The sequence below is a fragment of the Lentzea jiangxiensis genome (assembly GCF_900104175.1).
GTDB lineage: Bacteria > Actinomycetota > Actinomycetes > Mycobacteriales > Pseudonocardiaceae > Lentzea > Lentzea jiangxiensis.
The window spans coordinates 1-57,671 of the sequence record NZ_FNIX01000022.1; the positions used below are offsets into that span (position 1 = coordinate 1).

Genomic DNA, 57,671 nt, shown 5'->3' on the forward strand with positions numbered 1-57,671 from the left:
CACCGCCGGCGACCTGGTGAACCGCAAGTTCCACCGGCTGAAACCGAACGAACTGTGGGTCACCGACATCACTCAACACAGGACGAGAGAAGGATGGCTCTACTGCGCCGCGGTTCTGGACGCGTTTAGCCGTCGGATCGTGGGCTGGTCGATTGACTCCACACAGGACTCAACCCTGGTCGTCAACGCGCTCGATATGGCCATTCGCAACCGGCGCCCCGCGCCCGGCGGCATCGTCCACGCCGATCACGGAACCCAGTTCACCTCCTGGGTCTTCGGCGACAAGATCCGCTCAGCCGGTCTGCTGCCGTCCTTCGGAAGCGTCGGCGACGGCCTCGACAACGCGATGATGGAATCCTTCTGGTCATCGATGCAGATCGAGCTACTGAACCGCCAACGATGGAAGACCCGCGTGGAGCTGGCCAACGCGATCTTCGACTACATCGAGATCTTCCACAACCGCCGCCGACGGCACTCCGCCCTCGGCTATCTCACCCCAATCGAGTACGAACTACGCTCTGACCACGACACCATCACCGCTGCCAGTTAGCCACAACGACTGGAACCCTTCCGGTGGGGCAGGTCACCACTGTCACCCACTCGTGCAGCAGATCCGACCGACGAGCTCGCCGAGTGAGTAGCAGTTGACGATGGCGCCGGTAAACAGCGGCCTGTTCGGGGAAGTCGTAGGTGGCGTTCATCGCTTCTCCTGCCGTTGCGGGCAGGATGGTTCAGCCGGTGTGGACTTCGGCAGTCGCTGTGATGGCGCCATCCAGATCGGCGATGAGGTTGGCGGCGTCGCCGTCCAGGCGTCCGATGATCACGATGCCGGAGTAGTAGGACTGGTCGCCGTAGTAGAAGACGAGATCGTTGCCGGGTGCGTAGTACCCGACATCCCCGATGTCGGGGTCTGCGCCGTCTGGTTGGCCGTCCCGTGACAGCGGCGCGGGCAGTGGTCCGGTTTTCTCCACCGAGCCGTGATCGACCATGTCGATGGTCAAGGGTAGCTGGGTGATGAGGTCACGGCCGGCGGCGCTGTCGAAGATCGTGGCCTGGAGGCGCTGGTCGCCGATGGTGATCTGCATCTTCATCTGCTCTTCCTGGTGAGGAGAGGAGTCCGCGTCGCGGGAGGTGCCGCCTGGCTGCGACGCTGCGGCTGTCGATGAGCGGTCCGCGTCCTGAGCGCTGCCGGATGAGGTCGATGGTGTTCCACCGCAACCGGCAGCGGTCACTCCGGCGACCGTCAGCAGGACTGCGCGGGCGACCGCGCGTGAGGCCGGCATGAGCATCTCCCTATCCATGTGAGGTGAGCCCGCTCGCGGCGACGTGTCGGACGGGTTGTCATTGATGGCAACGAAGTTCCGCGCTGTCAGACGGCAGGCCCGGGGTGCTTTTCGCCATGGGCTCCCGGCAGGCCGATGCCGGTCCCGGGCTGCCGGGGGGCCACGTGCCGGTCAGGCGAGGTTCGTGGTGAAGAACTCGTCGAGCCTGTCGAAGGGGATGATGTCCTTGCGGTCGTAGAGGTCGACGTGGTTCGCGCCCGGGACGATCATGAGGTCGACGGTGCCGGGGGCCATCGCCTGGACGTCCTCGGAGTAGTAGCGGGAGTGCGCGTCGGCACCGGCCACCAGAAGGGCCTTGCGGGGCGCCAGCATGTCGAGGTCGGTCATCAGCGGGAAGGCGAAGAACGACATCGGCGTAGTGGCGGTCCAGGCGGTGGTGGAGTTGATCGAGCGCGGGTGGTAGCCGCGTTCGGTGCGGTAGTAGTCGAAGAAGATCCTCGTGATCGGGTCGGCGTCCGGTGGGAGGGTCTTGGGCAGGACGGTGCCAGAGGGGGCGACGTCGCCGTTCTGGTCGAAGGGGACCTCGTGGGAGAGCCGCGCGCAAGTGCTGTTCTCGGCGTCGATCCAGCGCTGCCGGCTGAGGTGGTCCACGACCTTCTGGCGCTGCTCACGGGTGTAGTAGTCCTGGTGTCCGCGGGACATGCTGCGCGACATGTCGTACATCGAGGTCGCGGCGACGGCCTTGATGCGGCTGTCCGCAGCCGCCGCGGTGAGTGCCATGCCGCTCAGGCCGCAGATGGCCTGCGGGCCGATCCGGTCGCGGTCGACGATCTTCTGCAGGCCGACGAAGTCGACGGCGGCGCTGTAGTCCTCGGTGTAGGTGTCGGGCGAGGCCACATCGCGCACCGCACCGCCGCTCTCGCCGGTGTAGGAGGGGTCGAAGGCGAGGGCGACGTAGCCGCGGCGGGCGAACTCGTTGGCGTAGAGGCCCGAGGACTGTTCTTTGACCGCGCCGAACGGTCCGCTGACCACCAGGGCCGGCAGCTTGCCCCTGGCGTTCTTCGGCACGTAGAGGTCTGCGGCGACCTGGATGCCGTAGCGGTTCTTGAACCGCACCGAGGTCCGCTTGACGTTCTTGTCCAGCGCGAAGGTGTAGCCGCCCATGCCCTGTCCTGTGGCGTCTTCGGCGAGGCTGGTCCCCGCGCCGAGGGAGGGCAGAACCGTGAAGGAGGCGGCGGTCGCAGCGAACAGCCCGAGCGCTTTGCGGCGTTCCATGAAAGTGGTCCTCACATTCGATTGGTGGGAAAAGGCACGACGGTCGGTGGTGTGGCAGCGGTGGCTGTTCAGCCGACGGCGCCGGTTGGTGCGGGGGACGTTTTCGCCGGACGGGCGAGGATGAGCAGGCCCACCATGGACAGCGCGACGCATGTGATCATCAGCAGGGCCATCGGCACCGCGGTGTGCTCGCCGCCGAGTCCGGCGATCGGGGCGATGACGCCGGCGGCGGTCCACTGGACGAAGCCGAGGACCGCCGAGCCGGTGCCGGGGTGCTCGGGTACCTCCGCGGAGGCGAGTGCGCCGCCGTTGGGGCCGATGAGGCCTTGCGCGGTCATGAGCACGGCGAAGCAGAGGATGGCCAGCGGCAGCGGGGTGTCCCACCACAGCGCACCGGCGAGCATCGCCACGCCGGCGAGCAGGGCGGCGACCTGTCCGGCGGCGATGACCTTGCGTGTCGCGACGCGTCCGGCGAGCCGGGCTGCGATCAGCGCGGCGATCGTCATGCCGGCGGCGTTGGCGGCGAAGTCGGCCGAGTACGCGACCGGAGACATTCCGTTCATCGATTGCAGCACGAACGCCGAGGTCGCCACGTAGGCGAACACCGCACCCATCGCTGACCCGCTGACCAGTACGTATCCGATGTAGCGGCGCTGGCGCAGCACGTGCCGTCCGTTGGTCATGAACGCTCGCAGGCCGCCGCCGTGCCGGTGTTCGACCGGCAGCGTCTCCGGTACGGCCGCCAGTACGGCGAGGGTCATCGCGACGCCCATGGCCGCGACGGCCCAGAACGACATTCGCCAGTGCGACAGCTGCAGGATGACCGCGCCGAGCAGCGGCCCGACGATCGGCGCGATGCCGCCGACGGCCGCGATGACGTTCAGGATGCGCACCAGCCGGGCGCCGCGGGCGAGGTCGACGATGACGGCCCGGCCGATGACCATGGCCCAGCCGCCGGCGAAGCCCTGCAGGAAGCGCCCCGCCATCATGACCGCGATGGAGGGGGTGAGGGCGCACACGATCGAGGCGGCCGTCATGACGACGATGGAGGCGATCAGCAGCCGCCGCCGGCCGTGCTGGTCGGACACCGGGCCGCCGATGAGCTGTCCGAGGGCCATGCCGACGAAGAAGGTGGTCAGGGTCAGCTGGACCTGCGTCGCCGTCGCGGACAGGTCCCCCGCGACGCGGGGGAACGCCGGCACGTACATGTCGGTGGCCAGCGGCGCGATCGCGGTCAGGAAGATCACGGTGGCGACCAGGCCGGCGGTGAGCCGCGCCTGGCGACGCACCGGGCCGGACACGCCCCTGTCGACCGGCGACGCCGGCGCGGAGATCAGTGAGGGCATGTGTCTGAGCAAACCCGCTGCGGGCGGCACCAAGAAGACACCAGCCATAGGTGTACCGGCAGTACATCCCAGTTCGGCGGGATGCGTCGTACGGTCGAGACCGTGAACAACCGAGCCGAAGTGCACGACTTCCTCACGTCGCGGCGTGCCAAGGTCACGCCCGAGCAGGCCGGCCTTCCGACCGCGGGGCAGCGCCGCGTCCCTGGGCTGCGCCGCACCGAGGTGGCCTCGCTGGCCGGGATGAGCGTGGAGTACTACGCCAAACTCGAGCGCGGTCAGCTCGCGGGGGTCTCCCCCGGTGTGCTGGAGGCCGTGGCTCGCGCCTTGCAATTGGACGACGCCGAGCGCGCCCACCTGCTGCGCCTGGCACAGCAGGCCAACGGCAGCGGCGCGCTGTTGCGCCCGACCCGCAAGCCGAAACAACGCACGATCCGGCCCAGCCTGCAATGGTCGCTCGACAGCGTCACCGCCCCGGCGATCGTGGTGAACCTGCGCCAGGACCTGCTCGCCGCGAACCTGCTCGGCCGCGCGATGTACAGCGACGTCTACACCGACTCAGCCGGTGTACCGAACTTCGGCCGGTTCACTTTCCTCGAGCCCCTCGCGCGCCGGTTCTACCCGAACTGGAACCTCGCCGCCGACATGCTCGTGGCGAATCTGCGCACCGCCGCCGGCGTCGATCCGCACGACAAAGGCCTGCACGACCTCGTGGGCGAGCTGTCCACCCGCAGCGACGAGTTCCGCCGCCGCTGGGGCGCTCACAACGTCCGCATCCACGGCACCGGCATGAAAACCTTTCACCACCACGTCGTCGGGGACCTCGAACTGGCGTACGAGAGCATGGAACTGCGGGCCGAGCCGGACCTCGTCATGACGATCTACACCGCCGAACCCGATTCGCCGACCGCCCAGGCGCTGTCGCTGCTCGCTTCCTGGGCAGCCACCGAGACCAGCACCTTGTCATCGCCCGAACGTTGAGTACCGCGCACGACCGCGCCGATGGCGGATGCCCACAGGATCCGGATGCAAGCACGGCGCGATGCTGCTGCCTGACAACGACGTGGGGACGGACGCCGAGGTGACGGAGGCCGAGGGAACCGGAAGGCTTCCCTGCCTGCTCGGGGGGTGATCTTCGCCCGCCGCGAGGTGAGTAGCTCGCGGACCTCTCGACTGTTGTCCGCGGCACCGACGGTACGTACCGAGGACAAGCCCCAGGGGGTACTGCGGGTACACGTCTTGATGGTGACCCGGTTGGCGGGTGGCGAGCGGGTTATCCGAATGCAGTGGTGCTTTCGGTCTGCCGTGGACACGGCAGGCAGTGAGCCCGCGTCCGAGCTGGACAGTCGCTGAAGTGGATCTCCCGCCGATGCGTGTGGTTCCAGGAGTTCGACGGAGCCGAGGACGCGATCTACGACGAAGATGAGCCGATTTCGCCGGTGTAGGCCCGCGGACATCGCGGCGGAATCTTCACGACGTCGATGGCGGCGTCACCGAGAACAGAATCAAACGACGCCGCGAACTGGCCCGCCCCATCACGAACCAGGAATCGAAAGTCGTTCGCACGATCGTCAAGCGTCATAAGAAGCCGCACGCCAGCATGCTCGCCGCGTCTCATCGACCCGCGGTCGCCCAGTCCGGTTCGGGCAGGGTCCACTTCTTGGCGACCAGGCGCCGACGCCACGCAGCACGGTGTCCGGGCACCAACCGGTGCTCTCGCAGCCACACCGGTAACCGCTGCACCAACGCGGCCGACACCGCACGATCAGCCCAATCCAACCGCGGACGACGCCGACCTCGACGCAACACCGCGACTTCGTGCCGCAACACCAGCGACTCGACGTCCTTGGCCGCCGAAGACCGACCGAGCAGAAACAGCCAACCACGCAGCTGGACAAAGACGAAGCACAACAGTCGCAGCGCCACGCCCGCGATCATGTCCGCAGGACCACAGAACCTGATCACCGCAGCTCAGCGTACGAGTGCGGAGTTCCGGCACCCCACACCCGCCATGTCCCACGTGGCATGACCAGTCACGCACCACGGAGACAACTGCCTGAAATCCAGCAAGCGGATCCACAGCGAAGCCAATATCAAGAACGCACATCCGGAGATCTTCCTCGGCTATTCACAAAAATTATGAGACGACATAAATTCCAAGAGAAGTGGAAATATGCGGTTCACATGGACTTGAACAGCCGTCACGCGGCGGTGTCGATGTTAAAAATCATTACGATATGACAATTTGGAAGACTGCGGGTATCGCCACCACAGGTGAAGTGGTAGATTGTGTGTTGTTACCCCGGACCTCGGTGACGTGACTTGCTCCGCGACCTCGCGGACACAGTACACGAGCCGAGGTTTTTTGGTGACCGATTCGCCGCACGGCACCCTTTGGCGAGGTTTCCCGTGTGCGGCTCTTGTATCTCCCGCTGGCGCGTCCGCGCCGTGCGACTATGAACAATTCTGTTCGGGAATGATGACATGAAGATTCAACAGAGTCAGATCCGCCGGGTGATCGTCGCCGCGGTGGCCGGAGTACTCGCGGTCCCGGCCTTGTGGTCGGTAGCCCCATCGACCGCCCATGCCGCCGTCAACTGCGTCGTGAGCGCCGGCGTGACCCAAACCGACACGGTCGTGACCGGAAGTCCCGGCAACGACACGATCGACTGCGGCGGCACGAACCCCGCCAAGACGATCAACGGCAACGGCGGCAACGACACCATCACCGGCTCAGACTTCAACGACACGATCAACGGTGGCGACGGGAACGACACCCTCACCGGCGGCACGGGCGACGACACCCTCACCGGCGGTCTGGGCATCGACACCATCTCGGGAAGCGCCGGGAACGACACGCTCATCGGCGCCTCCAACGACGGCAGCCAGGACAGCCTTGACGGCGGCCTCGGCACCGACAACTGCCAGGGACCCGCACCGGACCCCGACATCCACGCGAGCTGCGAGAACACGAGCACCCCGCCGGGATCGGGACCGGGCTCGGGCACGGGCAACGCGACCGAGCTGTGCATCGCGACCGGCGGCGTGCTCACCCTCACCGTGAACCCGGTGGGCTACGTCTGCCTGTTCAACCCCCTCAACCCCGCCAACCGCCGCGCCCAGGAAGCCCGCAGCATCTGCACCGGAGCCGGAGGAACGTTCGTCAGCCTGCTCCCCCTGAGCTACACCTGCCTCCTGCCGAGCACGCCACAAGCCACCCGCCTGACGAGTTGATTCTGTGCTCGTCGCGCAGCTTCGGCTGAGTGATGCGTGCACGATCGTACGAGCAGAATCAGGTAGCAATCCGCTTTTCGATGAGCCACGTGCGCTACCCGAGCGGATGCAGCTCTCGATCGCCGTGCTCCGTTGACCGTGACAGCAGAAAGCCGATGATCGCATCGACCCGATGACGGCGAACCCGACAAAGGCGTCGATGGTCTCGCGGAGTGCGGCGGCGAGCAGAACGGTTGCGAAGGACCAGGACCAGCGGGTTGTGCGGCTGCCCCAGCAGCCGCACAACCCGGTCCGGGCCCGGGCTGGGCGGCATTCGTTCCGGTCCGAGCTCCGCGAGTCTGCTCTGCCGGTCTCAGGAGGACAGCCCGTTCGAATGCCGGCTTGCCCCAGCGGGCCGGTTCTCCTTCCCCGTCCCCCCACAACCCACAGCACCAGCAGGTCCAGGTCGTCGAACGCCGCACCGCGGGCGTGCACCAGGACGTAGCCGAGCTCGCCACCCCATGGATGAGACCGGGTGTCTCGGGCGCGACGTGGGTGGGAATACCGCCGGGGAACGAAAACTGCCGGAACTACGCCCGCAGTCCGTCCGCGTCCTGGCCGGTCGAAGAGCAGACCTCGTTGTAGGTGCCTTCCAGGTGGGCGTCGTGCCGGGTGAAGGTCGGTGCGCTTCGCGAGTGTGACTCCTCAACCGAGTTCGGTCGCCGGAAATGACGCGACGAGCACGGTCAACGGTTGGGCATGCCGCCGAGCGCCAGCACGACCACAAGACTGGCTCGGCATCGTGTCCATTCACTCCCGTCCGGCCATACGGCGACCGTTTCCGGGGAACACCGAGGACAGCGCCTCCGGCTTCCGGCGCGCGAAGTGCTTTCGGCTACGTCGCACTTACGCCGGTGGACTGTGCGCCCGCTTTCACGGGCGTCGGGTCCTGCGGTCCCTGATCAGCTCGGTGATCTCCGGTGATCGCGACACGACCTGCTGCGCAACCTCCGACAGGAGCTGGTTGCTGTTGCGGGCGTGGGTGCGCATCAGGGAGAACGCGTCCGCGACATCGACCCGCAGGCGCTCGGTCAGGATGCCTTTCGCCTGCTCGATGACGATGCGGCTGTTGAGTGCGTTCTGCAGTTGCTCGGTGACCATCTCGCTGTGCCGCAGCGCCCGCACCTGGAGGATGCTGATCGTCGCGACGTTGGCGAAGGACTGGGCCAGCTCCACCGCGTCCTGCGGGATGGCGCAGGGCGAGATCCGGAACAGGTTCAGCGCGCCGACGATCTGCTCGCGCAGCCGCATAGGCAGCGCGTGGACGGCCGAGAACCCCAGTTCGCGCGCCGCGACCGTGAACCGGGGCCAGCGCTGCGGCTCCTGCTCCAGGTCGGCGCACGCCACGGGCTGTCCGGTGTGGAAGCAGTCCAGGCAGGGGCCTTCCTCGTCCTGCAGCTGGAACAGTTCCAGCATGCGGGCCTGTTCGGTGGACGCGGCCACCAGGTTCAGCGCACCGCGCTGGTCGGCCAGCAGGATGCCGACCGCGTCCACCTCGAGCAGCTCGACGCAGCGTCCGGTTAGGGTGTGCAGGAAGTCGATGGCGTCGAACCGCAGCACGAGCGTGTCCGCCAGCTCGACGAAGGTCTCAGTGATCCGCCGGTCCAACACGTGACTCACCTCTGTTCCTCAGGGTCGGGGTCCGGGGTGAATCTCAGTCTGCGCGCGACCACGTCGGCCGCCACCTCCGACAGAATCAGGCCGGTGACAGACGCGGGCGCTCGCGATCTCAGGAATGCCGCACCGAGATCGATGTCGAGCTGCACCGACACCATTCCGGTGGCCCGGTGCACCACGCCCCAGCGACGTTCCGGCTCGGTGGCCCACAGGTCGCCGCCGACCCGCGCCGCCGGCACCGCGGACCGGCCGAGCAACAGTGCCGTCGCCGTGTCCGCGAGCGCATCCGCCGGCAGCGGGCCGTCGACATCCCGGCAGATCTCCAAGGCGTCCAGTGCGATCGCGCCCGGTGTCAGGGGGAACACGAAGATCGCCGCACTCCTGCGGTGGCCGCGGCCGAGGCGAACACGGGCCAGCGCTGCGCGCTCCACCCGTCCGTCAGATCGGGTGCGAACACCGGTCGGTTCTGCCTCAGAGCCTCCGACACAGGCCCCTCACCCACCGCCGCCTGGAGCTCGGCGATGTCGTCACCGACAGCTCCGACGACTTCGAGCGGTTGCGCGGTACCGAGCAGGTAGACAGCGACACCGGCCGCGTCGAGACCGGTCCGGCAGGCAAGGCGCACATGGCGAACGTCGACGGGCTCGTGGTCGGGCATGGCGATCTCGTTGATCACCGCGAGTGTGTCGAGATGCCGATTCGTGCCATTCCGGTCACTCCTCGCCGTAGTGATCCAGGACGAACCCAGCCTTCACACCCACCGCCCACCGCCTCGGCCGTCGAGCCACGGGAATGGCCACCAGGCCGTTGTGCCGGCTCCACCCGGTGAGCACGAGCGCCTGGGCGAAGTGCACGCGGGTGCTATCGGCCAGACCGGTGTCGAAGCACGCCCAGCCGGCGAGGTTGTGCAGTTCACCCAGCGCCACGCAACAGCCTGCGCCGCACGTGCTCAGCGGCTGACACGTCGAGCATCAACCGCCCCTCCCCCACCCGTCTGCGGATCGCGTCGAGACGCGCATCGCCGCCTTGGTTGCCGCTGGGGTCCGGGACGGTCACACCCCCGAGGCTCGGCGGCTGGCAGGCCGCCGACTCCGCGAGGGGCTGCATTCGTCGGTGAGAACCGACTACTGCCGAACATAGCCGAGCTCCTCACCGCATGAAGCCACCGAACGAGGCGAGGGTCGGGTGTTCCCGTCCTGGGCCGCTCCGAGAACGCCGTGAAACGCATCGGCAGAGGGGTGGCCGGTCACGTCGAGAAGACAAGGCGCCCAAGACGTGGACGTGAGCGGTGTCAGCCACGATGACGGGTTGTGGACGGAGTCGCTGGCAGCTTCGGCTTCTCCGGATCGCCGACGGCAGCGGCAACACCGTTGCAGCCGGTGTTGCCGCTGCCCGCCCACACCGCCGGTCAGCAGGTGCAGATGCCGCCGTTGTCGATCCCGGCGACGCCGTTGCCGCCCGCGAGGCCGCTGGCGCCCGACGGGGTGGTGATGGTGTCGAGTCCGTCGTTGATGGTTCCGGAGTTCCCGGGACCGCCGGCACCCGCGGCACCGCCGAGGCCCCCGGGACCGCCGGGGCCGCTGCAGCCGGTGCCACCGTTGCCGCCGCCGGCACCGTTGCCGCCCTTGCCGCCAGTGCCGGTGATGGTGTCGACACCGGTTCCGCCGGTGAGGGTGCCGGAGTTCCCGATCCCGCCTGCGCCACCGGCACCGCCCACACCCCCGGCGCCACCGGGCTGAACGGCCGCCAGGCCGTTGCCGCCCTTGCCGCCGACGCCACCGTTGCCACCGAGTCCGCCGTTGGCCTTGAGCGTGTCGGCACCGGCACCGCCGCTGATGGTCCCGGAGTTCCCGATCCCACCTGCGCCACCGGCACCGCCCACACCCCCGGCGCCACCGCCGTGACCGCAGCCACCCACACCACCGGCCGCACCGGTACCACCGGCACCGCCGTTGGCGGTCACGCTGTCCAGACCGGCGTCGACGAGGTCGGCGGAGAAGGTTCCGGAGTTCCCGACGCCACCGGCCGCGCCCGCGCCACCGATGCCCCCTGCGCCCGCGCCACCGGCGACGAGGCCGCTGTTACCGCCGAGGCCGCCGAGGCCGCCGTTGCCGCCCCTGCCCGCGGTGAGGGTGACGGTGTCGCTGCCGGCGCCACCGGTGACGTTCCCGGCGTTACCGGCACCACCGATCCCGCCGACACCGCCATTGCCTCCAGCCCCACCGGCACCGGAGGCGAAGCCGGCCCCGCCCTGGCCGCCGTTGCCCCCGTTGCCCCCGGCACCGCCGATGACGACGATTCTGTCGGTGCCCGCGCCGGCGTCGATGACACCGGTGGCCCCCACACCGTTGCCGCCGGCATTGCCGGCTCCGCCGTTGCCGCCGGCATTTCCCGCAGGAGTGCCGGCATTGCCGTTGGCGCCTGCCGGGCCGTTGGTGCCCGTCGTACCGGCGACGCCGGTGACCCTGATGGTGTCGTCACCGGCAAGGCTGTTCACCGTGCCGTTCACGGCACCGCCGGTGATGGTGATGATGTTGTTGCCCGTGGTCCCGGTCAGCACTTGACCGGCGGGGATCCCGGCGGTGCAGGTGAAGTTCGCGCCGCTCTGGGTGCATCCCGGCGGGAGCGCCAACGCCTGCGCGGGAACCAGGAGGGAGAAACCCGCCGCGGTGCCCAAGGCGATGAGGGCCCGGCCGGCCCGGCCTGCCGTGCTGATGCGTGCTGTCGATCTCATGATCAACCTTCCACCCTTGAAGAGGAATCCGCAGCTGACGCCACGGACCTGCGAGGTGGTGTGATGACCGGGGTCTGGAGCCATTGTCCGATGCCGGAAGATGAGGGCACCGGTACCAACCAACCCCTCGATACGACCAAGCTTGCGCGCATTCGACACCGCTGGCAACAAAAAGAGCGGCCGATCACCCATATGCGGTCAAGCCTCACCGACGCCGCCACCGGCGAGGGCTTCGCACATGGACGGCAAAATGCATTCCGCAAATTGAGCAACACCCGTTCGCAGAGGTTTTCACACTGCTTTAATCACCTGCAAACGGCATGACCCCCACCAGCCAGCAAAGGCCTGGTGGGGGTCGTTCAGGTCGGGCTCCGATATCAGATGATGGGAGGAGCGCGCCAGCGGCACCGAGGATGCCGGCCACGGCGCCGTTGACGATGCCGACGACGGAGTCGATCAGGCCGCCGATGATGATGATTCCCATGACGAGATCTCCTTGGGGGTGAGTGGAGCATTTACTGGGTCGTGTGCGGTTCGCCCGCGCGGTGGTCAGCCGGTGCAGCCGGGCACTGCCGGAACGCTGCCGACGCAGTTGTTGGGGGTGTTGGCGGTGATGGGTGAGTTGGTCGTGGTCATGGTGCCGCCGAGGCGGTGGACACCACCGGCCGTCCGCACCGCGGCGTTGGCCGTGACAGCGGTTTGGGTCATGGTGGTCGCGGTGGAGTTGACGGCGGCGACACCACCGCCTTCGGAGCCGGTGTTGTCGAGGATGAACAGCGGGCTACCGGACACACCTGTGGTGCTCAACGTGCCGCGCAGGCCGTTGTAAATGCCGCCACCGCGCAGCAGCGCGGTGTTGCCGGTGACGTTGCTCCTGGTCAAGGTCGCGGCGGGCGCGGCACCCGAGGCGGTGTCGGCGTTGGCCAGGCCACCACCGTTGAGCGTGGCCACGTTCCCGACGAGGCTGCTGCCGGTGAGGGTGACCGCGCCCCGGTTGAGTATGCCGCCGCCGTCACCGATGGCACTGCCGTTGGTGAACACGACCGAGGTGGTCAGGGTCAGACTGCCGGTCGAGCTGACTTCGGCGATCCGGAACGGCAGTGCGGAGGAGCGGGTGATGACTGCCGGGCCGATCAACTGGATCGGGGTCGTGATCACCGGCAGTCCGGTGGTCGGGCCACCGTGAGCGGAGGTCAACTGATAGGTGCAGCCGCCCGCCAGCACGAGCGTGTCCGAGGCGGCGGTGCCGTTGGCCTGGTTCACCGCCGCGACCAAAGCGCTCTCGCTGCACGCCACCGGAATGGTGACGGCATGTGCCACGGGGGAAAGGGCGACCAGACCGGCAGCCACGACGGTGGCCCCGATCATGGCATGAAGGGTGGTGCGGATGCGTTGCATGACGAGTTCGTTTCTTGAAGCAAATCGGCGATGACCGCGCGGCACGGAGGCACCAGCGGTAAACCGAGGCGTACTGCGGACAGGACACCTGGCCAGAAAGGTCTGCGCATCGGGCCGTTCATGCGAAAACCTCGGCCCGTGGTCTGCGTCCACTATTGTCGTGGAACAGGTCACGTCACCGAGGTCCGGGGTAACGACGTTCAACCTACCCCCTCACTGAGGGTGTTCGATACCGCAATCCCCCAAATGGCTACTCCGTCGTACCTCTGATCGTCCGTTCACGCAGTCTCGGTTTCACGAGTAGCGCAGGATTTCAGCTGCCTGTCGCGTGATCCGTGACGCGGAAGAACCTCGGCTCAGCGTGGATGTGAACTGGTGCGTTCAGGACGCCCGCCGACGGGTCCGACGCAGGAATGTTCGAGCGGCGTACTGCCGAAAATCACGTGACTTCGCGATCTTCAGCCACCTCTCCTGCGACGTGGGCGGCGGCACTGGAAGATCACCGAATCTGCGCCGTTCCGAGGTCAGCCGGTCTGCGACTGGGCCGGTAGCGGTTCGCACCGAGAAAGCCGAGCGGAGACGGCACCCGTACCGCGTGCGCGTACAGCAGGTACGCGCTGTTGGCATCCGGGAATCGCTGGAAGAGCTCCGTGTCAGCGGCTCGTGCGAAGGACTCTCCATCGCCGCGTGCTGCGAGCGCCGCCAGGATGTGTGTGGCGTCCCGTCCGTCACGTTGCGCGACGAGGACTGGTCGGGCCGGCCCGGCGACGAGATCTGCCCGGCCTGCTCGCCGACGTCCTGCGCCGCAATGAAATCGAACGCCGAGTCGTGGACACCGCCTCGGAACGCTCCACCCAGCTCGCGTTGGTAGCGGCAACGCTCCGCACCGTCAGCATCCTGCAGCCCGCGGCCCGGCGAGGCCGTGTTGATCCGAGCGGTGCACCAGATCGGCCTGGTGGTGCCGAATCAGCGGACGAGAGGCGGTGTGGCGGTCAGCGTCTGGGGTACTCGACCCGCACGACCCGACGGGAGCGAGCCCATGCGTGGTGACATCGAGACGTACTTCGAAGACGGCCGGTGGAAGAACAAGGTGGACGGGAACGACCTCGCCTCCAGTACGCACCGGACCAAGGAGGACGCGCGCACGAACGGCCGCGAGATGGCCATCGTGCACGCAGTGGACCACATCGTCCGCGACCGCGACGGCACGATCAGCGAGCACGACGTCTACCCTCGCGGCCGCGACCCGCACACCCTCTCCCGCTGACCTCTTGGCAGCGCGGTGGGCGCAGCCAGAACCGCAGCCCACCCACCGCGTGGGACTGTTCCTCGGCGGTAACCCCGAACACACCTGTTCATCGACACACGGGTGGCCGCGCTCAATGAGGCACTTCACTGCTCTCGCGAACCATGTGCGGGCGGGCGACACCACGACGCGCGCGTTTCCAGAAACATGGGGTGGCGAACTCTCGTGGAGGCCGCGTTGACGTTCCGACCGTGCGGTCGTCCTCGAAGCTGCCGGCCGTTGAGTCCGCGCGGGCGTCGCAGTCGGATGACTGCCAGGCGGAGAAGCATTTCGACTGATTTTGTCCAATGTGGACTGGTGAGGTGGGCTGGGTCCCGAAGAGGAAGTCGTTTGCTGTGGAGTCCGACGACTGTTGCGGTTGCCGGAATCCGTTGGCGAAGCCCGAACGGCGCTCGGCGGGCGCACACCCTAAGCTGGTCGTATTGATCCTGACGCGGTCACGCAAGACGTGGGCCTAGACCTCGCTACGTCCAGCAGCGGCTGGAGCTGTCGACGTGGTGGAGGAATCCGGTGCCAGATGTCAATGAACCCGCCGTTGTCCGGCGGTGTGACCACAGGTGTACGAACCTGATCGACCTGACGTGTCGCTGAGTGACGCCCGAGCGACGGTCTTGGCCGCGCTTCGCGACAACGAGAGCAAACTCGACGCGCTGGCGCGGGTGATTCGCGCGTGCGTGGACGTGCTGCCGGTGGACGGCGCCTCGGTCTCGGCGATGAGCGGTCCACGGGAGCGGGAGACGTTGTACGCCAGCGACGAGGTCGCAGCGCAGATCGAGGGTGTCCAGTTCAGCCTGGGTGAGGGTCCGTGCTTCGAGGCGTTCGCGACTCGCAGGCCCGTGCTGGTCCCCGACATGGCTCAGGCATCGGCCCAGCAGTGGCCGATCTTCGCGGCGACCATCAAACAACTGCCCATCGGCGCGATCTTCGCGTTTCCCCTGCAGGCGGGCGCGATCAGCATCGGCGCGATCGACCTCTACCGGCGGCGACCCGGGTGGTTGTCGGCAGATGAGCTCGCCGTGGCGCTGGAGGTGGTCGACGTCGTGGCCGTGGTGATGCTCGGGGTGCTTCTGGGGGAGACGGACGGCACCGACGGATTGCAGGGCGTTCTGTCGCCAGGGCGGGAGCAGGTGCACCAGGCGACCGGCATGGTCCTCGCCGCCTTGGACATCTCCGCGGAGGAAGCGCTGTCCAGACTGCGTGGATATGCCTTCGTCGTGGACCAGTCACTGGACGAAGTGGCCAAGGACATCATCAGCCACCGGCTGTCTCCCCTGGAACTGGGCAAGTGAACGTGTACGAGACGTGGATGGCGATCGGGTCCTGGCAGCACTACCGTCGGACGAAGAAGAACAGGAGCTGGTGATGAGCGGTGCCGCACTGACCAGAACAGAGCGGGAATCTCGGTTGCTCCACGCGTTCGTCGAATTGGCGGACACGCTTGTGGACGACTACGACGTGGTGGACGTGCTGCACGGGCTGGTCGAGCACTGCGTCCACCTGCTGAACGCGACGGCGGGCGGCTTGATGTTGTCAGACCAGCGCGGTGGCTTGCGGGTGATGGCCTACTCGTCAGCCAAGGCCCAGATGCTCGAACTGTTCCAGCTCCAAGCGAGTGAAGGCCCGTGCCTGGACTGCGTGCGCAGTGGTGAGGCGGTGCTGGTCGCAGACCTGTCGACGAAGATCCAGCGCTGGCCGCGGTTTGCGCCGCTCGCCATCTCGGAGGGATTCGCCTCTGTGCACGCGGTACCGATGAGGCTGCGGCGCGAGACCATCGGCACGTTGAACCTGTTCCGCTGCGAAACCGGTCTGCTCAACGAAGAAGACCTGCTGCTCGTGCGGGCCTTGGCGGACACGGCGACGATCGGAATCCTGCAGGAACGTGCCATCCGGCGCAGCGAGGTCGTCACAGAGCAGCTGCAGACCGCGCTGAACAGCCGGGTCGTCATTGAACAGGCCAAGGGCGTGCTGGCGTTCGCCGGCAATCTCGAGATGGAGCAGGCATTCCACGCGCTACGGAGCTATGCGCGCAACAACGGTCGTCGTCTGGCTGAAGTAGCCCGTGAACTCGTCGTCGGAGAGCTGCGCCCTCAGGACCTGCTCGTGCCGCGGCTTGGTCCTGCTGACGTGTGACCCGACCACTGGACGTGCACAGCTCCGCGCCTGTGCCCCGCTTCCTGACGCGGACGATCGCACGGCGTTGTCGTGGGTAGAACGAGCCCTGCGCGGGTGGTCAGAACTCGCACCTGACGGGACTCGCATCCGCGTTGGCCGCGCTCGGCCACCAGGTGGACGTCTACACGCGGCGACGCCCTGGCGGTGCGCAGATCGCCGGGCTGAGAAACGCGTTCGAACTCGTGCGGGGCCGGTGACGCAGTCGTGAGTCCTTCACCCCGATGCGATCGGCGCACACCGGTCGTGGGCGTAGAGTGAGCGTTCCGAGGGGACCTCGTGCATCGCCGACCGAGCCAGGTGCCCCTGCGGAGTGGTGAGCAACCCCGCCCGGCTGGCCCGGACGGAGGCGGGAGCACCGAGATGATCTCGGGCCCGATCAGCACCAGTGTCGAATTGACCACACCACGCGGCCTGCGGGTGACGAGGACGCCGGACGCCTGTCCGACGGCCAGTTCCCCGGCGGCTGGCGACCACTGGCGACCGACCCCGCCACCACCCTTCCCGCGCTGAACCCAGTGCTTCCTTTCAGGACAGACGGTGCGTTGTCCCGATCTGCGTGCGCTGCCACAACGCTGCCACGTTTCACCGCCGCGGCGGTCGAGCTCGGGTTCACCGCCGTCGACGCGGTGCCGATGCGCCTGCGAGACGAGGTGATCGGTTCGCTCAACCTGTTCCGGACCTCGCCCGGTGCACTGCCCGCCGAGGCCGCGGCACTGGCGCGGTCTTTCGCGAACGTCGCCACGATCGGCCTTTTCCAGGCGCGCGCGACCGCGCGGAACCAGTCGGTCGTCGAGCAGCTCCAGACCGCCCTGTCGAACCGTGTCGCGGATGCCTTGTCGCTGATGCGGAACTACGCCCGCAACACCGGCAAGCTGCTGTCCGACGTCGCCCGGCTGGTCAACGAGCGGTCACCCGAGGTCACCGGGCTGGCCAGGGTCAGCAAGCCGCGGCCACGCTGGTGACGCCTGCCGACCGGCGGACCGGCACTCCAGCGCCTCGCCGACGTCGAGGTGGAGGTCCAGAACACCTGACAACCCGGTGATCATCAGGGGTAGCCGCACCTGGCGCGTACGCGCCACCACGCACAGGTCGGCACCCGTCAGCTGCGCCGCCTTCCCCACGACGACCAGAACAGTGATACCGGCCGCGCAGAAGAAGGCCACCTCGGAGAGGTCGAGGACCAGGTGGTCGGTGAACCGCAGTTGCTCGGTGATCTGATCGCGCACCACCATGCAGGTCGCCATGTCCACCTCGCCGCGCACGGCGACCACGACCGCTCCGGATGGTGCGGTCCGCGTGGTGACGACGAAGACTTCGGCAGGGCACCGGCTCACCTGAGCGTGCCGCGGGTCGAAGGTCGTGGTGATATCGATTCGCTCCATGGAACCTTCCCTCGTCGGCTGACGCCACGCCAGGGTCCAGGGCACGTGCTCGCAACGCTACACCCATGAGCGGCTGACGCGAAGGCTCTGCGAACACTGCGTCATCCGTTCACATGGGAAGATCCTTTGCAATCCATTGTGGACAGTCGGCGGCATACGCGGCTCAGGAGTGGCGTTGAGGAATCAAAGAACCGGCGAACGACCGGCAAGAGGCCGGCTCGGATCGAAAGACGGTCCAAGGCGGGCGCCGCCGCCGTGGCGGACACAGTCGTACTGCTCGCGGCGACGCTCTCGGTGCTGCTCGGCGTCGCCAGGCAGGTGCGGCACTGCTGGGTGTCCTCGGTTGAACGTGGCCTTGGCGGCGCGTCTGCCGGTCCTCGACTCGACGGAGAGGCTGCCCGATCGGGCGGAAGTCGTCGTTGGAGACGTGCTTCGGGGTTCTCCTCGTGCTGCTCACACCATGCGTCGACTACGTGATCGAGTTCAGCGGCCTCACGGTGGCAGCAGCGAACGACTCCTCGCCGCCCCGTCTCACCGCGCCATTCAGGCTGCTCGGCATCAGCGCCCGCCAACTTCGCGTAGACCGGATCCTGGACGAGGCGGCACACGCAGCCAATCCAGTTCAGCCGATGCGCGTGTTCGGACTCGGCGTCGACGCCTCCGCGCGGTACGTCCACACCGCACACCCGGAGAAGTTCATCCGTGATCCCAGCTCATCCACCGCGGCGCCACCGACCAGACCGCTACGGTGTGCGCGTCAAAAACTACGTCGATGCAGGTCAAGGAGCATGGCGATACTTGTGGTGCCACGCCAGCAAGTGATCGGCAGGTTCCGTGCTCGTTGTAGTGCCGTTCGTACTCACGCAGCGCTTGCCGCAGATGGTCCTGACTCCAGATCGGCGTGTGCCCAACAGGTCGCCGCGAAATTTCTTGGGCCCAGTCAGCAGGACCTAGTGACGAAGATTAGATCGTGTCAACTGGCCCTCTACACCATGTTCGAGCTATTCAACAGCGCATGAATCGTCGGGGCGTGGCCTCTCAGCGCCGCACTGACATCTCCGATGGAGTCGATCGCCGCATAGATCTCGGCGATGTCCCCCGCTCGACCGGTGCCTGAACGTTGTCCAAGACAGCCCGTGCCGCGAGCCTCTCGGCCTGCGCGTCGTTGATCACCTAGACCAACACTGCCGGATCGACGCCGGCCATGACGGCGTTCTGGAACCTCGTCGACTTGGCTTCCGCGTCAGTGAGCCTCTTCTTCGCGGAAGCACGACTGGCCTCGATCACCGGTTCTTGTGGATCCATCAGCGCCGCGACGGTACGGTCCCGGTTCTTCCGGTCGAACAGGTGCCCGAGCCAGCCGTTGATGGCGTCCTGAAGAAGGCCCTCCCTCAAATAAACCGCTCCGGGATTCGACGCGAGCACCGGAGATCCCGGAGCCAGGGTGTATGCAGTTGTGCTCTGCACACGGTGGGAATACCACCGGTATCAAGTTTCAGTCAACACTGAAGCTACTGATACCTTCGGCTCGAAGTAGCGATCCGCGGCAGAAGAAAGGAACGAAAGCCGCGATTGCCATCACTGCGGATAGACGGCCCAGCAGATGCAGATACGGGTTCCCGTCCACATACCCAAAGTATCGACAGGGGCGCAAATGGCATTTCCACAGCGAGCCGAGAGCGCCGAGCGGTTCCACCGCTTCGACAACAGCCGGACCTCGAACGCCACGATGCCGCACCGTCCGGGGAGCCGGGCAGAGCACAGCAACCCATAGGTTCAGACCATCGATCCCACCATCGCCCTCACAGTCACAGATTCCACAGGATCGGGAATATGGAAGTTTCGAAACTTCTCCGAAGACGACCGAGGACCATCCAAACAGGAATTACCACGCTTCTGACCGCCGCAAACAGCAATTGAGACAGAGGGCGATAGACATTCTTCGGGGAACGTTGCCATGATGAAGTGACCAAAGGGAAGCTCCGATACCAGTCGGCGCAATACACCATCAGCACGTGCCGCCATTCGGCCCCCATTTCCGCAGGGAGGGTGTCCCGGTGTCGATGAGCACAACCGCTTCGCTGGTGGTCAGGCTGCTCGGCCCGGTGCGCGCGTGGCGCAACGGCGCTGAGGTCGACCTGGGCACCGCGCGCAGGCGCGCTGTGTTCACCCTGCTCGCGATGCGGGCGAACGAGGCGGTCTCCAAGGACGAGCTGGTCGACGGGGTGTGGGGCGACGCGCCGCCCGCGACCGCTGAGGCGAGCCTCTACACCTACGTCTCCGCGCTGCGCGGGGCGCTGGAGCCGGAACGGTCCAAGCGATCCGCCGGGGTGGTGCTCACCTCGTCGGGAGCCGGGTACGCGCTCCGCCTGGATCCCGAGGCGGTGGACGTCCACCGCTTCGACCGGCACCGCGAGCGGGCGGAGAGCCTGGCGCGGCACGACCCTGAGCGGGCGGTGGCGGAGCTGGACGCCGCGCTGGCGCTGTGGGAGGGCGAGGCGCTGTTCTCCGTGCCGGGCCGGTTCGCCGAGTCCCAGCGGTCGCGGTTGCACGAGCTGCGGCTGGCGGCCGTGGAGCGGCGCGCCGAACTGGCGCTGCTGCTGGGCAGGCACGCCGACGTGGTGGCCGAGCTGTCCGGGCTGGTGGTCGAGCACCCGCTGCGGGAGGGGCTGCGGGCGCTGCTGATGTCCGCGCTGCACCGAGGTGGCAGGCAGGCCGAAGCGCTGGAGGTGTTCCGCGACGCCCGGCAGGCGCTGGCGACCAAGCTCGGCATCGAGCCAGGCGACGCTTTGCGCGAGGCCCACCGCCGGGTGCTGGAGGGCGAGGCGGCCCACCGCTCACCTGCAGCCGGACCGGCCGGGGCTCCCCTGACAGCCCCAGCCTCGTCTTCCGCCGATCCCTCCGCGGCGGAGAGCGGGGCGACGAGCGGGCCGCGACAGGCGTTGGCTCCCCTCGTCGGCCGGCGAAGGGAGCTCGGCCTGCTGCGGCGTGCGGTGACCGGTGTGGCCGCCGGCCGGGGCGGAGTCCTGTGGCTCGAGGGTGAGCCGGGTATCGGCAAGTCGTCCCTGCTGGCCGCCTGCCTGGCCGGCACGGAGGTCCGCGTCGCCTGGGCCGCGGCCGACGAACTGGGCGGACGCTTCCCCCTCCGCGTGGTGCTCGACGCCCTCAACGTGTCGGTCGCGTCCCCCGACGCGCGCCGTGGCGAGCTGGCCCGCGACCTGCTGGCCCGGGCCGGTGACCGCCAGGCCGTGGGCGACCCGGTGCTCACCGCCGTCGAACGCCTGGTGGAACTGGTGCGCGAGCTGAGCGCGGAAGCCCCGCTGGTGCTGGCACTCGACGACTTCCAGTGGGCCGACGAGGCCAGCGTGCTGCTGTGGCACCGGCTGCTCCGCCTGTCGCACCGGCTCCCCCTGCTCCTGATCGCGGTGACGCGGCCGGTGCCGCACCGCGAGGACATGGCGCGGGTGCGGCGCGCGGTCGTGGACACCGGTGACCTGATCATCCTCGAACCGCTGACGGACGAAGAGGTCACCGAACTGGTGACCAGGCTGGTGGACGCCCCACCCGGCCGGGACCTGGACCGGCTCGCCGGATGCGCGGGGGGAAACCCGCTCTACGTCAAGGACGTGGTCTCCGCGCTGGTGCGCGAGAACGCCGTCGAGTTTCGCGCCGGACTCGCCGAGGCGCGGGTGACGGGCCAGGACATGCCGGCATCGCTGGTGACGGCGCTGGCCAGGCGGCTGGCGTTCTTCTCGGCGGAAGCACTGGGCCTGCTGCGCTGGGCCGCGCTGCTGGGCACCGCGTTCGCGCCCGGTGACGCGGCGGTCGTGGCGGGACGGCCGGTCAGCGAGCTGGTCGCCGCTGTGGAGGAGGCGATGGCGGCCGGCATCCTGGTCGAGGAGGGCGCCGAGTTCGCCTTCCGGCACCACCTGGTTCACCACGCCCTCTACCTGGGCATCCCGGCCGCCGTGCGGGCCGCGCTGCACCGGCAGGCCGCCCAGGCCCTCGCCGCGGCCGGGTCGCCGGTCGAGCTGGTCGCGCGGCAGCTGGCCACCGCGTCGACCGCGGTCGACCCCTGGGTGGTGAACTGGCTGCTCGCCAACGCCGAGCTGGTCGCGGCGCAGGACCCGGACCTGGCGGTCGCGGTGCTGCGGTCGGCCGTCACGCAGTCGGACGTGCCCGTGGGAGATCGCGAACTGCTCGCTGCCCGGCTGGCCCGCCTGCTGTTCGGGCTCGGCCGCCGCGCCGATGCCGAAGCCTGCTACGCGCTGGCCCGCGCCAGGGACCACGTCGTGATCGCCGAGATGCGCTGGGTCCTGGCCGCCTCGTACCACCGCGACGGCCGCACCGCGGACGCCGCCGAAGTGCTGCGGTCGGCGGCCGCCGACCACGCCACACCCCCCGTCTGGCGGGCCCGCCTGCAGGCGCTGACCGCGGACGTGCTGACCGAGGACGAGGGCGAGACCGCCGCACACCAGGCGCTGGAGCTGGCGCGGGAGGTGCGCGACAACTTCACCGTGGCGCAGGCCAGGCGCGGGCTGTGGCGGGCCGCGACAGCCCGCGGCGACCACGCCGAGGCGTTGCGGCAGGTCGACCAAGCCCTCGCGGTCTCCGTCACCCCGGAGGCCCACGCGGACCTGGTGGGTGACAAGGTGCTCACCCTCCAGCACCTCGACCGCCTCGACGAGGCCGACGACCTGCTCCGCGCCACGCGACCGCACCCCGCCGCAGTGGCGCAGTGCTACTGGCGGGGTCGCTGGGCGGAGGCGCTCGACCTGGTCGACGGCCACCGTGAGCCGCCGCCGAGCCCGTGGCCCCGGGACCGTGGTCCGACACCTCCCGCCCACGGCGTCGCCGCGCTCGTCGCGGTCCGCCAGGACCGGGTGGACGTGGCGCTGCGGCACCTGCGCGCTCTGGCAGGCCGCCGGGACGACTTCCTGGACGACTTCCGCGCCGCCGCCGAAGCCACCATCGCCGAACGCGCCGGACGGGTGGACGACGCGCTCGCCGCGCTGACAGGGGTGCTCGCACCCGGCCGTGCGGCGCCCAACCTGCGGTGGCTGCCACCGCTGACGCGGTTGGCGCTGCTGGCGGATGACCGCGACCTGGCGGCACACGCGGCCGGGCTCGCCCAGGCGAGCGAGGCCATCGCGGTGGCGCTGCGCTGCCGCGGGCTGGTGAACCGCGACCCGGCCCTCGTGCTCGACGCGGTGGCGCGGTACCGGGAGGTGGGCCGGCCGGTGGAGCTGGCAGAGGCGCTGGAGGACGGCGCCGCGCTGCTGGCGGGGCGCGGCGACTGGGCCGCGGCCGACGCGGCGGTGAGGGAGGCCGTGGCGGTCTACCGCGGTTTCGGCGCGGAGTGGGACGCGTGTCGGGCCGGAGCGCTGGTGCGCCACGTGGCCTGAGAAGGGCAGGACGTGCACGTCGATCACGGCGGCACCAACGGGTGATCGGGGTCGGCGCGGTCGATGGCGCCGGCATCGGGCCGCGGCGGCGGGAGGACGTGCGCCGCGACCTGAGGAGCCTTCGGGAAGGCGGGCGGGATGTCGGCGTTGCGGTTGGTCGTGCTGGGGCCGGTGCGTGCGTGGGTCGGGGATCGGGAGGTGTCGCTGGGATCGGCACGCCCCCAGGCGGTGTTCGCGATGCTCGCGCTGCGCGCGGGCGCGGCGGTGCGGCGGGACGACCTGGTGGCCGGCGTGTGGGGGCAGGACGCGCCGGCCACCGCGGAGGGCAGCGTCCACACCTACATCTCGTTGCTGCGCAAGGCTTTGGAGCCGGACCGGGCGCGCGGGGCGGCCTCGCAGGTGCTGGAGTCGGTCGGGTCGGGTTACCGCCTGCGGTGGGCCTCGGATGCTTCGGATCTCGCGGAGTTCCGCGCGCTGCGGGCGCAGGGTCGGCGGCAGCTGGCGGACGGCGACGCGGACGCGGCGCTGGGCTCGCTCGACGCGGCGCTGGGGCTGTGGCGGGGCGAGGCGCTGGCGGGCTTGAGCGGACCGTTCGCCGAGACCCGGCGGCGGGAGCTGGCCGCGGAGCGGACCGTCGCGCGGGAGCTGCGCGCCGAGGCGGCCATGGCGACCGGCACGCACACCGACGTGATCGCGGACCTCGGCGCGCTGGTCGCGGAGGAACCGCTGCGGGAACGGGCGTACGAGCTGCTGGTGCTGGCACTGCACCGCAGTGGGCGCGGCGCGGAGGCGTTGGAGGTGTTCCGCGACGCACGCCGGGTGCTGGTGACCGAGCTGGGCGTGGAACCGGGGCCGGGACTGCGCGCCGCGCAGCAGCTGGTGCTCGGCGGCACGCGGACCGCCCCGGCTCCCCCGCGCCCCGCACCGCGGGCTCCCACCGCCAACCACCCCCGCCCAGTACCGCAGGACGCGTCGGCACCGGTGGCCCGCACCTTCGACGAGCCGGTCCTGCTGGGCCGTCACGCCGAGCTGGCCGCGATCTCGCGGGCGGTCGGCGACCTGTCAGCGGGACGCGGCGGGACGCTGTGGGTGGAGGGCGAGATGGGCATCGGCAAGTCGGCGCTGCTGGCCGCCGCACTGGTACGGGCCGGGCTGGCCGGGTACCAGACCGCCCACGCCGTGGCGGACGAGCTGGACAGCCGCTTCCCGCTCCGGCTCGCGCTGGACGCCCTGGGCGTGGACCCCGCTGCCACCGACCCGCGGCGTGCGGAGGTGGCGCGGGCACTGCGCGAGCGGCAGCCCGTCGGGTCGATCTTCGCGAGCGGCGACCCGCTCTCGGGCGGCGTCGACAAGCTGGTCGCACTGGTGGAGCGGCTGTGCGCGGACGCGCCCCTGGTGCTGGTGCTGGACGACCTCCAGTGGGCCGACGAGAGCAGCATCGAGGTGTGGCGCCGGCTCGGCGCGCTGACCCGGCACCTGCCGCTGCTGCTGCTGGGCGCGGCGCGGCCGGTGCCCTACCGGCCGGAGGTGGCCCGCCTGCGCCAGATCTCGGAATCCGGTGGCGTGGTTCTGGACCCCGCACCGCTCGGTGACTCGGATGTGGCGGACATCGTCGGGCGGCTGGTGGGCGCGCCGCCCGGCCCTGCGCTGCGCGAGATCGCCGCGCGGGCGGGCGGCAACCCGCTGTACGTGCGGGAGGTCGCGGACGCCCTGCTGCGCGAGCAGCTGGTGGTGGTCGTCGGCACCGGCCTGGCCGAGGTGGGCGAGCACGCCTTCGACCGGGTGCCCAGCTCGCTGGTGTCCGCGGTCGGCGGACGCCTGGACCTGGTCTCCGCTCCCACGCGCGAAGTGCTGCGGTGGGCGGCGCTGCTGGGCGGCGAGTTCTCCGTCGACGGGCTCGCGGTCGTTCTCGCCCGCCCGGTGACGGAGCTGGTGGTGCCACTCGAGGAGGCCGCCGCGGCGGGGGTGCTGCGCGACGCCGGGACGCGCATCGCGTTCCGGCACCCGGTGTTGCGGCAGGCGCTGTACGAGAGGACGCCCGCGGCGCTGCGCAACGCCCTGCACGAGCAGGCCGCGCAGGCACTCGCGCGCGCCGGGGCGCCGGTCGACCACGTGGCCGAGCAGTTGCTGGCCTCGGCCGGGCACTTCGGCGGGTGGGTGGTGGACTGGCTGCTGGTGCGGGCGCCGGCGCTGGTCTACGAGGCGCCGCTGGTCGCGGTCGACCTGCTGCAGCGGGCGTTGCGGTCCACGGCCGTGCCCGACGAGCACGCCGCGACGCTGCGGGCCCACCTGAGCAGCGCGCTGTTCCGGATCGGCCGGGACACCGAGGCCGAGCACCACGCTCGGCGGGCCCTGCCGGGACTGCGCGACCCCGACCGGATCGCGGAGGTCCAGTGGACGACGGCCTACGTGCCCTTCCGCGCGTCACGGCCGGAGCAGGCACTGGCGTCGCTGCGGGAGACGCTGGCCAACCCCGGGCTGCCCGACGCGTGGCGTGCCCGGCTGCTGTCGCTGCTGGCGCTGGTGCAGCGTGCCGGGCTCGACGACCTCGACGCGGCGGCCGCGAGCGCGCGCGAGTCCATCGAGGTCGGGGAACGCGCGGCCGACCCGTTCGCCATCGGCCAGTCCCTGGAGGTGCTGTGGCAGGTCGACGCGGCGCGGCGCGACTACGTGAGCGCGCTCGCCTACCTGGACCGCGCGCTGGACGTGGTGGGCACCGATTTCAGCCTCACCGACCTGAAGCTGGTGCTGCTGGACAACCGCGTGTTCACGCTGCAGTGCCTGGACCGGCTGGACGAAGCGACCGACACGATGCGGCTGGCGTTCAACGCTGCCGGGCACGGCGCGTCCGTGGCGGCCCTCCAGGTCGGCGCGGCCGTCCACCGGTTCTGGCTCGGCGGGTGGGACGAGGCGGTGGACCGGCTCGACGCGGTGCTCGGGGACGACTCGGGCATGACCGGGTTCGGCCTGCGCGAGGGCGGGTTGATGCTGCTGCACGGCGTCGCCGCACTGATAGCCGCGCACCGGGACGACGATCTGGCGCTCAAGCGACACCTGCACGCGGGTCTCACGCTGCCGCTGGCGACCGCGGCGAACCGGGAGAACTGCGACTTCCTGGTCGCGGCACGGGCGGCCGCGGCGTACCGGAACGGCGACCACGCCGACGCGATCGAGTTCCTGGGCGGGATCCTCGACACCCGCTACGCCCAGATGATGCTGCGCCACCAGTGGCTGCCGGAGCTGGTCCGGATGGCGCTGGACTGCGACGACCGGGCGACCGCCCGCGCCGCCGTCGAAGCCTGCGAGGCCGAGGCGGCCAGGGAGTCCACCGCGGCCAGGGCCGCCGCCGCGGCGCGGCGCTGCCGGTGCGTGCTGGCGGAGGACCCGGACGGGCTCACGGAGGTCGCCGCGCACTACCGTTCGGTGGGCCGGGTGTTCGAGTCGGCGCAGACGCTGGAGGACCGCGCGGTCCTGCTCGCGCGCAGTGGGCGTGAGCCGGAGGCCGGCGCCGCGCTGCGCGAGGCCGTCGGTCTCTACCGCGGGCTGGGCGCCGCGTGGGACATCCGCCGGGCCACCGACCGTGTCGGCTGATCGCCGTGGCCGAGTCGTTCACCGAGCAGCCGCCGTCCCGCCCGGCGGCGAAGCTCCCCTGCACCACCCCGGTCGCGGTGGGTGTTACTCATCCCCCTCCTCCGGCGCGCCGATCACCCCGTCGGCCGACATCACCCAGCCCGTGTCCGGCCGGGCGCACTTCATCGCGGTCGTCCCCCGCAACGCCCGCCGCGCCAGGTCCACCGCCCGCCGCAGCCTGGCGCGTTCCCGCTCGGCCACCAGGGTCTCGTCCACCTCAGATCATCCCCTTCCGCAGGGCGTAGGCGACCGCGTGCGGCCGGTTGCGCAGGTTGAGCCTCGTGGTCAACCCGTAGAAGACGTTCTTGATCGTGCGCTCGGAGTAGCACAACCTCCCGGCGATCTCGGCGGTGCCCAGGCCGTCGGCCATCAACCGCAGCACGTCGGCCTCGCGCGGCGTCAGCTTGGGCACGCTCGTGTCCGGCGACACCAGCTCCCGCTGGAGCCGTTCGACGTGCCTGAGCAGCTCCGCGACCAGGCTGGGCGGCATGACCCCACCGCCGGAGGCCGCAGCCAGGACGCTGCGCAGGACCCGTTCCCCGGTCGCGGCGGTGCGGGGCAGGATCGCCACCACCCGGTACTCCACGGCGGCGAGCACGTCCTTCTCACCGACCTCGTCGAGGACCAGCACCACCGGTGCCCCGATGTCGGCGGCCACCCGCCGCAGTTCGGTCAGCACCTCGGGGCTCATCCGGTCGACGGCGACCACGACCACGTGTGCCCGCGTCCGCCGGTCCCAGTCCAGGACCTCGATCTCAGCCCGCGAGCCGAGGTAGCTCGTCAGCCCGGCCATGCTCAGGTGATCCGCCGTCTGCACGACGACCCGCACTCGCTCCACCACTGCCTCCCGCAGATCCGGTTCCCCGGTTCCGAGTCTGCGAGGCACGGCTTCACGCGCTCTTAAACGCGTCTACAAAAGTTCTTCATCGGGGTTGGACGGCGTGAAGGGGACGCTAGGCGACGACCTCGTCCGCTTCGCTCCAGTGCCGGTGCAGCGCCAGCAGCACGTCGTCCAGGTCGTGCGCGGGCGACCAGCGGGGGTAGTCGCGCCGGAACTTGCGGGTGTCGCCGATCCACCACCGCGGATCGGCGAACCGGGGTTGCGGCGAGTAGTCGAACGGCACTTCCGCACCCGTCAGGTGCTCGTAGCGCGCGATCAGCTCCAGCACCGAGGCGCCGCGCTCGCGCCCACCACCCAGGTGGTAGACCTCGCCGGGCCGCGGGTCCAGGTAGAACTGCCACAGAGCATCCACCAGGTCGCGAGCGTCCAGCACGTCGCGCACCTGCTTGCCGCCGTGACCGACGACCGGGTACGGCACCCGGCGCACGGCGCTGCGCACCAGGTGCGACACGAAGCCGTGCCCGCGCACGCCCGTCTGCCCGGTGCCGGTGACGCTGCCGCACCGGAACACGCCGACCTTCATGCCCAGCTGGCGGCCGTGCTCCTGAGCGACGAGGTCGGCGGCCAGCTTCGACACGCCGAGAAAGGTGCGGCCGGCCCGGTCCAGCCGGATCGACTCGTCCACGCCGTGCTCGTGGAACCGGTGGGACGGGTCCAGCTCCCACCGGGTCGCGGTCTCCACCAGGGGCAGCGCGTCCGGCGCGTCGCCGTAGACCTCGGTGGTGGACACCAGGGTGAACACCGCCTCGCCGCAGTGCCTCCGCACCGAGTCCAGCACGGTGACCGCGCCCACGGCGTTGATCCCGAAGTCGATCGACGGCCGCTCGGCGGACCAGGCGCTGCTCGGCTGCCCGGCCGTGTGCACCACCAGCCGGACGTCCGCACCCCACACGCGCAGGACCTCGTCCACGGCCGCCTGATCGCGCACGTCCACCCGGTGGTGCCGGTAGTTCGGGACGCGCCGGGCCTCGGCCACCGCCCCCGCCGGGCCGGAAAACTCCTGCCGCGGCTCGTCGTCGATGCCGACGACCAGGTCGAACCGCGATGCGAACCGCCGCACCGCCTCACCGCCCACCAGCCCTGCCGAGCCGGTGACCACTGCGATGTCCACGGGCACTCCTCTCCGTCCGTGCGCGATCTCTTCACGCCGGCTCCGCCTGGCCGGACTCGGTCACGAGCGGCGGAAGAACTCGACCTCGCCGAGCGCCACGTGCCGGCCGGCACCCAGCCCCGCGGCGGACTTCACGACCAGGCGCACCGCCACGACGTCACTGATGCCGGTGTCGGTTCGTTGCGGACCCGGCTGGTCGTTCAACGCCACCGCGATCGTGCGGGTGGCACCACCGGAACTGGTCACGACCAGGTCCGCGGCCGTCGGCCGGGCCTGCCCGCGGAACTGTTCCGGCTGCGCCGAGGCGCCCGAGTGCACGACGACCGACAGCAGCCGGAACGGCTGGTCGAAGGTGAACTCGACCGCGTCGCCCACGGCGGGAGCGCCCCAGTACCGGTTCGACAGCCCGTCCACGGCGGCCGCGGCCGGGTGACCGGGCACCTCGGCGGTGGCCGCGGTGCGCGCGGGCGCGATCGGCGCGGGCTTGGCCAGCCTGTCGCGCAGGTCCTCGAACAGCTCCACCGCATTCGGGTAGAACACGATCCCGGCGAGCACCAGCGCGGCGACCGCGAGCAGCGCGGCCAGCCGGCGCAGCCACTTCGAGGTGTCGCCGCGGCGCGAACGCCGGCGGCGAGTCGCGGTGGTGATCGCAGTCCCGTCCTGGAGCGGGGTGGCGCACCGGCGGCAGAACCGGCGGCCCGGCGGGTTGGTGGTGCCGCACACCGGGCAGGGCGGACCGTCCACCTCGGCCTCGACGCCGAGGGTGGGCAGCGGACGCTTGGCCTCCGGCCGCCGCGGCAGCACGGGTCCCAGCACCACGGTCGACGGACCTCTCCCGACCGTCAGCTCCGATCCCGCGGTCGTCCGGACGCGAGCGGTCTCCGGCCGGCCGGAGGCCGTGGTGGTGCGAGCGCCGGGCTCGTCGGTCGCCGGCGTTCCGCCGTCCTCGCCGAAACGCGACCGGGCCCACGCGCGCCAGCGGGCCCACAGGCCCGGCCGACCGGCGGCGGGGTCCTCCCGCTCGCGGCCGGGGCCGACCGCCGGGTCCGGCTCCGCCAGGCCGGTCGGCCCTTCCCCGATGGCCGTCTCGATCCGGGACGCCAGGTGGTGGTCCTCCGCCGGCTGCGGGCTCACCGGCTGATGCCCTGCCGGAGCATCCTGCACGGCCGAATCCTCGTGCGCGGCTTCCTCACCCGCCGAGGCCTGCGCCGTTCCCGTCCCCACCGCCGGGGCCGACCCGGCCATCCCGCCGGTACCGGCTCGCTCCGGCCGAGCGGCCTCGGCGGACCACCCCAGGTAGGTGCCGCAGTTGCCGCAGAAGTCGTCACCGTCCTGAACAGACGCGCCGCACTGCGGGCACGAGCGCACCACGGCCATCACACCCCATCCGCGGGCGGCCCGCCCAGCTCCTCGACCGTGCACCGGACGTGCACGGGGCACACCGCTCCCACCAGCGCCTCGACCCGGTCCCGGTCCACCGGACCGGCTGACCCCGGCCACACCCGCACCACGACCACTTCGGCCGCCGGACCGGGCAGCGGCGTGTCGGGCATGCCCGACCAGCGCACCCCCGGGCCGTCCGCCACATCCGCGTGCACGCCCAGCGACAGCTCCAGCCGCTCGACCAGCCCCCGCATCGTGCCGCGCTTGCGGTGCAGCTCCACGGCCCGCCGCACCAGGGCACGCCGCAGCGGCTCCGGCCACGCCGGGTCCAGTCCGGCCGCCACCCACGACGACAGCCACGCCAGGAAGTCCTCCGGCGCCAGCGCCGGATCCAGATAAGCGGGCAGGTTGTCCAAAGTGGACAACACGGCGGACAGCACGGCGTCCAGGCCCGCGGTGAACCGTTGCGCGAAGTCGTCCGCCGCGTACAGCGCGGGCAGCATGTCCCCCAGCGGGTGCCTGCTCGGCAGTTCCGGCAGCGCTGCCCTGGTCACGGCGCACCGACCGCGACCTGGTGCTGGTGGGAGAAGACCAGCGCGTTGGGCGCGACGTCCAGCCGGTCCACCGGCGCACCCCGCGCCCCGGTGATCGGGTTCGCCGGGAACATCCGGATCTCGTCCACCAGCAGCACCCCCGGCACCGCTTGGAGCACCGAGAACACCTCGCCGAACTGCACCGGCCTCCCGAAACCCCAGCCGGCGCCGTCCGGTCCGCCGCGCAGCGGGTTGAGGTACCGGTACAGCGCGGCGAGCGCGTCCTCGCGGACCAGGTTGACGTCGGCGGCGGTCAGCCGGGCCACCACCGTGATGCCCTGGTAGCGGGGCGGTTCCACGACCAGCCGCGTGCCGAGCAGGCGCCGCTCGTCCAAGCGGCGCGCGACCGCGGCCAGCACCTCGTCGGAGGGCTCCAGCTGCTCGAACCGCAACCGGTCGCCCTCGTCGGCCACCGCGTCGGGCACCACCAGCACCCTCGCCGCCCCCACCTCACCCTCCACGGGCAGGCAGCGCACGCGCGCCAGCGACGGCACGGCCTGCCGCGCGATCAGCTCGTGGTCCTCGGCGGTGACCGCGCGGTCCTGCACCCGCAGCTGGTTGGGCGCCCGCAGCTTCGCCTCGGCGACGGTCTCGGCGTCCACGCCGCCGATCGCGGCCTCCCGGTTCTCCACCGCCGAGATGTAGGGCACCGAGCTGCGCAGCACCGAGATCGCGCCGCGCGCCACGTTGCCCGACCGCCCGCCGCCGGTGCGGTAGCGCGGAACCCTCAGCACCGCGCCCTTGGACGGAACCGCGCCGTAGCGGCGCAGTGTCCCGTCCGCCTCGCGCACCGCGGGCGGGAACAGGAACTCACCGCTCGACGCGTCGAGCACCACGTGCCGGTCGTCGGGGCCGGAGAGGCCGAAGTCCTCCACCACCACCCAGTCCTCCCACCCCTCGCCCGCCGCGGCCTGCACGACCACCGGGTCACCGTCCAGCAGCACCGGGGCCCTGGGCACGGTGAACCGCTGGCCGGGCACGCCGGCGGACTCGCCGAGCGGCACGTCGACCTCGGTCTCGGCGTGCTCGGCGGCGGTGGTGCCCCCGATGGTGTAGGCCTCGGCCTCGCGCACCGTCGGGGACTCCGAGTAGAACGGCTGGCCGGGCACCGGTTCGGTGACCCGGCAGCGCAGCCAGCCCGCGCGCTGGCCGGCGACCACCGACATCGTGTGGCCGCCCGGCACGTGCAGCACGACCTCGCCCGGCCGGTTGAGGCCGCCGGTGCCGTCCTCGTCCACCTCGCAGGCGACCCAGTCCCCTCCGTCCCACGCCTCCCAGACCAGCGGCGGCTGCCGCGGGTCGACGCCGACGCCCTCGACCCGGCTCTCCAGCCTCAGCACCACCACGCAGTCCGGCACGGCGGCGGTGAGCCCGAACAGGGTGGCGTCACCAGGCTCGGGCGAGGCCTGGAAACACGCCACGTCCTTGCCGGACTCCAGATCTCGCGTGCGGTCGGCGTGCTCACCGGGCGCGGACCGCGTGACCAGGCGCGCCAGTTCGCAGGGCACGATCGGCAGTTCGCGGGTGGTGGCGAACACGGTCGCCTCGGCGAACTCGGTGCTCACCGTCGCGACCTCGGTGCCCGCGGGCAGCGACACGGTCTCGACCTGCGGCGCGGACAGCCAGAACGTCACCAGGGCGCGGGCCGCCGTGGGCGGGAACAGCCGCACGCCCAGCAGGTCGAGGAACGCCAGGTAGTTCTTCTCCGGCACCCGGTTGAGCCGGTAGACCAGCTGGTCGACCATGTGCGCGAAGGTCTCGATGAGGGTGACGCCGGGGTCGGACACGTTGTGGTCCGTCCACTCAGGACAGCTCTGCTGGACGTACCGCTTGGCCTCGTCCACGAACTGCTGGAAGCGCCGGTCGTCCAGGTTGGGCGCTGGTATCGCCATCAGCCGGCCTCCCCTTCCTCGGAAGGGATCGTGTAGAAGGGGAAGACCAGGTTGCGCTGGTCGTTGGTGGACTTCACGGTGTAGTGGATGTCGATGTAGAGCGTTCCGACGTCGACCGAGTCGAACGCCACGACCACGCCGGTCACGTCGATGCGGGGCTCCCACCGGTCGAGCGCGGCGCGCACCTCGCGCGAGATGTGCCCTGCGGTCGCCCCATCGGCCGTGGCGAACACCAGGTCGTGGATGCCACAGCCGAACTCCGGGCGCATCGGGCGCTCGCCGGGCGCGGTGCCCAGGACCAGCCGGATGGCCTCCTGGATCTCCTGGTCGCGGTCGACCATGCCGATACCGCCGGTGGTGCCGGCTCGCATCGGGAAGCCCCAGCCGCGTCCGATGAAGTCGGAGCTCACAGCGGTCCTCCGATCTGCACCGTGCCAGGGCGCGGCGCCAGCTTGGCCTTGCAGGTGGTCTCGTCCAGGGCAGCGGCGGCGGCCAGCCCTGCGATGAGAACGCCGCGGCGAGCGATGGCCGGCGAGATCAGGATGATGTTGGGGGCCACGTTGTGCGGCACCACGGCGCACACGTGCACGCAGTTGATCGTCGCGGCGGGCTTGCCCTCGATCAGCACCGTCATCAGGCGGGCCGCCAGCAGCGGGTTCAGCGGAGGGCCGATGGTGCCGGGGTGGAGCGTCTTGTCACCCTGTCGGGCAGCGGCGGGCATGTCGCGGTCTCCTCACGTGGTCAGTTGAGCTTGATGAGGGCGCCCTTGAGCGTGAGCACGCCCTGTCCGGCGTCGATGGTGATGCCGGTGCTGGTCAGCGACACCGAGCTGAGCACGCGTGCGCCGCCCGGCCCGCGCACGAACAGGTCGATCTTGTTGCGCTTCTCGTCGAGCACGACCTCCAGCCGCTTGTCGCCGGAGGCCAGCCGGACACCCGACTGGGTCATGCCGTCCAGCAGTTCCAGCCGGTTGCCGGAGCGCGAGACCAGGGAACGGCGGTTGACCTTGCCGCGCCTGCCGTCCACCAGCGGCAGGTCGTGCGCCGACGGCTTGTCGACGCCGTTGTAGAGCCCGCCGATCACGTAGGGCCGGTCCAGGCTGCCCTGCTCGAACCCGACCAGCACCTCGTCGTTGACCTCCGGGCTGAACACCCCGCCGCCGCCCGCGCCGCCCCACTGCACGGTGCGCACCCAGTCGGTGACGTACTTGTCGTCCAGCCACGGGAACTTCAGCCGCACCCAGCCGCGCTGACCGCCGGCCTCCTTGATGTCGGTGACGATGCCGGTGGCCAGGCCGGGCATGCGCGGGCCGCGGGCCGGCGCGTTGCCTCCCGTGACCAGGCCCGCGAGGGAGCGGTCGTAGGAGGCGCTGACCGTCAGCGTCGTGTGGTAGCCGGTCTCGGGCTCCAGCACGTGCCGCGCCGCGGTCACGGTGTAGGCGCCGTCGAAGTCCTGACCGGAGTTGGTCAGCGTCACCGGGTCGCCGGCGCGGAGCTTGGGGTTGCCGGTGACGACGGCCTCCAGCTCGCCGAATCCCGCGCTGGTGGACGCCTCCAGCGAGCGTGCCGCGCGGGTCGCCTCGGCCTGCGTGGCGTACGGCGCGTCGGTGACCAGCAGGGGCGCCTTGGTGCGGAAGGCGATGTTGGCCTCACTCGCCTTCAGGCCAGGCTTGACGGTCTTGCTGGCGGTGTTGGGCCGCACCGCGACCAGCGCCTTCTTGGTGGCCACGTCCCAGCTGCGCACCTCGACGCCGTTGGCCTGGTCCGCGGTGGTCAGCACGGCGCGCAGCGCGACGGTGTTCTCGCCGAACTCCAGCACGTGCGGGTCGTTCGTCCTCTTCGGCGCGGGTGCCTTGCTCGCCGGCTTGAGCTTGACGAACTCCAGCCGTCCCGCCTCGTCGATCCGGACGACGGCGTCGTGCTCCTGGGCGAGCATCTGCAGGAAGTCCCAGTCCGACACACCCGCCTGGCTCAGGTGCCGGTAGGTGACGCCCGCGACGTCGAGCCGGCCCGCCGTCAGCCCGGCGCCCGTGGCGACCTTCCGCACGACGGCCGCCGCCGACATGTTGCGGAACGCCTGGACCTTGCGGCCCCGCATCAGGCGGTGCGCGCGGCTCATCGCCCGGATCACGGTGTACGAGCCGGTGCCGTCGCGGTCCAGCTCCAGCGCGGTGACCTCGCCGGTGAACACCTGCTCGGTGGTGGTGACGCTCGAGGCCGCCAGCGACACCGTGAGATCGGTGCCGATCGTGATGTGCGTCTTCTTGAGCAGCTCGTTCTTCTCGTCGGAGTACGTCAGCACGGCGCAGTCGGGCAGGCCGACGTTCTCGTCCACCACGCAACGGACCAGCTGATCGGCCTCGCCGATCAGCGGGATGCCGTTCGCGCGCACCAGCGCGCTCGCGGCGATGTTGTCGCCCTCCACGTCCGGCCCGGTCATCGGTCCTCCCCTGTCTCTCCCGCCACGCCCGGTACCAGCAGCTCCGTGCCGGGGACCAGGACCATGGGGTCGTCGATGTCGTTGGCTTCCGCGATCACCCGCCAGGCGGTCGCGTCGCCGTACTCGCTCCACGCCAGCTGCGGCAGGCTGTCCCCGGCGACCACCTGGTGCGTTCGCCGGGCCTCGCGCGAACCGGACGTCGGGTTCTGGCCGGGTGTGCCCGCCCCCGCCTCCTCGATCGCCAGCGAGCAGGTGGCGCGCAGTGGTGTGCCGTCCACGTCGAACAGCGAGTAGTCCACCGACAGGCTGGACAGCACGCCGTCGAAGGTCACCGACTTGGCGGTGCCCCACTCGAAGCGGACCCACGGGCTCGCGGGCTTCTTCTTGCGCAGACTGGCTTTCGTCGGCACGCAGGCGGTCATCAGCTTCTCCACCCGCTCCTCCACCGAGTTGTCGTGCTCGGCGGTCGCGTCGAGGAACACGTCCACGTTCAGCGATCGCGGCCCGCTGCCGACGAACTCCGGCAGCGACGCCTGGCCCGCCATCCGCGCCGGCTTCCGCCGCCACTCGACGCTCTTGCTCAGCGCCAGCTTGCTGGGGTTGAACTGGAACTTGACCGTGGCCAACCGCGCCCCCGGCTTGGCACCGCTCTTGGTGGGCGGTTCCATGATCACCAGCTGGGCCTTGACCAGGCCGGAGCCGAAGTACGCCGCCGCGGCCTTGCCCGCCTTGGCGACACCGGCCTGGAACTTCGACGCCACTCGTCCGCCCTCCTCCGGCTTCCGCCCGCTCAGTCGTCGCCGGACGCCTGGAGGCCCTCGTGGGCGAACTCCAGCGTCTCCACGGCGGCCTGGGACTGGTTCGGGTCGAAACTGGGGCCCTGCCAGCGAACCGGGATGATGCCCATCACCTGCCAGCTGACGATCGGGGTCAGGTCCGGGGCCAGCGCGACGATCTCGCCGTCCTCGCGGTCGGCCTCCTTGATGACCTCGTTGAACCACTTGAGGACCTTGGCCGAGTCGCCGGTCACCGGGCGGGTCATGGTGATGTTGGACCAGGTGATGCGCGAGGGCAGGCTCCAGGTGAACCCGTTGTTGCCGCCCTCGGCGTACTGCTCGACCTCCACCTGCGCGCCGAGGCCGTCACAGGTGTGGAACATGCCGAGGTCGTCGTCGGCGATGGTCAACCGGAAGAAGACGCTGCTGGCGAACACGTCGTCGCTGTCGCTCATGGGGTGCTCCTTGGTCAGGCGGCCGGCTAGCGGCGGCGGTCGTGCAGTCGGCCGGTGCGTTCGCGCCCCTCGCGCAGTTCCGCGCGCAGCAACCTGCCGAGCGGGTCGAGCAACCTGCGGGCCAGCTCCTCGAGGTCCAAGGGCTTGCCGTCGTCGCCGCGTTCCCCGGTCAGGGGCCGGCCGGCGGTCCCGGGCTGGCCGGCGGCGGTCCCGGGCCGGCCGGCGGCCCGGGGTGCGGGTTTGTGCGGCGGCTCTGACACACCCGCGTCCCGCCGCTGGACCGCAACCTGCTTGACACCCGGTTGTGCCGGGGTCCGCACGCCGCCTAGGGCCTGCGGCGCGCCGTTCGGGTGCGGGTGTGCGATCGGCGGGAGCTTCTGACCGCTGTCGAGAGGCCGGGGCGGGGTCGGGTGCACCACCGGTGTCGCGCCGGTCTCCCGCCGGGGCGAGGCGTCGGTGCGCCGCTGGACGCGCACGGCCGGACCCGCGGCAGGAGCGGTGACAGGCCGCGCGCTCACCGGCGCTGACACCGGCTGCGGCCTCGACGCCGCGTTCGCCACCGCTGCCTGTGCAGAGGCCGAATGCGGTGCTGGGGCTGAAGTGGAGGCCCAGGTCGACGCCGGCGTCGAGGTCGCTGCCAGTGCCGAGGTCGACGCCGGTGCCGGTGCCGGTGCCGAAGTCCAGGTCGAGGTCGGCGCAGAAGTCCGGCCGCTCGTTCCCGCCGTGCTCCGCTGCACCGCATCGAACCGCGAAGACCTCCGCCGACCGACCGCCGGCGATGTCAGGCGAGCGTCGGCCGGTCCGCGCGCAGAAGGTTCGCGGCCCGTGGCAGCCGATCCGTTCACCACCGGTGCCGCCGCGTTCCGGCCGCCGAACCACCGCGCCCTGGGGGCCGCCTGGCCTGGACTCTCCGAGGACCGCACGTCACCTCCCGCCGGAGCACCGGCCCGCGGATCGGCCGGGCGTCGCGTCGTCGGCGCGGACTCCAGGCCGGTGGGCTCGTGCCGCGCGCCCGGCCACTGCGGGCGGACCACCGGCCGCGCCGCCGCGTGCCGCACCGGCTGGGGCAGACCTGTGCCGGTGTTGGTGGTGAGGGGTCGTTCGGGGATCAGCGGCAGCACGCGCGGACGGGACGCCTCGCCCCGCGGCGTCGCCCGACCGCGCTCAGGCGCGTCGCGCCGCTCTGGAGCGCGGTGCGTCAACGGGGTCGAGGACACCGACCGCTGGACAGTGGTCTCCCCCGGCGACTGGAGCCGGGTCACCGGCACCACCGGCAACCGGCCAGACGCCGGTGCGGTCGCGTGGCCGGGCCGCCCCACCGCAGGCGTCATGCCGCCGATCGCGCGCCGCACCGGGCGGTTCGTCCCCAACGGGGACACCACCTCCGAACCCGGCGGTGAGCTCGGCGCGGCACCGTCGCGCCGCACCGGCGCGCCCGCCGGGGACACCTCGTGCCCGGTCTCGGACACCCCACCACGAGACGGAGACCGCCGCGCCGCGGACCCGTCGAGCGGGGGCGGAGGTTGCCGCACGTTCGCGTGGACCACGGGGGTCGCCGGCCCGCGGTCTGCCGACCGCTGCACCGCCGGGACGTCTTGGCCCCGCGCCGCCGGTCCGCCCACGGGACTGGCCGACAGACCGGCAGGCGCAACGTTCGACGGACCACTCGCCGAAACACCAGCCGGAACGTTCGACGGACCACTCGCTGGACCACTCGACGGAACGGTCGCCGGACCGCTCAACGGAACGCTCGACCGCGGCGCGTTCGCACCGGCGGACGGAGCCGCCGGCGCGGTGCTCGGCGATGCCGCCGACCGGCGTGCCCCCGCCTTGTCCGCGGCAGCCGCGGTAATGGGCAGTTCCGGGAGCGGCTCACCGATCCTGGTGCCCCGCTTGGACCGAACAGGCCCGTCGGGCGTCGGCGCCGCGCTGCGCCGCACCACCGGTGGTCCGCCCGCCGGTGGCACAGCCGATCGCACCACGGGCGCCCGCTCACCGCCTGCCGGCCGCGCCGCCGGAGGGCCCGCACCGGCCGTCGGCGGCATCGCCGTCAACGGCTCCCCGAGCACCGGTGCGGACCGCTGCACGACGGCGGCTGATCCCGGCCGTTCCCCCGCTGCGGCCGTCTCCGCGGCGACGACCTCGGGGGACCTGGCCCCGACCACGGACAGCGGCCGGGCGGGCGGCAACGAAGGCCTGGCGACCGTCAACGGGGGCCGGACCTGTCGCAGCTGGACCGCCCCGGTGGCGTCCACGCCCGAGGGCGCCGGGACACCCGACGGCCCGACACCCGACGCCGCCGCGGCACCGGCGGGCGCACCAGCACCCGACGACGTCGCACCCGCCGCGCCGGCAGTCTCACCACCGCCGGAGCGCTTCGGGCCCTTCCCCGCCCCGACAACGGCGGAGGGCTTCGACCCGGACCCCACCGCGCCGGAGCGCTGCGGCACGGCGGCCGCCACGCTCCTCCGCACCACCGGCGGGACACCGGAGTCCTCCGGTCCGGCCGCGTCGCCGGGCAGCCCCGGTCGTGTGGACCCGGCGGTTTCCCGAGGCCACGCCACCAGCAGCGGCCCGCCGCCCGAGTAGCGCGACCGCTCCGACACCTCCGGCCCGGTCACCCCGCCGATCAAGCCGGACGGGGCGCTCACGCTGACCGAGTGCCCCATCTCGCCGCCGAGCCGGGGGTCCTGCCACGAGGGCAGTCCATCCCGGAACCGCAGGCCGTCCCCGACCGCGACGCTGCTGCGCTGGACCACCCCGCCCAGTGGCGGGAGAGCACGCCACCCGCCGTCCCACGCCGGGGCGGCCGGAGCGGTGACCTGTGCGGGCGCGGGCTCCTCCGCGGGCTGGGTTCCGCGCCGCCATCGATCCCAGAAGCCCATCGGGTCACCTCCCCTCGTTCACCCTCGTGTTGATGCGCGCGATCTCGCGGACCCAGCTCTGGCGCTCGTGGTGCGCCAGGTCGAGGATCTCCTCGCGCGGCCAGTGGAAGTGGTAGGCCACGTACGCGACCTCTTCGAGCAGCCGATCGGCCGCGTACGTCACGATTCCCCCAGGCGGCCACCGGCGAGGTCGACCTCGAACGCGGATCCGCACGACGGGCAGGACACACCGGCCCTGGTGTGGCCCTCGCTGTTGATCCGCCGGTAGAAGTCCTGGAGGAAGGCGATGTCGGTGGCGTACATCTGTTCCACCACCCCGGCGTGGACCTCGCGGACCGTGCCGAGCTGCGTGATGACCTGGCTGAGCAGCACCACGCTGAGGTAGCCGGGGTTCTCCTTGACCCGCAGGTCGATCTGGGGCCGCAGCTCGTCGCGCGCCGTGGCCAGGCGCATCCGGCCGTGCCGGTGCACCACGCCGTCGGGGTCCACGTAACCCCGCGGCAGTTCGAAGTCGAACTCCGTGCGCAAGCCGCCGCGCGCGCTCGGCGCGGCCGACCGCTCCGGTTCGGTCCTGGGCTCGGCCAGCTCGTCCAGCTGGTCGAGCGCGATCGTCCGCCGCCTCATTCGACCGTGATCTCCTCGAACACGAGGGTCACCTTCTCGGTGGCGGCGCTGGACTCCCCGGCCTTGAACGAGGGGCCCTCCCACTTGCTGGCCCACGCGCGGTAGAGCGTCATGCGGCGGACCGTGGTGCCCTCGGTGTCCTTGACCTCGATGGTGATGTCCTGCCGGGCCGCGGTGACCGCACCCTTCTCCAGGGTTTCCTTGAGCCACTTGGTGAACGTCTCGCTCTGGTCCAGCCCCCTGGTGAGCGTCACCTCACCGCCCTTCTGCGCGCCGGGCTGCTTGCGCAGCACCGGTTTGCCGGTCGGGGTGACCTGGGAGACCTCGACGACGTCCTCCTCGACGGTCAGCCCGCTGACCTCCTGGAGGGACTCGACGGTGAACCCGCCGAGCTGAACGCCGAAGATGTGAGTGGAAAGAGCATCGCCCTCTGCCATGGGTGGTGCCGCCTTTCTGGTTCACGCGCCCGCGCGGGACGGCTCATTCGCTGACGAGACTGGTGCTGTCGGAGAACTGCGACAGCTGGAAGATCACGAACTCGGCGGGCTTGACCGGCGCCACGCCGATCTCGCACACGACCTGGCCGAGGTCGATCGACTCCTGCGGGTTGTTCTCGCGGTCGCACTTGACGTAGAAGGCTTCCGCCGGGGTGCGGCCGAACAGGGCGCCCCTGCGCCACTGCTCGGTGAGGAAGCCGGTGATGTTGCGCCGGATGCTGGCCCACAGGCGGTCGTCGTTGGGCTCGAAGACCACCCACTGGGTGCCCAGCAGGATCGACTCCTCCAGGTAGTTGAACAGCCGGCGCACGTTGAGGTAGCGCCACGCCGGGTCGGAGGACAGCGTGCGGGCGCCCCACACGCGGATGCCGCGGCCGGGGAACGAGCGCACGCAGTTGACGCCGATCGGGTTGAGCAGGTCCTGCTCGCTCTTGCTGACGTTGAGCTCCAGGTCCACCACGCCGCGGATGACCTCGTTGGCGGGCGCCTTGTGCACGCCGCGCTCGTTGTCGTTGCGGCTCCACACACCCGCGATGTGCCCGGCGGGCGGCACGAGCGTGTTGCGGCCCTTGAGCGGGTCGAAGACCTTGATCCACGGGTAGTACAGCACCGCGTACTTGGAGTCGTAGTTGGCCTCGTCCAGGCGCCAGGTGCGGATCTTCTGGGCGTTCATCCCCGGTGGCGGGTCGAGCAGCGCCACCCGGTCGCCCATCTGCTCGCAGTGCGAGATCATCGCCAGCTGGACGGCCTTGACGCCCTCCAGGTCGATCAGGCCGCGTTTGTAGGCGCTCATCAGGTCCGGCGCCACCACCATGGTGACCTCGTCGACGCTCTCCAGCCCGCCCATGCCGGTGCGCGCGTCCGGGTCGCCGAGGTACTCCTGGGCGTCCAGCCTGGCCACCGCCTTCGACGGGGCGGCAGCGGTCGGCAGCGCCACCTGCTGCTTGTCCGGGCGCGCCAGCGCGCCGTTGGCCCGCTCGGTGATGCTGATCAGCTTGGACCGCTCGGACACCTGCGTCACGACGTAGTTCTTGACGTTCTTCTTCGTGGAGACGTCGTAGGTCTCCACGACCTTGCCGCCCTGCTTGACCAGCAACTTGAACCGGTCCTCCGGCGGGTTCTCGCCGTCGGCGTCGGTCACCTCGACCGCGATGTCGCCGCCCGCGCCGGGCAGGGCCGAGACGTGCAGGCCGCCCAGCTCGGCGGGCGCGGGCGCGGCCGGCTCGGCGTCTGCGTCCGCCTGGGCACCGCCGACGCGCACCACGTACGCCGCGCCGCCGCCGTTGGCGAAGTAGCCGTACACGGCGTGCGGCAGGTAGGCGTCCTCGACGAATCCGCCGAACAGCTGGACGTACTGGTTCCAGTTCGCCACGAGGGTCGGCCGGTGGAAGGGTCCCTGCTCGGCGAAGCCGACGAAGGCGGCCACCGCCGTGCCGACGCCTTCGATCGGCCGCGCGCCTGACTGGACCTCCTCCACGTAGACGCCCGGTGAGAGGTACTGCGGCATGGTCGCTCCCCTGTCTTCTTCCGCTCCGGCAACTGCTCCGCTCTGGCACTTCACAGCCTGCTGCGAGCGCGCGGGCGAGGGCAGGGTCGGCGGACCACGACCGAGGGCAGTGCCGTTGCCCGAAGGGACATGTGCGGTCCGGGCACACCGAAACGCCCCGGCGCGGTGGGCGCCGGGGCGGTCATGGGCGAGAAAGCGAACCGGTTACCGCGAAGATCACTCGTCCTGCGGCCGCAGGCTCACCGTGCGACGGCCGCCGCTGGCGCTGGTCTGCAGGCCCTCCGGGCGCAGGAACCGCCGCAACCAGCTGTCGATGGTGTCGATGAGCGAGTCGAAGTCGTCCGGCAGCTGGTTGTCGTACATGGTCAGCACCTCCTGGGCCAGGCCGGTGGCCAGTACGTTGCGGACCGCGCCGGCCTGGGCATCATGAGAGTCGTAGGTGCTGGACCTCTCATCGTCTCCGGTGATCGGGATGTCGACGTCGAACGAGTCTATGACGGACTGGATGAACGTCCGCGCGTCGCCGGCGGCCACGCTGTCCAGCGTGGCCCGCACCCGCGTCCACACCCGCCGGTCCTGGTTCTGCGTCGACGAACCCTGCTGAGCCCTGGCGCCGACCTGGTCGATCAGCTCCTGGTCGTCGGTGTACGCGTTCATCATGGCCGCGAGCTGCTGCCTGACCCGGTTGATCGACTCGTTGGCGATGGCGTCACCGGCCCACAGGTTGTACGGGTTGTTCGACAGCATGCCCAGTACCCTGGCGACGGTCGAGCTCAGGTTGTCCCGCAGCTGCTCCGACGTCGTGCTGCTGGCCTGGGAGGAACCATGCTCGGACGTCACCTCGGCATCATCGATGTCCATCTCGCTGCCAGCTGGCGACGGCACGGCGGCGGGTGGGGCATCGGTCATGGCGACGTTGCTGGACTGGCTGCTCGCCGCGTCGCCGTTCTCGCTGCCGTGCGAGCTGGCCGCCTCGGCCTCGTCGAGCTCCGCCCAGGTGGCGGCCGAGCCCAGGGTGGCGAGGAGCGTCCGCATCCGCTCTCTGATGTTCTCGCCGGGGGCCAGCGCGGCGTTGAAGGCGTTGCGGAACGCACCGCGCATGGTGTGCCAGGCGATGATGTGCCGGCGGTCCTCGTCGTAGCCGGTGACGATCTGGTTGGCCCTGGCGTCCCAGCCGGGGCGGCCGCCGACGGTGATCTCCGCGCCCGTGCCCTCGTCGGTCGTGACCCGGTTGGTCACGACCTCGACGTCACCGCTGGAGTTGCTGCGCCTGCGCACCAGCCACTCCATCAGGGCCGTGCTGAACGGCTGGAGGACCGCGTCGCCCAAGAAGTGGCCGGAGTCGATCGTCTCCCTCAGGTCGTCCGTGGCGGCGGCGAGGGCGTCGCCCCCGTGAGGCAACAAGAAGACGTCGTACTGGCTGTACGCCATGCGGACCACGTCGCCGCGGAGCAGCTGGTCCCAGGTGATCGTGGCGAGCCCCGTCCCGTCCCCCCGGTCCACCAGCCGCGGGTCGGTGGCCCTGCTGACGTTCAGCGCCTGCCTCCGGGTGCTCGGACCGCTGCCGCCGGGCAGCGCCACCGGCACGACCAGCGGCATGGACAGCAACCTGGTCATGATCTGGGTGACCGCGGCGGAGTCCAGGCCCGGCTGGACGTCCGCGATCCTGGCCTGCTGGACCGGCATGCCGCCGCCGTGGTGATGGTGCCCGGACACGGACCCGCCGCCGTGCCGCGGCGGCTCGCTGCGCAGTGCCCGGGTGGCGTTGGCCTCTGCCTCCTGCTCATGCCGGTCGGACGGGTCGCTCATCCGCATCCCGTTGCCCTGATCGGTGCCCTCGACCCGCCCCTCTGCCTGCTGCCGCACGTGGTCGAACTCGTGCAGCAGCGTCTTCCAGTCGTTCCCGTCGCGGCCGAGCACCACGTGCCGGCCCGTGGTGTAGGCGCGAGCGCCGATCTCCTCCGTCGAGCGCTCCGCGGCAGGACCGGTGTGCAGGCGCACCCCGGACAGGTCCACGCCCAGCCGCGCCTCTGCCTCGGACCGCACGTGGTCGGGCACCGGCTTGCCGGAGCCGCTCAGCGCGTCCCGCACGCTCGCCCGCTGCACCTCGGCCTGCTCCGCCCCTGCCTCGTCGAGCACCGACTGGACGAGGTGGGCGGTGGTCGTGTTGCCGACGAGGCGCTGCAGCCTCAGCACCTCATCCGTGCCGCGCTCGGCCCCCTTCGGAATCTGCGGAGGCTGTGCCCGGTGGCAGGCCCTGTCCTCGTGCTCGTGCTCGTGCTTGTGCATCAACGCCTCCCGCGTCGGAAAGAGCCGGTCACCGCGTCATCCCGAACCACGACCCGAACTCGCTCTCCAGCACGAGCCGGCCGAGCTTGCGGTACTCCTGGTGCACCGCCGTCATGACGTCGGTCATGGCTACCGGGCGGTCGGCGGCGGCGGCCAGGTAGGCCGCGGTCACCGCGCACGCCCTGATCGACCCGCCGGCGAGCTCGAAGCGCTCCGCGCAGAACGCCAGGTCCAGATCGCCGGCACGAGGCAACGCGGGGCCCAGGCAGCGGTCCCACAGCGCCAGTCGCTGCTCCGCGTCGGGCACCGGGAAGTCCGCGATCACGTCGATCCGCCGGGTGAAGGCTTCGTCCACGTTGGACCGCAGGTTGGTGGTCAGCACCGCGATGCCGTCGAAGGACTCCATGCGCTGCAACAGGTAGGCCGACTCGACGTTGGCGTACCGGTCGTGCGCGCTCTGCACTTCCGACCGCTTGCCGAACACGGCGTCGGCCTCGTCGAACAGCAGGACCCCGTGCACGCCCGCGGCCTCGGTGAAGATCCGCTCCAGGTTCTTCTCCGTCTCGCCGACGTACTTGTCCACCACCGTGGACAGGTCCACCACGTACAGGTCCATGCCGATCTCGGCCGCCACGACCTCGGCGGACATGGTCTTGCCGGTGCCCGACTCACCCGCGAACAAAGCCACCACGCCCCGCCCGCGGCCACCGCCGGGGCGCATCCGCCACTCCCCCAGCACGCGCTCGCGATGCCGCGCCCGCACGACCAGCTCGGCGAGCTGGTTCCTGGTCTGCTCGGGCAGCACCACGTCGTCCCAGCCGACGGCCGGCACGATCCTCCTGGTCAGGCGGTCCAGCCCGGCCCCGTTCTGCGCCCGCACCCCGGCGCGCACGTGGCGCAGCCCGATCGGCTCGCCCTCCACGGTGGCCAGGTGGCCTGCCACGGCCACCACCCGGTCGATCTCCTCGGAGCCGAGCCGGTAACCGGCCAGGCCCGGCAGGAACGCGGGTTCGCCGCCCAGCGCACGCGTCCACCACGAGGCCCGCTCCGCGAGTGGCGGCGACGCCACCGGCACCGACAGCACCGGCCGCGCGGTCCACCTCGGGTCCCAGTGCTGCCTGCTGTGCAGGACCACCGGCACGTCACCCGCCAGCGCGACCAGCTCGCGCAGGACTCGCGTGCGCTCGGGCACCAGGAACTCCAGCGGGCCGAGCACGACGCCCGCGCCGCGCAGCCGGGCCTCGCGGACCACCGCGGCCAGGTCGGGGTGCTCCCGGTCGGCCAGCGCCGCCACGTCGAGCACCACCGCGCCCCGACCGGCCGCGGCCAGCGCGGCGACCGCCGTCGGGCCCACGTCGCCGCCGGCGTCGCGCAGGTGCACCGGGGTCACCCCGGAGCGCAGCCCTGCGCCGAGGCGACTGGGCAGCTCCGCCGCAGGTGCACCGGTCCGGGGCGCGATGCGCGCGAGCCCCGCGACCACCGGGTCTGGCACGTCGTCGCCGAGCAGGTGGGCCACCACCCGGTCAGGCACGCGCAGCGCCTGGGACAGCGCGGGCGTGGCCGGGTCGTGCACCTCCACCAGACCTCCCGCGACCAGAGGCGCTGTGGCGGTGAAGCGGAACCGCCCCGGACCCGCCAGGGGCACCCCGCACAACTGGAGCGCCAGGCCCACCGTCGCCCGGCGGCGCGTGACGTCGTCGTTGAGGTAGCCGTAAAGCCGCTCGAAGCGCGGGTCCACGTCGGGGGCCATGGCGACGAGCAGGAACTCCAGGTCGACCGGTGTCAGGCCGAAGTCGGCGGCCAGCCGGAGGAGCCGGGGCCCGGGGTCGGGCACGAGCGCGGCCAAGGCGTCCAGCTCGGGGTTGGGCTCGGGGACCTGGAGCTGCGGTTGCCGGGGTGCGGCCAGCACGTCCTGGACCGCCTCGGGGGTTAGGTACAGACCGCGGTAGGGATCGTCCGGCGCGGGATCGACGGCGCGGCGCGCCGCGACCGCCTGCCGCACCCGCCACTCGACCGCGCCCAGCCGTGCCCACAGGTAGACCAGGTCGGCGCTTTCCGGGGACACCGCCGTCCCCGCGTCCTGCCGCACGGCCACGCCGGTCATCGGATCGCCCCTCCGCGTCGCCGCCGCGGACCCGGTACCGGCTTGGGCCTGGTCGCCGCGAAGCCGTCGCCGTCGGCGGTGGCCGGCCCCTCGTAGCGCAACCGGCGTGAGCGCTCGCCGGACTGCGCCGCCGTCTCCAGCACCACGCCCTCGGTGACCGGCGGTCCGGCCTGGGTCCACTCGCCCGCCAACGGCGCGATGACCTTCAGGTCGATGGACGGCTTCAGCTCGCCGCCCAGCGCCGACCACATCTCCGAGGTCGCCCGCCCGTCCGGCGGCTGGGCCGAGTTCAGGACGACCCCCAGGCCCAGCTCCGCCAGCGTCCCGGTCAGCCACTCGTTGGCCATCCGCTCGACGCGCACCAGAGATGCCAGCACCTCCGACAGCAGCCGGTGCTCGTCCTGCGGCCTGTTGGTCCACGCCGTGACCAGGTAGGCCAGTTCGAACCACCGCGCGGGGCCGCGCCAGCCGATCAGCACGCCCTCGTCGTCGTAGCTCTCGACGCCACCCGCGTGGCGGCGCATCACGTCCTCGCGGATGTCGTGCAGGAACACGTTGACAGTCGGGGCGTTGCGCCGCGCGGCCCAGTCCTTGGTCGGCGCGTCGAACGACAGCTCACCCCCGCCGCCGGGCACACCGGCGGCGGTCAGCATCCGCCGGATAGCCTCGTCCACCTCGTGGATCACGGGCACCTCCTCCTCGTCGCCGGGTTCATCTGCGCGCCACCATGTCCGGTGGCCCGATGGACCCCGCCACGACCAGGAACGGCGTGGTGACGGGGCGGAAGCCGGGGCCGGTCGCGGTGATCGTGCGAGGCCCGGTCTGGTCCTTGGTCAGGATCAGCAGTTGCGCGGTGAACCGGCCGTCCGCGCGCGGGAGCGTCGGCGCGGCGGAGGCGGTGATGCCGGGCGTCCAGGTCAGCCGGACCGGGACGCCGGGCGGGAAGTCCACGCCGCGCACCGACGTGACGAACCCCGGCTCGCCGATCGGCGGCACGGCCACGATCCTCGGCTGGAGCACCGTCATCGGTGCGGCCGCGGTGTTGTCGTCCGGGGTTGCGTCGGTGCCGGTGGTCCGCAGCACGCCGCGCACCTCGGTCCGCACCGCCGCGGTGGGCGCGAGCACCACCTGCACGACCTGGGTGGTGCCCACCGGGAGGTCGGGCAGCACGCAGCTGGTCGGCGCGCATCCCGGCGGCAGTGCCGCGACCGGCACCTGTGCGGGCAGCAGGAAGTCCAGCCGCAGCCCGGTCGCCAGGGAACCGCCGGCGTTGCGCACGGTGTAGGTCACCACCGCCCGGCCGCCCACGTAGGACGGGTTGGGCTGCACCGTGACTGCCAGCGCGGGGCCGGCCGGCGAAACGGGCGGGGGCGGGGGCAGCACGGTCGGTGTGGTCGTGGTGGTGGTGGTGGTGGTGGTGGTGGTGGGCAGCTCGCCGACGGTCAGCACGGTGTTGTCCGCGTTGTCCGACGGCAGTGCGTCGAGCACCGCGCCGGCCACCGACCAGTCCAGCCGGTGCGCCCCCGGTACCACGCCCACCACGTCGGCCACGACCTCGACCGACGTGCCCGCGGCCACCACGCCGAGGTCGCACCGCAGCTCCTCGGCCGCGCACGTTCCGCCCGAGGTGCGCAGCCCGGCCAGCCGCAGCCCGGTGGGCACGGCCACGGTCAACGCGGTGCCCGGCGAGGTCGCCGGACCGCGGTTGAGCACGGTCACCGGGATCGAGGCGGTCCGGTCCACGTCGACCGACGCCGCAGTCGGTGCGTCCACCACGAGGTCGACCGACTGCTGCCAGGTGGGTTCCTTCTGCCTGCCGGGGAGGTGGGTGGCGATCCGGTGCAGGGTCCTGGTGCCGGGGTCGAGCACGGCCAGCTCCTCCGGTGACCGGGCGTCACCGGCCCGCCGGGCGGTCAGCGCGATCCGGCCGTCCGGCGCGTAGGCGGCGTCGCGCGGCTGGAACGGACCGGCCGGGGTGGTCACCGGCGCGGCGCACGAGCCGGCGCCGAGCAACACCTCGCAGCGCAGGCCGGGCAGCCGCACGCGCAGCAGGCCGTCGGACTCGCGGTTGAACACCAGCTCGCCGCCGTCCGGGCTGAACGCCGGGCTGTCATCGGTCACCGGGCAGTCGCTGCCGCACACCAGCGCGCTCAGGTCGCGCTGCTGGTCCAGCGCCCCGGCGCGCGCGGTCCAGATGTGGTTGTCGCGGACCTCGCCGGTGGGTCCGTCGCTGATGATGCCGCGGGTGAACGCGAGCGTGGTCCCGTCGGGCGACCACGCCGGCTGGGTGTCCTCCTGGTCCGAGACCTCGGGCGGAGGTCGCAGCACACCGGCCACGGCGCCCGTGGCGGCTTCGACGACCACGACCCGGCTCTGCCCGCCGTTCGGCCGCACCCCGCCGGGAGAGCGTCGCGCGAAGGCGATGAACCGGCCGTCAGGCGAGAAGCCCGCGTCGAACTCCCAGTCGCCGGGCTGCCGGTCGGCGACGGGCACGCGGCGCGGGTTGCCCCCGTCCGCGTCGACCAGCCACAGGCGCTGCACCCGCAGGCCGCCCTCGTCCTCGAACCGGCTCAGCAGGATCTGCCGCCCGTCCGGCGAGTACGACTGGCGGGTAGCCCACGGGTCGAACCCGGCTCGCGGCCGGAACAGCAGGTTGGGGTCGTTGACCGCCTCGGGGTCCTCGCGCAGCACCGTCACGCCGAGGTCGCGCGGGTCGGAGCCGTCGGGGCGGACGTCTTGGAGGGTGGCGGTGAACCAGGTCGGGGCGCTGGTGCGGGAGACCAGCAGTTTCGGCGGGGAGCCGTCGGCCAGCCAGCTCGGCGAACTCAGGTGCCGGTTCTCGCCCAGCAGCAGGTCCGGCGGTGCGGTGAGCGGCAGGCCCGGGGCCGTGTCGGCGCGGTAGACCTTCACCGCGTTCGGGTCGGCCGGGCAGGTGCAGACCTGGTTCAGGCTCAGGAACAACAGGCGCGAACCGTCGGGCAGCCACGCGGGCCAGTGACCGCGCCACGCGGCCTGGTCGCCGCCCAGCAACGGGGTGCCGACGCCGGTGCCGGTCAGCACCCGCACCTGCGGCACGTCGCCTGTCCACAGCGTGTAGGCGATGCGACCGTCGACCGGGTTCCACGCGGGCTCACCCGCATCGCCGCTCGGCTCGTTCGTCACCCTGGTGACCGCTCCACCCGCCACCGGCATCCGGTAGATCTCCCGGCCGCCGTCGCGGTCGCCGGAGAAGGCGACCTCTGTGCCGTCCGGGGAGAACGCGGGCCACGCCTCGTCCGCGCCGGTGCCGGTCAGCTGCCGCGGCTCGCCGCCGCCCACGCCGACCAGCCACAGGTCGCCGCGCGAGCCGAACACCACAGACCGCAGGTCGGGCGACAACTGCGGGTGCGCCGCGTCGTGGCCCCTGGTCAGCTGGCGCACCCCGCCGCCGGCGTCGCGCAGGTACACCTGCGGTCGGAGTTCGTCGCGCAGGCTGGTGAACACCACCAGGCCGCCGCGCGCGGACACGTGGTCGTCGAAGTGGGTGGGCCCCTCGCCCAGCAGAGGTGTGGTCGGGCCGAGCCGGTCCGGCTGCGGGTCGACCGCGTAGCCGAGGCTGCGGTGCTCGGTGCCCGCGAAGGCGATGCGGCCGGTCACCGGCTCCCCCGGCTGGGCATTCGCCTCCGTCACGCCGGTGATGTCACGCATCACCACGGTCACCCCGCACGCCATCACGACCGCCGCGAGCGCGGCGAGGGTGCGGGTACGCGCCCTTCTGGACAAGGTTCCACCTCCGGTCACGGACCTGTCGCAGGCGATCATCGCCGCGTGCGGCGCACGCCGGGGAGGTCCGGTCGGGCACGATCGGGGACGACCCGTGGGCCGTTCGGGCAAAGAGGGTCCGGGACAGCGCTCAGATGAGGCCGTGGCGCATCACGTAACCCACCGCGTGGGCCCGGTTGCGCAGCTGGAGGCGAGTGGTCACCTCGTGCAGCACGTTCTTCACGGTGCGCTCGGAGAACGACATCCGCGTCGCGATCTCGGCGGTGTCACAGCCCTCGGAGATCAGCCGCAGCATGTCCGCCTCCCGAGTGGTCAAAGTGGACAGTGTCGGTCCGTTCGGGTCGAGCACGCTGCGCTGCAACCGGCCGACGTGGTCCATCAGCCGGCGCACCAGGTCGCCCGGCAGCACCGCCTCGCCCCTGTGCAGTGCGACCGCCGTGGCCACCAGGCGGTCCTGGTCGGCCTCCGCACGGCGGACCACCGCCGCCACCCCGCAGTCGATGGTGGTCTGCAGCGCGTCCTGGTCGAAGCGGCCGACCACGACACCGGTGCGCGTGCCCGACGAGCGCCGCAACCGCCGCAGCAGCGCCGCGGCCGCCTCGTCCACCACGTCCACCACGACCAGCGCCACCGCCGCGCGCTCGCGGTCGCCCTGGTCGAGCACCTCCACCTCCGGACGCGGGCGCAACTGGTGCGTGACACCCGTGCGCAGGACCGGGTCCTCGGCGTACACCGCGACCGGGATCCTCGTCATGACAGCCTCCCCTGGCGAGAACCGGACCGCCTCGGCAGTCCTCGTACCGCAATCCTGCGCACCCGAGCCGGGCGCGGGTGGGCACGGGGGCCGTCAGTGCACTTGCTTGCTCCCGATGTGCCCTTTTCTCCCTGCCTCAACGGGTTCCGGCCTGCCTACCGTTCGACCGGTGACCACAACGACCGAATTCGGTCTCCCGACCGTGGTAGTCACGCCCGGTTCGGAGGCGAGCACAAAGCTGACGGTGCGCAACGACAGCGACATAGTCGAGGCGTACGAGTTCGAGGTGGTGGGCGAGTGCGCACCGTGGACCTCCGTCGAGCCGGCGCGGCTCTCGCTGTACCCCGGCACGTCCGAGCAGGTGACCGTCCTGCTGCGACCGCCGAGGTCGCCGGACGTGCGCGCGGGCGAGATACCGCTGGGCGTGCGCGTGCTGCCGGCGGAGCGACCGGAGTCGGTGACGGTCTCCGAGACCACGGTCGTCGTCGAGCCGTTCCTCCAGCAGCACGCCGAGCTGGTGCCCGAGCGCCGCCGCGCCTGGCGCAGCGCGCGATTCCACGTCCAGCTCCACAACGACGGCAACACCCCGATCGCGGTGGCCCTGGTCGCGGCCGAGGCCGACGACCAGCTCCGCGTCACCGTTCCGGCGGAGCCCACGGCCGTGGACCCCGGGACGCGGGTGGAGCTGCCGGTGCGGGCGCGCGTCGGCAAGGTGCTGTGGTTCGGTTCTCCGCTGCCCTGGCCGGTGCGGCTGACCACGACCTCCTCCTCCGGCGCCGCAGTGCCTCCCGCGTCTGGTGAGGCCGCGCAGACCGAGGAGCTGGAGGGTGAACTGCTCCAGCTCCCGGTGTTCCCCAAGTGGCTGCTGGCGCTGCTCGCACTGCTGCTGGCGCTGCTGCTCGCATGGCTGCTGCTGGTACGTCCCGCGGTGCAGAGCGCGGCCAGAGAGGCCACCGACGGCCGAGCCGAGGAACTGGTGGAGGTCGGCAAGCAGCAGGCCGCCGCTGCCCAGGACCAGCCGGCGCAGGAGCGGCAACCGGGCGGCGACCAGCCTCCGAGCGGTCAGCAGCAGGGGCAGCCGGGCCAGCGCGACGCCGGTGGCGGCGAGCAGAGCTCCAGCACCATCGAAGTCCGCACCAACACCGGCGGCCAGGGCGCCGGCAGCTACGTCGTGCCCGCGGGGAAGGTCTTCCGCATCACCGACCTCGTGCTGGCCAACCACCAGGGCGACGAGGGCGTGCTGACCATCGCCTTCGGCGAACGCACGGTGACCACCATCGCGCTGGAGACCTTCCGCAACCAGGACTACCACTGGGTGACGCCGATCGACGTGCCGGAGAACAGCACGGTGAGCGCGACCGTCACCTGCGCCCGGCCCGGCACCCCGGCCAGCGGCCGGCAGGCGCCGAACTGCCTGCAGCTGCTCAACGTCAGCGGCGCGCTCGCGGACATGCCGCAGGGGTGACCGGTTTGTGACGGCGAGATGGTCACGGCGTACCGGTACGCACTCGATCCGACCGCAGGGCCGGCAAGCGGCCCTGCGGTCGCGTTGTGGTGGGCCGACCTGCGCGCTCAGCCGGCGCTCCGCGCCGACTGCCTGAACACGCTCACATCCACCGGCACCTCGGGTGCCGGCAGTCAGTCGCGGCGGCGGTTCCACTCGTCCAGCAGCGTGTCGATCCAGGCGCCGAGCAGGTCGGCCACGTCGCGGTCACCGCACAGCAGGTGGTGCCGCAACTCCGCGCCCGCGGCCGCCAGTTCGACGCACAGGTCGAGCTTGCCCAGCTCCAGCCGGCCGAGGTCGGGCTCGGTGACGGGCGGTCCGGACGCAGCCGTGCCCTGGCCCGCCGGCTCCAACTCCGGTGCACCCGGTCCCGACGAGGTCATCTCGAACCTCCGGCGTTGCGCCCCGCGATCCGCAGGGCCTCGATGTACTTGGGCAGCTCGACCAGCGCCCGTTCCCAGTTGTCGGAGTTCAGCTGCCCGGCGAACACCGCGTCGACCACGAGCCGGTCCACGTGCGGCGCGACGTGGTCCCCGGACGCGTCGCGCAGCTTGCGCGACAGCTCCAGCTTGCGCAGCCGCGCCCGCACCTCGTCCAGGGTCCGCTCCAGCTCGCCGATCACACCCTGCGCCTGGGCGGGTTCCAGGACCAGCCACCCGCGCCGGGCCAGCTGGAGGAACAGGTCGCCCGCGAACTGCTCCGGAGAGGAGGCGCGGCCCGGGTCACCCGTCTCGCCGTCGGACCGCACGTCCATCGCCCCTCCGCGCGGGAACCGGTCACCACGTGGATCCCGACTCCCAAATTCGCCCCGTACCAGGGATGTACTCCGACCCCATCACGCCGCACGAGGCAGGAGAAGCCCGAGGGGCCCGGTCTGCCTCTCCTTACCTCGCGGTCTGCCCTCGTGGCAGGGCGATCGGCGCACAGGTCGTGACACGCGCGCCAAGCACGGTCGTGTCTGCGGAGATCACACTCGTGGTGCGCGCACCCGGCCATGAACTGGTCGACCAGCTCGGCGCCGACTGGGCATCACAGGTCGTCGCAGCTGGTTCGGCAGACCTCGTGCCGGCACTCTCGCTCATCTCGCCGATCTCAACGCAGGCGTAGCGCCGCCGTCGAAGCCCATCGCGTTCGGCGTCCGGGATCGCCATCGACTCGGCCTGCTCGAGCAAGGTGTTCGCCGTGGCCTGGGCGTACGTGCTTCAGGTCTGGCAGGGTGGACACCACCAGGCCTCGCGGCCGCGGGAGGTTTCTTCAGCCGGCGGAACGCGATCGGTGTCGCACAGCGCAAGCACGGGCGTCGCGCCCTCCCGTACACCCAATGCCGGTGCGTGGCTCTGCCGGTCGTGTTCTGCGTCGGGTTGTCGCGGACGTCGTGCCGCAACCGCCGCCGCGCGTCGGTGAGCAGCTCGCCGGTGCACGCGGAGGACTCCGCCGAGACAGTCCTGTTGGAGTACCGCGGGGCGTCAGATCTGATCGGGTTCAAGAGCCTGCGACCGCGCTCGCAAGGGCGCTGCGGCGGCGGGTGATCGGTGGGTTCGGTGCTCGTTGTAGTGCCACTCGTACTCACGTAGCGCCTGACGCAGATGGGTCTGATTCCAAATCAGTGCGCAGTCGAACAGGTTGCCGCGTGCCAGTGAGAACCGGGAAGACCTCCTGCCGGCTGGAGCGACGTACCAATCTCGACAGCGTGGCGAACCAGAAACGGTCCGCGAGCTCGTAACGAACCGGTCGGACCAGCTGCCGACGAAGCACAACGTTCTCGTGCCACAGAACAAGAAGCTCCGCTTCCTTGGCCGCTTCACTGCGAACCAGCACCGCCGGAACAGACAGCAACTTGCACAACGCCTGGTACAACAGCGAACCAATCACCCATGCATGCTCGTAGCCGGTACAACCCCACTGATCAGAGAAGCGATGACTTCATGGGCGGGTGTTCGCGAGCGAGCTGGACTCGCGCCGCCCCTCTGGCAGCGGAGTGCCGCGTTTGGGCCGAATGGTGCCTGGGTGCCGGGAGCAGGTCGCTCTATGGTTCTGGGAGCGCTCCCAGAACCTGGAGGATTCTCGATGAGGAGAGTTCTGGCCGGTCTGCTGGTCACCTCGGTCGCGGCAGGTCTGCTGACGCACGGTCCCGCCGCGCTCGCCGCCGACACGCCGGTGACGGTGGTGTCCAGCACGTTCGAGGACGACACGTTGCAGGGCTGGACCTCGCGCGGAGGAGAGACCACCGCGGTGAGCTCGGCCGTCGCGCACGGAGGTGCCCGCAGCCTCCTCGTCTCGGGCCGGACCCAGTCCTGGGAGGGGCCAGTGCTCGCCCTGCTCGACGACGTCGAGAAGGGCGTGCGGTACAGCCTCTCGGTGTGGGTGCGGCTCGCGGGCGGTGAGGAGCCCGCGCGGCTCCGGATGTCCGTCGAACGCCACACCGACGGCGTCACGTCCTACGAAGGGGTCGTCGGCGACACGCTCGTCACCGCCGACGGCTGGGTCAACCTCACCGGTGGCTACACGCTGGCGTCCGATGCCGACTTCCTCACCACCTACGTGGAGAGCTCCAGTCCTGCGGCGTCGTTCCACCTCGACGACTTCGTCCTGTCGTACACACCGCTTCCCCCGATCCAGACCGACATCCCCGCGTTGCGGGACGTGGTGCCGTTCCGGCACTTCGGGGTCGCCGCCGAGCCCGCCCTGCTGTACGGGGAGCACGGCAGGCTGCTCGACCGGCACTTCAGCTCGATCACGCCGGGCAGCCAGCTGAAGTGGGACGCGACCGAACCCGCCGAGGGCGCGTTCCGGTTCACGGAACCGGACACACTCGTCGACTGGGCCAAGGCGCGGGGGAAGGCGATCCGCGGTCACACCCTCGTCTGGCACCAGCAGACTCCCGACTGGGTCTTCAAGGACCCCTCCGGCGCCGACATGACACCCACCGCGGAGAACAAAGCCCTGCTGCTGCACCGCATCGAGACGCACATCCGCGCCGTGGTGGGCCGGTACCGCGACGACATCACGGCGTGGGACGTGGTGAACGAGGCCGTCGACGAGGGGCAACCGGACGGCCTGCGCCGCAGCAGGTGGTTCGAGATCGCGGGACTGGACTACATCCGCACGGCGTTCCGCGTGGCGCACGAGGTCGCACCGAACGCCAAGCTGGTCATCAACGACTACAACACCAACGTGCCCGCGAAACGGGACCGGTTGTACGACCTCGTGTCCCAGCTGCGCGCGGAAGGCGTTCCCGTCGACGCCGTCGGACACCAGATGCACGTCAACGTCGACTGGCCCTCGGCCGCCGAGACGGAAGCGATGATCACCAAGTTCCTGCCCCTGGGCGTGGACCAGCAGATCACCGAGATGGACGTCTCGATCTACACCGACAGCAACCAGTCGTACCCGAGCCCGCCCGCCGCTTCCTTGCTGGCACAGGCACAGCGCTACCGCGACCTGTTCGCTGTGTTCACCAGGTACGCGCACGCGATCAGCTCGGTGACGTTCTGGGGCCTGGCCGACGACAGCACGTGGCTCGACACGTTCCCGGTGACCCGCAAGGACCACCCGCTGCTGTTCGACACCCGACTGCGGGCCAAGGACGCCTTCTGGGCCGTGGCCGATCCCAGCCGGATCGGGACCGTTCTCCCCACTGCCACCTGCGAAGTCGCTTACGAGACAACGACGCAGTGGCAGGGCGGGTTCCTCGGCTCGGTGCGGGTCACCAACTCCGCCACCGCACCGCTCGACTCGTGGACCCTCGCCTGGTCGTACGCCAACGGCCAGCGCGTGACCCAGCTCTGGAACGGTTCCTTCGCCCAGGACGGTCCGGTGGTGACGGTGCACGGTGCGCCGTGGAACTCGGCGATCCCGCCCGGCGAGTCCCGCTCGTTCGGCTTCCTGGCGGACTGGAGCGGTGCGAACGACCGGCCGGCGTCCTTCGTCCTGAACGGCGCGCCGTGCCGGTGGGTGTGACGGTATCCCTCGTGGGGCAGGTACAGCGCCCGGCGAGGACACGTACTCGGCTCCATGAACGACATGGCACGGCTGGACGACTTCCTCCCGGTCACCCGGCCCGCGGCACGACCACCCCGCCGGCCCCCAGGTCCCCTCCCCCGCGTCCCACACCGGTTCCACACCTGCCTGCCCGTACAACGCGGGTTCTCCAGAATCGCCGCGACCGCGGTCACCATCCACCGCGCGCCCGTCCTATGCGAGTTATGTCCCGGATCCGCACTCGACGGACACAGGACACGACGGCTGTTCAGCTCGCGGGCGGTCGACGCGAGCGCACGACCACCCGCACGTTCCCGGAACATCCACCGAACCCACGGCGCAGTGATCGGGTCGGGCGCCAGCACCTGCACCCGCCGACCCCACCCGCTGTGCCGGGCATTCGGATGCGGACCACCATCGACGAGGCGGTAACCGCAAGGCGGACGGCCGCCGAAGAACCTGCCCTGCTGACTGGTCTACGCCCGCATCGCCGCCAGCAGCCGCTGACGAGCACGAGCCACCTCCCGCTGAGCCTGAGCACCGAGCAAGACCATCAGCGCTTGGTGGACTGGGCTGTCCAGTTCAACCGGACCGCCGGCCTCGGGTAACCACACCTGAACAGCCACGACCCGGACGCGCCGGACGCCGACCGCCCGAGCCCGGCCGACGCGCACGACCGGCACGAGCTTGGCTGTTCGGCCCAACTCCACCGGGACAGCGAGAGGCCCCGCTCGGCGAGCGGGGCCTGCGCAACCGAAGGCTCAGCCAACCGGCGGGGACATCGTGAACCAGTTGAAGCCCTCAACCAGCGGCTTGTTCTGGTCGGCGTACGCCGTGCCGGACAGCTCCCAGCGCTCGACCGAGCGGTAGGTGCCGGGCTGCAGGCTCTCGTCGACCGGCGTCGCCTCGTCGTCCTTCACGGGCAGGTACTCGTAGACCGACCGGCGCGTCAACGTCACGGCCAACGTCTCGTAGGCGGACTGCGTGTCGAGGTAGCCCGGCTTGCCGTGGTCGGCCGCCTCGGCCGGGTCGGCCAGCCGCAGCTGCACGAAGTCACCGCCGAAGGAACCCTTGGCCGACACCACCGTGACGAGGTGCCCGCCGTCGCGCTTCAGGCTGTTCTGCGGACCGGCGACGTAGCGGCCGTACCACATCTGCACTGGGCCCTGGTTGAGTTTCTTGGCCAGCTCACCCGCGAAGTCCGGGCCGGAAGTGGTGCTGATCCCGCCGGTCTCAGTGGACCACCCGGCGTCCCGGGCGGGCTTGGTGGCGGTGTTCCACGCGGTGCGCAGGTTGCCCGAGTAGGTGCCGTCCTCGACGCTCCACTTGGAATCCGTGGCGATCCGACCGATCGAGTTGGTGACGATGCCGTAGTCGGCCGGGTTCCTGGGATCGA

Annotated in this window: 49 protein-coding genes and 3 pseudogenes (1 of these 52 running past the window's edge); 14 read left to right on the plus strand and 38 right to left on the minus strand. The window is 71.1% G+C overall.

Annotation, left to right across the window (positions count from 1 at the left end; translation table 11 throughout):
* A partial coding sequence (locus BLQ91_RS34455) for an IS3 family transposase (RefSeq protein WP_143022960.1) occupies positions 1-550 on the plus strand: 550 nt, incomplete at its 5' end.
* A 181-nt stretch (positions 551-731) separates the two neighbouring features.
* Here BLQ91_RS34455 and BLQ91_RS34460 read toward each other — a convergent pair.
* From BLQ91_RS34460 to BLQ91_RS34470, 3 genes are all read right to left on the minus strand, one after another.
* Positions 732-1,289: a cyclophilin-like fold protein gene (locus tag BLQ91_RS34460; RefSeq protein ID WP_218130511.1), complete on the minus strand. Its 558-nt coding sequence runs from the start codon at positions 1,287-1,289 to the stop codon at positions 732-734.
* Between the two features lie 165 nt (positions 1,290-1,454).
* On the minus strand, positions 1,455-2,558 hold the full coding sequence (locus BLQ91_RS34465; protein ID WP_218130512.1) for an alpha/beta hydrolase: 1,104 nt from the start codon (positions 2,556-2,558) through the stop codon (positions 1,455-1,457).
* A 68-nt stretch (positions 2,559-2,626) separates the two neighbouring features.
* Complete coding sequence (locus tag BLQ91_RS34470; protein WP_090103889.1) at positions 2,627-3,904, minus strand: multidrug effflux MFS transporter; 1,278 nt, start codon at positions 3,902-3,904, stop codon at positions 2,627-2,629.
* Positions 3,905-4,006: 102 nt separating this feature from the next.
* Between BLQ91_RS34470 and BLQ91_RS34475 the strand changes: the two genes are divergently transcribed.
* On the plus strand, positions 4,007-4,882 hold the full coding sequence (locus tag BLQ91_RS34475) for a helix-turn-helix transcriptional regulator (RefSeq protein WP_090104042.1): 876 nt from the start codon (positions 4,007-4,009) through the stop codon (positions 4,880-4,882).
* 633 nt (positions 4,883-5,515) lie between these two features.
* Here the strand turns inward: BLQ91_RS34475 and BLQ91_RS34485 are convergent.
* Positions 5,516-5,827: an integrase gene (locus tag BLQ91_RS34485; RefSeq protein ID WP_218130513.1), complete on the minus strand. Its 312-nt coding sequence runs from the start codon at positions 5,825-5,827 to the stop codon at positions 5,516-5,518.
* 558 nt (positions 5,828-6,385) lie between these two features.
* On the opposite strand from BLQ91_RS34485, the gene BLQ91_RS34490 reads away from it, so the two are divergent.
* Positions 6,386-7,135 carry a calcium-binding protein gene (locus tag BLQ91_RS34490; RefSeq protein ID WP_090103893.1) on the plus strand — a complete coding sequence of 250 codons (750 nt, stop codon included), beginning with the start codon at positions 6,386-6,388 and terminating at the stop codon, positions 7,133-7,135.
* 458 nt (positions 7,136-7,593) lie between these two features.
* Here BLQ91_RS34490 and BLQ91_RS43890 read toward each other — a convergent pair.
* The 5 genes and pseudogenes from BLQ91_RS43890 to BLQ91_RS43495 form a co-directional block, all read right to left on the minus strand.
* Positions 7,594-7,677: pseudogene (locus tag BLQ91_RS43890) on the minus strand (hypothetical protein); the annotation flags it as partial.
* Between the two features lie 370 nt (positions 7,678-8,047).
* A complete protein-coding gene (locus BLQ91_RS34500; protein ID WP_245734087.1) occupies positions 8,048-8,794 on the minus strand; it encodes a GAF and ANTAR domain-containing protein in 747 nt (248 codons plus the stop codon).
* Positions 8,791-9,222 carry a hypothetical protein gene (locus tag BLQ91_RS34505; RefSeq protein ID WP_176960109.1) on the minus strand — a complete coding sequence of 144 codons (432 nt, stop codon included), beginning with the start codon at positions 9,220-9,222 and terminating at the stop codon, positions 8,791-8,793. The genes BLQ91_RS34500 and BLQ91_RS34505 overlap by 4 nt, the downstream gene beginning before the upstream one ends.
* 282 nt (positions 9,223-9,504) lie before the next feature.
* Positions 9,505-9,717, minus strand: coding sequence for a hypothetical protein (locus BLQ91_RS34515; RefSeq protein WP_090103901.1), 213 nt, complete (start codon positions 9,715-9,717; stop codon positions 9,505-9,507).
* A 482-nt stretch (positions 9,718-10,199) separates the two neighbouring features.
* Complete coding sequence (locus tag BLQ91_RS43495) at positions 10,200-11,525, minus strand: hypothetical protein (protein ID WP_176960110.1); 1,326 nt, start codon at positions 11,523-11,525, stop codon at positions 10,200-10,202.
* Between the two features lie 63 nt (positions 11,526-11,588).
* Here BLQ91_RS43495 and BLQ91_RS40705 point away from each other — a divergent pair, with 63 nt between their 5' ends.
* Positions 11,589-11,849 (plus strand): hypothetical protein, encoded by a 261-nt coding sequence (locus BLQ91_RS40705; protein WP_143022961.1) that lies wholly within the window; start codon positions 11,589-11,591, stop codon positions 11,847-11,849.
* Here BLQ91_RS40705 and BLQ91_RS40710 read toward each other — a convergent pair.
* Together BLQ91_RS40710 and BLQ91_RS34530 are read right to left on the minus strand one after the other, a co-directional pair.
* Positions 11,827-12,009, minus strand: a complete 183-nt coding sequence (locus BLQ91_RS40710) for a hypothetical protein (RefSeq protein WP_143022962.1) — start codon at positions 12,007-12,009, stop codon at positions 11,827-11,829. The two genes, BLQ91_RS40705 and BLQ91_RS40710, sit on opposite strands and share 23 nt — an antisense overlap.
* 65 nt (positions 12,010-12,074) lie before the next feature.
* The gene (locus tag BLQ91_RS34530) at positions 12,075-13,127 is read right to left on the minus strand and encodes a hypothetical protein (RefSeq protein ID WP_143022963.1); all 1,053 of its coding nucleotides are present in this window, start codon (positions 13,125-13,127) and stop codon (positions 12,075-12,077) included.
* Between the two features lie 835 nt (positions 13,128-13,962).
* Here BLQ91_RS34530 and BLQ91_RS34535 point away from each other — a divergent pair.
* From BLQ91_RS34535 to BLQ91_RS34550, 5 genes and pseudogenes are all read left to right on the plus strand, one after another.
* On the plus strand, positions 13,963-14,190 hold the full coding sequence (locus BLQ91_RS34535) for a DUF2188 domain-containing protein (protein ID WP_090103907.1): 228 nt from the start codon (positions 13,963-13,965) through the stop codon (positions 14,188-14,190).
* A 650-nt stretch (positions 14,191-14,840) separates the two neighbouring features.
* Positions 14,841-15,518 carry a GAF and ANTAR domain-containing protein gene (locus BLQ91_RS34540; RefSeq protein WP_245734091.1) on the plus strand — a complete coding sequence of 226 codons (678 nt, stop codon included), beginning with the start codon at positions 14,841-14,843 and terminating at the stop codon, positions 15,516-15,518.
* A 13-nt stretch (positions 15,519-15,531) separates the two neighbouring features.
* Positions 15,532-16,359 carry a GAF and ANTAR domain-containing protein gene (locus BLQ91_RS34545; protein WP_245734093.1) on the plus strand — a complete coding sequence of 276 codons (828 nt, stop codon included), beginning with the start codon at positions 15,532-15,534 and terminating at the stop codon, positions 16,357-16,359.
* 107 nt (positions 16,360-16,466) lie between these two features.
* Positions 16,467-16,598, plus strand: a pseudogene (locus BLQ91_RS43895) (hypothetical protein); the annotation flags it as partial.
* 345 nt (positions 16,599-16,943) lie between these two features.
* On the plus strand, positions 16,944-17,363 hold the full coding sequence (locus BLQ91_RS34550; protein ID WP_090103914.1) for a hypothetical protein: 420 nt from the start codon (positions 16,944-16,946) through the stop codon (positions 17,361-17,363).
* On the opposite strand, the gene BLQ91_RS34555 is transcribed toward BLQ91_RS34550, so the two are convergent.
* Positions 17,310-17,783, minus strand: coding sequence for an STAS domain-containing protein (locus BLQ91_RS34555; RefSeq protein ID WP_090103916.1), 474 nt, complete (start codon positions 17,781-17,783; stop codon positions 17,310-17,312). The two genes, BLQ91_RS34550 and BLQ91_RS34555, sit on opposite strands and share 54 nt — an antisense overlap.
* Positions 17,784-18,956: 1,173 nt before the next feature.
* Complete coding sequence (locus BLQ91_RS34560) at positions 18,957-19,208, minus strand: hypothetical protein (RefSeq protein ID WP_143022964.1); 252 nt, start codon at positions 19,206-19,208, stop codon at positions 18,957-18,959.
* 638 nt (positions 19,209-19,846) lie between these two features.
* On the opposite strand from BLQ91_RS34560, the gene BLQ91_RS34565 reads away from it, so the two are divergent.
* A complete protein-coding gene (locus BLQ91_RS34565; protein ID WP_143022965.1) occupies positions 19,847-23,188 on the plus strand; it encodes an ATP-binding protein in 3,342 nt (1,113 codons plus the stop codon).
* Positions 23,189-23,326: 138 nt separating this feature from the next.
* Entirely contained in the window at positions 23,327-26,779 is a 3,453-nt protein-coding gene (locus BLQ91_RS34570) for an ATP-binding protein (RefSeq protein WP_090103922.1), read from the plus strand.
* Positions 26,780-26,863: 84 nt separating this feature from the next.
* On the opposite strand, the gene BLQ91_RS41790 is transcribed toward BLQ91_RS34570, so the two are convergent.
* The 12 genes from BLQ91_RS41790 to BLQ91_RS34625 form a co-directional block, all read right to left on the minus strand.
* On the minus strand, positions 26,864-27,034 hold the full coding sequence (locus BLQ91_RS41790) for a hypothetical protein (protein WP_176960111.1): 171 nt from the start codon (positions 27,032-27,034) through the stop codon (positions 26,864-26,866).
* A 1-nt stretch (position 27,035) separates the two neighbouring features.
* The gene (locus tag BLQ91_RS34575; RefSeq protein WP_245734096.1) at positions 27,036-27,659 is read right to left on the minus strand and encodes a response regulator transcription factor; all 624 of its coding nucleotides are present in this window, start codon (positions 27,657-27,659) and stop codon (positions 27,036-27,038) included.
* Between the two features lie 112 nt (positions 27,660-27,771).
* On the minus strand, positions 27,772-28,830 hold the full coding sequence (locus BLQ91_RS34580) for an NAD-dependent epimerase/dehydratase family protein (protein WP_176960112.1): 1,059 nt from the start codon (positions 28,828-28,830) through the stop codon (positions 27,772-27,774).
* A gap of 60 nt (positions 28,831-28,890) precedes the next feature.
* Positions 28,891-30,207, minus strand: coding sequence for an NADase-type glycan-binding domain-containing protein (locus tag BLQ91_RS34585; RefSeq protein ID WP_090103925.1), 1,317 nt, complete (start codon positions 30,205-30,207; stop codon positions 28,891-28,893).
* Positions 30,207-30,767: a phage tail protein gene (locus BLQ91_RS34590; RefSeq protein ID WP_090103927.1), complete on the minus strand. Its 561-nt coding sequence runs from the start codon at positions 30,765-30,767 to the stop codon at positions 30,207-30,209. Before BLQ91_RS34590 ends, BLQ91_RS34585 begins: the two co-directional genes overlap by 1 nt.
* Entirely contained in the window at positions 30,764-32,698 is a 1,935-nt protein-coding gene (locus BLQ91_RS34595; RefSeq protein ID WP_090103929.1) for a putative baseplate assembly protein, read from the minus strand. Before BLQ91_RS34595 ends, BLQ91_RS34590 begins: the two co-directional genes overlap by 4 nt.
* Positions 32,698-33,108: a GPW/gp25 family protein gene (locus BLQ91_RS34600; protein WP_090103931.1), complete on the minus strand. Its 411-nt coding sequence runs from the start codon at positions 33,106-33,108 to the stop codon at positions 32,698-32,700. The genes BLQ91_RS34595 and BLQ91_RS34600 overlap by 1 nt, the downstream gene beginning before the upstream one ends.
* Positions 33,105-33,419, minus strand: coding sequence for a PAAR domain-containing protein (locus BLQ91_RS34605; protein WP_090103933.1), 315 nt, complete (start codon positions 33,417-33,419; stop codon positions 33,105-33,107). Before BLQ91_RS34605 ends, BLQ91_RS34600 begins: the two co-directional genes overlap by 4 nt.
* Before the next feature lie 20 nt (positions 33,420-33,439).
* Positions 33,440-35,137: a VgrG-related protein gene (locus BLQ91_RS34610; protein WP_090103934.1), complete on the minus strand. Its 1,698-nt coding sequence runs from the start codon at positions 35,135-35,137 to the stop codon at positions 33,440-33,442.
* The gene (locus BLQ91_RS34615) at positions 35,134-35,898 is read right to left on the minus strand and encodes a CIS tube protein (RefSeq protein WP_245734098.1); all 765 of its coding nucleotides are present in this window, start codon (positions 35,896-35,898) and stop codon (positions 35,134-35,136) included. The genes BLQ91_RS34610 and BLQ91_RS34615 overlap by 4 nt, the downstream gene beginning before the upstream one ends.
* 29 nt (positions 35,899-35,927) lie before the next feature.
* Positions 35,928-36,368: a phage tail protein gene (locus BLQ91_RS34620; RefSeq protein ID WP_090103935.1), complete on the minus strand. Its 441-nt coding sequence runs from the start codon at positions 36,366-36,368 to the stop codon at positions 35,928-35,930.
* A gap of 26 nt (positions 36,369-36,394) precedes the next feature.
* Positions 36,395-36,886 (minus strand): hypothetical protein, encoded by a 492-nt coding sequence (locus BLQ91_RS34625; protein ID WP_143022966.1) that lies wholly within the window; start codon positions 36,884-36,886, stop codon positions 36,395-36,397.
* Positions 36,887-37,193: 307 nt separating this feature from the next.
* Between BLQ91_RS34625 and BLQ91_RS34630 the strand changes: the two genes are divergently transcribed.
* Positions 37,194-38,957, plus strand: a complete 1,764-nt coding sequence (locus tag BLQ91_RS34630) for a nitrile hydratase subunit beta (protein WP_143022967.1) — start codon at positions 37,194-37,196, stop codon at positions 38,955-38,957.
* Between the two features lie 300 nt (positions 38,958-39,257).
* Here the strand turns inward: BLQ91_RS34630 and BLQ91_RS41795 are convergent, their stop codons facing one another.
* From BLQ91_RS41795 to BLQ91_RS34670, 9 genes are all read right to left on the minus strand, one after another.
* Complete coding sequence (locus tag BLQ91_RS41795; protein WP_176947121.1) at positions 39,258-39,416, minus strand: DUF6760 family protein; 159 nt, start codon at positions 39,414-39,416, stop codon at positions 39,258-39,260.
* Positions 39,413-39,877, minus strand: a complete 465-nt coding sequence (locus tag BLQ91_RS34635) for a hypothetical protein (RefSeq protein ID WP_090103938.1) — start codon at positions 39,875-39,877, stop codon at positions 39,413-39,415. Before BLQ91_RS34635 ends, BLQ91_RS41795 begins: the two co-directional genes overlap by 4 nt.
* The gene (locus BLQ91_RS34640) at positions 39,874-40,314 is read right to left on the minus strand and encodes a phage tail protein (RefSeq protein WP_090103939.1); all 441 of its coding nucleotides are present in this window, start codon (positions 40,312-40,314) and stop codon (positions 39,874-39,876) included. The genes BLQ91_RS34635 and BLQ91_RS34640 overlap by 4 nt, the downstream gene beginning before the upstream one ends.
* Positions 40,315-40,357: 43 nt before the next feature.
* Entirely contained in the window at positions 40,358-41,881 is a 1,524-nt protein-coding gene (locus BLQ91_RS34645; RefSeq protein WP_090103940.1) for a phage tail sheath family protein, read from the minus strand.
* Between the two features lie 216 nt (positions 41,882-42,097).
* A complete protein-coding gene (locus BLQ91_RS34650; RefSeq protein WP_090103942.1) occupies positions 42,098-44,170 on the minus strand; it encodes an eCIS core domain-containing protein in 2,073 nt (690 codons plus the stop codon).
* 28 nt (positions 44,171-44,198) lie between these two features.
* Complete coding sequence (locus BLQ91_RS34655) at positions 44,199-46,274, minus strand: ATP-binding protein (protein WP_090103944.1); 2,076 nt, start codon at positions 46,272-46,274, stop codon at positions 44,199-44,201.
* Entirely contained in the window at positions 46,271-46,960 is a 690-nt protein-coding gene (locus BLQ91_RS34660) for a Pvc16 family protein (protein ID WP_090104049.1), read from the minus strand. Before BLQ91_RS34660 ends, BLQ91_RS34655 begins: the two co-directional genes overlap by 4 nt.
* A gap of 25 nt (positions 46,961-46,985) precedes the next feature.
* A complete protein-coding gene (locus tag BLQ91_RS34665; protein WP_090104050.1) occupies positions 46,986-50,036 on the minus strand; it encodes a DUF11 domain-containing protein in 3,051 nt (1,016 codons plus the stop codon).
* Between the two features lie 130 nt (positions 50,037-50,166).
* Positions 50,167-50,790, minus strand: a complete 624-nt coding sequence (locus BLQ91_RS34670) for a response regulator transcription factor (RefSeq protein WP_090103946.1) — start codon at positions 50,788-50,790, stop codon at positions 50,167-50,169.
* A gap of 169 nt (positions 50,791-50,959) precedes the next feature.
* Between BLQ91_RS34670 and BLQ91_RS34675 the strand changes: the two genes are divergently transcribed.
* On the plus strand, positions 50,960-52,255 hold the full coding sequence (locus tag BLQ91_RS34675; protein ID WP_090103948.1) for a COG1470 family protein: 1,296 nt from the start codon (positions 50,960-50,962) through the stop codon (positions 52,253-52,255).
* 173 nt (positions 52,256-52,428) lie between these two features.
* On the opposite strand, the gene BLQ91_RS41800 is transcribed toward BLQ91_RS34675, so the two are convergent.
* Both BLQ91_RS41800 and BLQ91_RS34685 read right to left on the minus strand, forming a co-directional pair.
* A complete protein-coding gene (locus tag BLQ91_RS41800) occupies positions 52,429-52,677 on the minus strand; it encodes a hypothetical protein (protein WP_090103950.1) in 249 nt (82 codons plus the stop codon).
* The gene (locus BLQ91_RS34685) at positions 52,674-53,048 is read right to left on the minus strand and encodes a hypothetical protein (protein ID WP_245734099.1); all 375 of its coding nucleotides are present in this window, start codon (positions 53,046-53,048) and stop codon (positions 52,674-52,676) included. Before BLQ91_RS34685 ends, BLQ91_RS41800 begins: the two co-directional genes overlap by 4 nt.
* 1,313 nt (positions 53,049-54,361) lie before the next feature.
* Here BLQ91_RS34685 and BLQ91_RS34700 point away from each other — a divergent pair.
* The gene (locus BLQ91_RS34700) at positions 54,362-56,254 is read left to right on the plus strand and encodes an endo-1,4-beta-xylanase (protein WP_090103957.1); all 1,893 of its coding nucleotides are present in this window, start codon (positions 54,362-54,364) and stop codon (positions 56,252-56,254) included.
* A 158-nt stretch (positions 56,255-56,412) separates the two neighbouring features.
* Here BLQ91_RS34700 and BLQ91_RS43500 read toward each other — a convergent pair.
* Both BLQ91_RS43500 and BLQ91_RS34710 read right to left on the minus strand, forming a co-directional pair.
* Positions 56,413-56,646 (minus strand): annotated as a pseudogene (locus BLQ91_RS43500) (recombinase family protein); the annotation flags it as partial.
* 390 nt (positions 56,647-57,036) lie between these two features.
* On the minus strand, positions 57,037-57,671 hold the 3' portion of the coding sequence (locus BLQ91_RS34710) for a hypothetical protein (RefSeq protein WP_090103959.1). Its footprint extends 304 nt past the window's final position; the window shows 635 of its 939 coding nt (coding positions 305-939); its start codon lies off the right edge, out of view — the gene reads right to left on this strand; it ends in the stop codon at positions 57,037-57,039.

What these genes read in the sequence shown, in the direction of transcription:
- BLQ91_RS34460 (WP_218130511.1), bottom strand. Translation starts at nt 1,289, where the DNA reads ATGCTCATGCCGGCCTCACGCGCGGTCGCCCGCGCAGTCCTGCTGACG.
- BLQ91_RS34465 (WP_218130512.1), bottom strand. Translation starts at nt 2,558, where the DNA reads ATGGAACGCCGCAAAGCGCTCGGGCTGTTCGCTGCGACCGCCGCCTCC.
- BLQ91_RS34470 (WP_090103889.1), bottom strand. Translation starts at nt 3,904, where the DNA reads ATGCCCTCACTGATCTCCGCGCCGGCGTCGCCGGTCGACAGGGGCGTG.
- BLQ91_RS34490 (WP_090103893.1), top strand. Translation starts at nt 6,386, where the DNA reads ATGAAGATTCAACAGAGTCAGATCCGCCGGGTGATCGTCGCCGCGGTG.
- BLQ91_RS43495 (WP_176960110.1), bottom strand. Translation starts at nt 11,525, where the DNA reads ATGAGATCGACAGCACGCATCAGCACGGCAGGCCGGGCCGGCCGGGCC.
- BLQ91_RS40705 (WP_143022961.1), top strand. Translation starts at nt 11,589, where the DNA reads ATGACCGGGGTCTGGAGCCATTGTCCGATGCCGGAAGATGAGGGCACC.
- BLQ91_RS40710 (WP_143022962.1), bottom strand. Translation starts at nt 12,009, where the DNA reads ATGGGAATCATCATCATCGGCGGCCTGATCGACTCCGTCGTCGGCATC.
- BLQ91_RS34535 (WP_090103907.1), top strand. Translation starts at nt 13,963, where the DNA reads ATGCGTGGTGACATCGAGACGTACTTCGAAGACGGCCGGTGGAAGAAC.
- BLQ91_RS34555 (WP_090103916.1), bottom strand. Translation starts at nt 17,783, where the DNA reads ATGGAGCGAATCGATATCACCACGACCTTCGACCCGCGGCACGCTCAG.
- BLQ91_RS34565 (WP_143022965.1), top strand. Translation starts at nt 19,847, where the DNA reads ATGAGCACAACCGCTTCGCTGGTGGTCAGGCTGCTCGGCCCGGTGCGC.
- BLQ91_RS34570 (WP_090103922.1), top strand. Translation starts at nt 23,327, where the DNA reads ATGTCGGCGTTGCGGTTGGTCGTGCTGGGGCCGGTGCGTGCGTGGGTC.
- BLQ91_RS34585 (WP_090103925.1), bottom strand. Translation starts at nt 30,207, where the DNA reads ATGGCCGTGGTGCGCTCGTGCCCGCAGTGCGGCGCGTCTGTTCAGGAC.
- BLQ91_RS34595 (WP_090103929.1), bottom strand. Translation starts at nt 32,698, where the DNA reads ATGGCGATACCAGCGCCCAACCTGGACGACCGGCGCTTCCAGCAGTTC.
- BLQ91_RS34605 (WP_090103933.1), bottom strand. Translation starts at nt 33,419, where the DNA reads ATGCCCGCCGCTGCCCGACAGGGTGACAAGACGCTCCACCCCGGCACC.
- BLQ91_RS34610 (WP_090103934.1), bottom strand. Translation starts at nt 35,137, where the DNA reads ATGACCGGGCCGGACGTGGAGGGCGACAACATCGCCGCGAGCGCGCTG.
- BLQ91_RS34620 (WP_090103935.1), bottom strand. Translation starts at nt 36,368, where the DNA reads ATGAGCGACAGCGACGACGTGTTCGCCAGCAGCGTCTTCTTCCGGTTG.
- BLQ91_RS34635 (WP_090103938.1), bottom strand. Translation starts at nt 39,877, where the DNA reads ATGAGGCGGCGGACGATCGCGCTCGACCAGCTGGACGAGCTGGCCGAG.
- BLQ91_RS34640 (WP_090103939.1), bottom strand. Translation starts at nt 40,314, where the DNA reads ATGGCAGAGGGCGATGCTCTTTCCACTCACATCTTCGGCGTTCAGCTC.
- BLQ91_RS34645 (WP_090103940.1), bottom strand. Translation starts at nt 41,881, where the DNA reads ATGCCGCAGTACCTCTCACCGGGCGTCTACGTGGAGGAGGTCCAGTCA.
- BLQ91_RS34650 (WP_090103942.1), bottom strand. Translation starts at nt 44,170, where the DNA reads ATGCACAAGCACGAGCACGAGCACGAGGACAGGGCCTGCCACCGGGCA.
- BLQ91_RS34655 (WP_090103944.1), bottom strand. Translation starts at nt 46,274, where the DNA reads ATGACCGGCGTGGCCGTGCGGCAGGACGCGGGGACGGCGGTGTCCCCG.
- BLQ91_RS34670 (WP_090103946.1), bottom strand. Translation starts at nt 50,790, where the DNA reads ATGACGAGGATCCCGGTCGCGGTGTACGCCGAGGACCCGGTCCTGCGC.
- BLQ91_RS41800 (WP_090103950.1), bottom strand. Translation starts at nt 52,677, where the DNA reads ATGACCTCGTCGGGACCGGGTGCACCGGAGTTGGAGCCGGCGGGCCAG.
- BLQ91_RS34685 (WP_245734099.1), bottom strand. Translation starts at nt 53,048, where the DNA reads ATGGACGTGCGGTCCGACGGCGAGACGGGTGACCCGGGCCGCGCCTCC.
- BLQ91_RS34700 (WP_090103957.1), top strand. Translation starts at nt 54,362, where the DNA reads ATGAGGAGAGTTCTGGCCGGTCTGCTGGTCACCTCGGTCGCGGCAGGT.